52 protein-coding genes, 4 tRNA genes and 1 riboswitch are annotated in these 55,725 nt (G+C 64.6%); of the genes, 21 read left to right on the top strand and 35 right to left on the bottom strand.

The features are described from left to right. The first annotated feature begins 183 nt into the window (after nucleotides 1-183). Nucleotides 184-936, top strand: coding sequence for a pseudouridine synthase (locus E4680_RS08710; protein WP_135282019.1), 753 nt, complete (start codon nucleotides 184-186; stop codon nucleotides 934-936). Here the strand turns inward: E4680_RS08710 and purT are convergent. Beyond that, entirely contained in the window at nucleotides 933-2,132 is a 1,200-nt protein-coding gene (gene purT, locus E4680_RS08705; protein WP_135282018.1) for a formate-dependent phosphoribosylglycinamide formyltransferase, read from the bottom strand. The genes E4680_RS08710 and purT overlap by 4 nt on opposite strands. A gap of 146 nt (nucleotides 2,133-2,278) precedes the next feature. Here purT and E4680_RS08700 point away from each other — a divergent pair, with 146 nt between their 5' ends. The 3 genes from E4680_RS08700 to E4680_RS08690 are packed head-to-tail and all read left to right on the top strand — an operon-like array spanning nucleotide 2,279 to nucleotide 4,127. Then, nucleotides 2,279-2,899, top strand: a complete 621-nt coding sequence (locus tag E4680_RS08700; protein WP_135282017.1) for a methylthioribulose 1-phosphate dehydratase — start codon at nucleotides 2,279-2,281, stop codon at nucleotides 2,897-2,899. Further along, nucleotides 2,896-3,588: an acireductone synthase gene (mtnC, locus tag E4680_RS08695; protein WP_135282016.1), complete on the top strand. Its 693-nt coding sequence runs from the start codon at nucleotides 2,896-2,898 to the stop codon at nucleotides 3,586-3,588. Before E4680_RS08700 ends, mtnC begins: the two co-directional genes overlap by 4 nt. Beyond that, nucleotides 3,585-4,127, top strand: coding sequence for a 1,2-dihydroxy-3-keto-5-methylthiopentene dioxygenase (locus E4680_RS08690; protein ID WP_135282015.1), 543 nt, complete (start codon nucleotides 3,585-3,587; stop codon nucleotides 4,125-4,127). The genes mtnC and E4680_RS08690 overlap by 4 nt, the downstream gene beginning before the upstream one ends. Before the next feature lie 88 nt (nucleotides 4,128-4,215). Here E4680_RS08690 and E4680_RS08685 read toward each other — a convergent pair whose 3' ends face one another. The 7 genes from E4680_RS08685 to E4680_RS08650 form a co-directional block, all read right to left on the bottom strand. After that, the gene (locus tag E4680_RS08685) at nucleotides 4,216-4,608 is read right to left on the bottom strand and encodes a DUF3775 domain-containing protein (RefSeq protein WP_135282014.1); all 393 of its coding nucleotides are present in this window, start codon (nucleotides 4,606-4,608) and stop codon (nucleotides 4,216-4,218) included. A 13-nt stretch (nucleotides 4,609-4,621) separates the two neighbouring features. Next, the gene (locus tag E4680_RS08680; protein ID WP_135282013.1) at nucleotides 4,622-4,933 is read right to left on the bottom strand and encodes a hypothetical protein; all 312 of its coding nucleotides are present in this window, start codon (nucleotides 4,931-4,933) and stop codon (nucleotides 4,622-4,624) included. A 198-nt stretch (nucleotides 4,934-5,131) separates the two neighbouring features. After that, a complete protein-coding gene (locus E4680_RS08670) occupies nucleotides 5,132-5,404 on the bottom strand; it encodes a hypothetical protein (protein WP_135282011.1) in 273 nt (90 codons plus the stop codon). Between the two features lie 306 nt (nucleotides 5,405-5,710). Beyond that, a tRNA-Thr gene (locus E4680_RS08665) sits at nucleotides 5,711-5,786 on the bottom strand. 64 nt (nucleotides 5,787-5,850) lie between these two features. Beyond that, the gene (locus tag E4680_RS08660; protein ID WP_135282010.1) at nucleotides 5,851-6,603 is read right to left on the bottom strand and encodes a methyltransferase family protein; all 753 of its coding nucleotides are present in this window, start codon (nucleotides 6,601-6,603) and stop codon (nucleotides 5,851-5,853) included. Between the two features lie 58 nt (nucleotides 6,604-6,661). After that, entirely contained in the window at nucleotides 6,662-7,195 is a 534-nt protein-coding gene (locus tag E4680_RS08655) for a nitroreductase family protein (RefSeq protein ID WP_135282009.1), read from the bottom strand. A 31-nt stretch (nucleotides 7,196-7,226) separates the two neighbouring features. Continuing rightward, nucleotides 7,227-8,030, bottom strand: a complete 804-nt coding sequence (locus E4680_RS08650; RefSeq protein ID WP_135282008.1) for an outer membrane protein assembly factor BamD — start codon at nucleotides 8,028-8,030, stop codon at nucleotides 7,227-7,229. A 126-nt stretch (nucleotides 8,031-8,156) separates the two neighbouring features. Here E4680_RS08650 and rluD point away from each other — a divergent pair, with 126 nt between their 5' ends. Both rluD and pgeF read left to right on the top strand, forming a co-directional pair. Beyond that, nucleotides 8,157-9,089: a 23S rRNA pseudouridine(1911/1915/1917) synthase RluD gene (rluD, locus tag E4680_RS08645; RefSeq protein WP_135282007.1), complete on the top strand. Its 933-nt coding sequence runs from the start codon at nucleotides 8,157-8,159 to the stop codon at nucleotides 9,087-9,089. Continuing rightward, complete coding sequence (gene pgeF / locus E4680_RS08640) at nucleotides 9,086-9,859, top strand: peptidoglycan editing factor PgeF (protein WP_205688846.1); 774 nt, start codon at nucleotides 9,086-9,088, stop codon at nucleotides 9,857-9,859. The genes rluD and pgeF overlap by 4 nt, the downstream gene beginning before the upstream one ends. A gap of 95 nt (nucleotides 9,860-9,954) precedes the next feature. Here pgeF and wrbA read toward each other — a convergent pair whose 3' ends face one another. From wrbA to E4680_RS08605, 7 genes are all read right to left on the bottom strand, one after another. After that, entirely contained in the window at nucleotides 9,955-10,563 is a 609-nt protein-coding gene (gene wrbA, locus E4680_RS08635; RefSeq protein WP_135282006.1) for an NAD(P)H:quinone oxidoreductase, read from the bottom strand. Between the two features lie 89 nt (nucleotides 10,564-10,652). After that, a complete protein-coding gene (locus E4680_RS08630) occupies nucleotides 10,653-11,327 on the bottom strand; it encodes an MOSC domain-containing protein (RefSeq protein ID WP_135282005.1) in 675 nt (224 codons plus the stop codon). Then, nucleotides 11,324-11,923 (bottom strand): DUF2946 family protein, encoded by a 600-nt coding sequence (locus E4680_RS08625; protein WP_135282004.1) that lies wholly within the window; start codon nucleotides 11,921-11,923, stop codon nucleotides 11,324-11,326. Before E4680_RS08625 ends, E4680_RS08630 begins: the two co-directional genes overlap by 4 nt. Before the next feature lie 53 nt (nucleotides 11,924-11,976). After that, entirely contained in the window at nucleotides 11,977-14,013 is a 2,037-nt protein-coding gene (locus E4680_RS08620) for an NADPH-dependent 2,4-dienoyl-CoA reductase (RefSeq protein ID WP_205688845.1), read from the bottom strand. A gap of 125 nt (nucleotides 14,014-14,138) precedes the next feature. Further along, nucleotides 14,139-15,587, bottom strand: a complete 1,449-nt coding sequence (locus E4680_RS08615) for a hypothetical protein (RefSeq protein WP_135282002.1) — start codon at nucleotides 15,585-15,587, stop codon at nucleotides 14,139-14,141. A gap of 236 nt (nucleotides 15,588-15,823) precedes the next feature. Continuing rightward, the gene (locus E4680_RS08610) at nucleotides 15,824-16,561 is read right to left on the bottom strand and encodes a UDP-2,3-diacylglucosamine diphosphatase (RefSeq protein WP_135282001.1); all 738 of its coding nucleotides are present in this window, start codon (nucleotides 16,559-16,561) and stop codon (nucleotides 15,824-15,826) included. Nucleotides 16,562-16,564: 3 nt separating this feature from the next. Beyond that, nucleotides 16,565-17,137 carry a peptidylprolyl isomerase gene (locus tag E4680_RS08605; protein WP_422666671.1) on the bottom strand — a complete coding sequence of 191 codons (573 nt, stop codon included), beginning with the start codon at nucleotides 17,135-17,137 and terminating at the stop codon, nucleotides 16,565-16,567. Between the two features lie 134 nt (nucleotides 17,138-17,271). On the opposite strand from E4680_RS08605, the gene gltX reads away from it, so the two are divergent. Both gltX and cysS read left to right on the top strand, forming a co-directional pair. Beyond that, a complete protein-coding gene (gene gltX, locus E4680_RS08600) occupies nucleotides 17,272-18,687 on the top strand; it encodes a glutamate--tRNA ligase (protein WP_276605620.1) in 1,416 nt (471 codons plus the stop codon). Between the two features lie 15 nt (nucleotides 18,688-18,702). Then, nucleotides 18,703-20,094, top strand: coding sequence for a cysteine--tRNA ligase (gene cysS / locus E4680_RS08595; protein WP_135281999.1), 1,392 nt, complete (start codon nucleotides 18,703-18,705; stop codon nucleotides 20,092-20,094). Between the two features lie 23 nt (nucleotides 20,095-20,117). Here cysS and folD read toward each other — a convergent pair whose 3' ends face one another. Then, a complete protein-coding gene (gene folD / locus E4680_RS08590; RefSeq protein WP_135281998.1) occupies nucleotides 20,118-20,987 on the bottom strand; it encodes a bifunctional methylenetetrahydrofolate dehydrogenase/methenyltetrahydrofolate cyclohydrolase FolD in 870 nt (289 codons plus the stop codon). A 175-nt stretch (nucleotides 20,988-21,162) separates the two neighbouring features. Next, the gene (locus tag E4680_RS08585) at nucleotides 21,163-23,058 is read right to left on the bottom strand and encodes a TIGR00341 family protein (protein WP_167792453.1); all 1,896 of its coding nucleotides are present in this window, start codon (nucleotides 23,056-23,058) and stop codon (nucleotides 21,163-21,165) included. A 286-nt stretch (nucleotides 23,059-23,344) separates the two neighbouring features. Here E4680_RS08585 and E4680_RS08580 point away from each other — a divergent pair. The 3 genes from E4680_RS08580 (at nucleotide 23,345) to E4680_RS08570 (ending at nucleotide 23,639) form a co-directional block, all read left to right on the top strand. Next, a tRNA-Pro gene (locus E4680_RS08580) sits at nucleotides 23,345-23,421 on the top strand. A 22-nt stretch (nucleotides 23,422-23,443) separates the two neighbouring features. Further along, nucleotides 23,444-23,520 (top strand) — tRNA-Arg (locus tag E4680_RS08575). 43 nt (nucleotides 23,521-23,563) lie between these two features. Further along, nucleotides 23,564-23,639, top strand: a tRNA-His gene (locus E4680_RS08570). Between the two features lie 64 nt (nucleotides 23,640-23,703). Here E4680_RS08570 and E4680_RS08565 read toward each other — a convergent pair. The 3 genes from E4680_RS08565 to E4680_RS08555 all read right to left on the bottom strand — a co-directional run bounded on the left by E4680_RS08565 (nucleotide 23,704) and on the right by E4680_RS08555 (nucleotide 28,740). After that, nucleotides 23,704-25,032: an MATE family efflux transporter gene (locus E4680_RS08565; RefSeq protein WP_205688843.1), complete on the bottom strand. Its 1,329-nt coding sequence runs from the start codon at nucleotides 25,030-25,032 to the stop codon at nucleotides 23,704-23,706. A 67-nt stretch (nucleotides 25,033-25,099) separates the two neighbouring features. Beyond that, complete coding sequence (gene glgP, locus E4680_RS08560; protein WP_135281995.1) at nucleotides 25,100-27,658, bottom strand: alpha-glucan family phosphorylase; 2,559 nt, start codon at nucleotides 27,656-27,658, stop codon at nucleotides 25,100-25,102. Nucleotides 27,659-27,840: 182 nt separating this feature from the next. Beyond that, the gene (locus E4680_RS08555; protein WP_167792452.1) at nucleotides 27,841-28,740 is read right to left on the bottom strand and encodes an SDR family NAD(P)-dependent oxidoreductase; all 900 of its coding nucleotides are present in this window, start codon (nucleotides 28,738-28,740) and stop codon (nucleotides 27,841-27,843) included. Between the two features lie 144 nt (nucleotides 28,741-28,884). Between E4680_RS08555 and hrpA the strand changes: the two genes are divergently transcribed. The 3 genes from hrpA (at nucleotide 28,885) to E4680_RS08540 (ending at nucleotide 33,665) form a co-directional block, all read left to right on the top strand. Continuing rightward, nucleotides 28,885-32,754, top strand: coding sequence for an ATP-dependent RNA helicase HrpA (gene hrpA / locus E4680_RS08550; protein ID WP_135281993.1), 3,870 nt, complete (start codon nucleotides 28,885-28,887; stop codon nucleotides 32,752-32,754). Nucleotides 32,755-32,835: 81 nt separating this feature from the next. Further along, nucleotides 32,836-33,255: a hypothetical protein gene (locus E4680_RS08545; RefSeq protein WP_135281992.1), complete on the top strand. Its 420-nt coding sequence runs from the start codon at nucleotides 32,836-32,838 to the stop codon at nucleotides 33,253-33,255. A gap of 80 nt (nucleotides 33,256-33,335) precedes the next feature. Next, entirely contained in the window at nucleotides 33,336-33,665 is a 330-nt protein-coding gene (locus tag E4680_RS08540; protein WP_135281991.1) for a glycine zipper domain-containing protein, read from the top strand. A 98-nt stretch (nucleotides 33,666-33,763) separates the two neighbouring features. Here E4680_RS08540 and E4680_RS08535 read toward each other — a convergent pair whose 3' ends face one another. The 8 genes from E4680_RS08535 to E4680_RS08500 form a co-directional block, all read right to left on the bottom strand. Then, nucleotides 33,764-34,588: a DUF2971 domain-containing protein gene (locus tag E4680_RS08535; protein WP_135281990.1), complete on the bottom strand. Its 825-nt coding sequence runs from the start codon at nucleotides 34,586-34,588 to the stop codon at nucleotides 33,764-33,766. Between the two features lie 87 nt (nucleotides 34,589-34,675). After that, nucleotides 34,676-35,911: a flavodoxin-dependent (E)-4-hydroxy-3-methylbut-2-enyl-diphosphate synthase gene (gene ispG, locus E4680_RS08530; RefSeq protein ID WP_135281989.1), complete on the bottom strand. Its 1,236-nt coding sequence runs from the start codon at nucleotides 35,909-35,911 to the stop codon at nucleotides 34,676-34,678. A 92-nt stretch (nucleotides 35,912-36,003) separates the two neighbouring features. After that, complete coding sequence (locus E4680_RS08525) at nucleotides 36,004-36,570, bottom strand: TMEM165/GDT1 family protein (RefSeq protein WP_135282066.1); 567 nt, start codon at nucleotides 36,568-36,570, stop codon at nucleotides 36,004-36,006. 4 nt (nucleotides 36,571-36,574) lie between these two features. After that, nucleotides 36,575-36,744: riboswitch (yybP-ykoY riboswitch) on the bottom strand. A 47-nt stretch (nucleotides 36,745-36,791) separates the two neighbouring features. Next, the gene (locus E4680_RS08520) at nucleotides 36,792-38,039 is read right to left on the bottom strand and encodes an MFS transporter (RefSeq protein ID WP_135281988.1); all 1,248 of its coding nucleotides are present in this window, start codon (nucleotides 38,037-38,039) and stop codon (nucleotides 36,792-36,794) included. A 215-nt stretch (nucleotides 38,040-38,254) separates the two neighbouring features. Further along, nucleotides 38,255-39,340, bottom strand: a complete 1,086-nt coding sequence (arsB, locus tag E4680_RS08515) for an ACR3 family arsenite efflux transporter (RefSeq protein ID WP_205688840.1) — start codon at nucleotides 39,338-39,340, stop codon at nucleotides 38,255-38,257. A 12-nt stretch (nucleotides 39,341-39,352) separates the two neighbouring features. Further along, nucleotides 39,353-39,766, bottom strand: a complete 414-nt coding sequence (locus tag E4680_RS08510; RefSeq protein ID WP_240696161.1) for an arsenate reductase ArsC — start codon at nucleotides 39,764-39,766, stop codon at nucleotides 39,353-39,355. Nucleotides 39,767-39,920: 154 nt separating this feature from the next. Then, nucleotides 39,921-40,703 carry a VOC family protein gene (locus E4680_RS08505; protein WP_135281986.1) on the bottom strand — a complete coding sequence of 261 codons (783 nt, stop codon included), beginning with the start codon at nucleotides 40,701-40,703 and terminating at the stop codon, nucleotides 39,921-39,923. 289 nt (nucleotides 40,704-40,992) lie between these two features. After that, complete coding sequence (locus E4680_RS08500) at nucleotides 40,993-41,889, bottom strand: LysR family transcriptional regulator (protein WP_135281985.1); 897 nt, start codon at nucleotides 41,887-41,889, stop codon at nucleotides 40,993-40,995. A gap of 126 nt (nucleotides 41,890-42,015) precedes the next feature. On the opposite strand from E4680_RS08500, the gene E4680_RS08495 reads away from it, so the two are divergent. The 3 genes from E4680_RS08495 to E4680_RS08485 all read left to right on the top strand — a co-directional run bounded on the left by E4680_RS08495 (nucleotide 42,016) and on the right by E4680_RS08485 (nucleotide 43,294). Then, nucleotides 42,016-42,624 carry a glutathione S-transferase family protein gene (locus E4680_RS08495; protein WP_135281984.1) on the top strand — a complete coding sequence of 203 codons (609 nt, stop codon included), beginning with the start codon at nucleotides 42,016-42,018 and terminating at the stop codon, nucleotides 42,622-42,624. Further along, entirely contained in the window at nucleotides 42,621-42,998 is a 378-nt protein-coding gene (locus tag E4680_RS08490; RefSeq protein ID WP_135281983.1) for a nuclear transport factor 2 family protein, read from the top strand. The genes E4680_RS08495 and E4680_RS08490 overlap by 4 nt, the downstream gene beginning before the upstream one ends. Before the next feature lie 83 nt (nucleotides 42,999-43,081). Beyond that, a complete protein-coding gene (locus E4680_RS08485; protein ID WP_135281982.1) occupies nucleotides 43,082-43,294 on the top strand; it encodes a tautomerase family protein in 213 nt (70 codons plus the stop codon). A gap of 163 nt (nucleotides 43,295-43,457) precedes the next feature. On the opposite strand, the gene ahpF is transcribed toward E4680_RS08485, so the two are convergent. Further along, on the bottom strand, nucleotides 43,458-45,074 hold the full coding sequence (gene ahpF, locus E4680_RS08480; protein WP_135281981.1) for an alkyl hydroperoxide reductase subunit F: 1,617 nt from the start codon (nucleotides 45,072-45,074) through the stop codon (nucleotides 43,458-43,460). Between the two features lie 76 nt (nucleotides 45,075-45,150). Then, nucleotides 45,151-45,714 (bottom strand): alkyl hydroperoxide reductase subunit C, encoded by a 564-nt coding sequence (gene ahpC, locus E4680_RS08475; protein WP_135281980.1) that lies wholly within the window; start codon nucleotides 45,712-45,714, stop codon nucleotides 45,151-45,153. A 140-nt stretch (nucleotides 45,715-45,854) separates the two neighbouring features. On the opposite strand from ahpC, the gene E4680_RS08470 reads away from it, so the two are divergent. Beyond that, nucleotides 45,855-46,766 carry a hydrogen peroxide-inducible genes activator gene (locus tag E4680_RS08470; protein ID WP_135281979.1) on the top strand — a complete coding sequence of 304 codons (912 nt, stop codon included), beginning with the start codon at nucleotides 45,855-45,857 and terminating at the stop codon, nucleotides 46,764-46,766. A 23-nt stretch (nucleotides 46,767-46,789) separates the two neighbouring features. On the opposite strand, the gene E4680_RS08465 is transcribed toward E4680_RS08470, so the two are convergent. From E4680_RS08465 to E4680_RS08455, 3 genes are all read right to left on the bottom strand, one after another. Continuing rightward, nucleotides 46,790-47,656, bottom strand: coding sequence for a universal stress protein (locus E4680_RS08465; RefSeq protein ID WP_479688845.1), 867 nt, complete (start codon nucleotides 47,654-47,656; stop codon nucleotides 46,790-46,792). Nucleotides 47,657-47,666: 10 nt separating this feature from the next. Further along, a complete protein-coding gene (locus E4680_RS08460; protein ID WP_135282064.1) occupies nucleotides 47,667-49,145 on the bottom strand; it encodes a SulP family inorganic anion transporter in 1,479 nt (492 codons plus the stop codon). Between the two features lie 423 nt (nucleotides 49,146-49,568). Beyond that, a complete protein-coding gene (locus E4680_RS08455; protein WP_135281977.1) occupies nucleotides 49,569-50,408 on the bottom strand; it encodes a glycosyltransferase family 2 protein in 840 nt (279 codons plus the stop codon). Nucleotides 50,409-51,214: 806 nt separating this feature from the next. Between E4680_RS08455 and E4680_RS08450 the strand changes: the two genes are divergently transcribed. Next, nucleotides 51,215-52,990: an OPT family oligopeptide transporter gene (locus E4680_RS08450; RefSeq protein WP_240696160.1), complete on the top strand. Its 1,776-nt coding sequence runs from the start codon at nucleotides 51,215-51,217 to the stop codon at nucleotides 52,988-52,990. Between the two features lie 298 nt (nucleotides 52,991-53,288). Here E4680_RS08450 and E4680_RS14065 read toward each other — a convergent pair whose 3' ends face one another. Next, nucleotides 53,289-53,465 (bottom strand): hypothetical protein, encoded by a 177-nt coding sequence (locus E4680_RS14065; RefSeq protein ID WP_167792451.1) that lies wholly within the window; start codon nucleotides 53,463-53,465, stop codon nucleotides 53,289-53,291. 173 nt (nucleotides 53,466-53,638) lie between these two features. Continuing rightward, nucleotides 53,639-54,304 carry a hypothetical protein gene (locus tag E4680_RS08445; protein WP_135281976.1) on the bottom strand — a complete coding sequence of 222 codons (666 nt, stop codon included), beginning with the start codon at nucleotides 54,302-54,304 and terminating at the stop codon, nucleotides 53,639-53,641. 349 nt (nucleotides 54,305-54,653) lie between these two features. Between E4680_RS08445 and E4680_RS08440 the strand changes: the two genes are divergently transcribed. Together E4680_RS08440 and E4680_RS08435 are read left to right on the top strand one after the other, a co-directional pair. Next, nucleotides 54,654-55,346, top strand: coding sequence for a recombinase family protein (locus E4680_RS08440; protein WP_205688838.1), 693 nt, complete (start codon nucleotides 54,654-54,656; stop codon nucleotides 55,344-55,346). After that, nucleotides 55,343-55,725: LacI family transcriptional regulator (locus E4680_RS08435; RefSeq protein WP_135281975.1), on the top strand; the 383-nt coding region annotated here is incomplete at its 3' end. The genes E4680_RS08440 and E4680_RS08435, both read left to right, overlap by 4 nt.

Here is a 55,725-nt window from a genome sequence, read left to right as displayed (position 1 = left end):
TCTATCTCCTCGTTACTTAGAACCGCCATTAAAAAGCTAAAAAACCATGATCTATGTCATGTATCGACAAACACTAGGGTATCTTGAACGAGCGGTCAAGTGTTTATTGGGTTACCGTTCAAGACGGCGGAACGGGCGGTTCGATCGCGCGGCTGAGTGGTTATCCGGTACTGTGGTGGCCCCATGCCGACGTTGAAAGATGCGCTGTCGGTGGTGCGGGCATTATCCAAGCTGGGTGTCTGCTCGCGCACCGAAGCCGAGACGGCTGTTCGAACCGGGCGGGTGGCCGTGAACGGCCGGATCGTTCGGGACCCAATGAGCCGAATCAAGCTCGACGCCGATCGTTTGACGCTGGATGGGATGCGGGTAAAAGCAGCGGCGCCACGATATGTGATGCTCAACAAGCCGCGTGGATTGGTCACGACCCGCCGCGATGAGCAGGGCAGGGCGACCGTCTATTCCGTACTCGGTGACGCTGCGGCATGGCCCGGGCTCTCCCCCGTGGGACGCCTGGATCGTGCCAGTGAAGGGCTTCTTTTGTTTAGTAATGATCACCAATGGTCGGCCGGTGTAACGGCACCGGGAAGCGGATTGGAGAAGCGATATCACGTCCAGGTGGACGGCATCGCTGATGCCGCGCTGCTGTCGGCCTTGCGTGTGGGTGCGGATTGCCAGGGAGAATGGTTGCATGTCACGGCGGCGACTCTGTTGCGGCAGGGCGCGAAGAACAGTTGGCTGGAACTGGGGCTGACCGAAGGGCGCAACCGCCATCTGCGGCGGCTGTTGGCCGCATTCGGGTTCAATGTGCGTCGGCTCGTGCGTGTCTCCATCGGCCCCCTGAGGCTGGGAGATTTGCCCAAGGGTGCGTGGCGCCTTCTTGAGCCCGAAGAGGTCGCGCAGTTGGGCGCGAAACCCGCAGATCCAACCCCGCATTAATCCGCGGCGAGTACCCGTATCCGCCGTGCCGCCTCTTGGGCATGCTCTCGCGCCTGCCCGATGGTTTCCCCACAGGCCAGCGCGACCCCCATGCGGCGTTTGGGGGTCGCCAGCGGTTTTCCGAACAGGCGCAGGTCGCTTTCGGGCACAGCCAAGGCGTGCTCGACGCCCTCGAAGGCGACGCCGGGCGCATCGGTGCCGCCATAGATCACGGCGCTGGCCGCTTGACGTTGAAGCCGGGTGTCCACTGGCAAGCCCAGAATTGCGCGTGCATGCAGGTCGAATTCGCTCTGACGCTGGCTGGCCAGGGTCACCAGCCCGGTGTCGTGCGGGCGCGGGCTGACCTCGCTGAACCACACCGCATCACCGCGAACGAACAGCTCCACGCCGAAAACGCCGCGTCCGCCGAGGCGCGCGGTGATGCGGCCGGCGATGTCGCGCGCTCGCTCGAGCGCAATTGGCTGCATCGGTTGTGGCTGCCAGCTTTCGACATAGTCGCCGTCGACCTGACGATGCCCGATGGGTTCGCAGAAGCGGGTTTGGATATTCCCTGCAGCATCCAGCGTTCGGACGGTGAGCAGCGTGATTTCAAAATCGAAATCGATCCATTGCTCGGCGATGACGCGCCCGCGATCCACCCGTCCACTGCGGGCATGGGTCCAGGCTGCCGCGACGTCGCGTTCGCTTCGGACGACCGACTGGCCCTTGCCGGAAGAGGACATCACCGGCTTGACCACACAGGGCAGGCCGATGCCACCGTTGATCGCGGCGCGCAGCTCATCCTCGGAATCGGCGAAGGCGTAGCCGGATGTGGGCAGGTTCAGTTCCTCTGCCGCCAAACGGCGGATGCCCTCGCGTTGCATGGTCAGCCATGCCGCCTCGGCCGTGGGGATGACCTGGGTGAGGCCTTCGGATTCCAGTTCACACAGGGTTTCGGTGGCGATTGCTTCAATTTCCGGAATGACCCAATGCGGCCGCTCACGGATGATGAGTGCACGCAGGGCGGGGCCATCGGTCATGTCCAGGACGTGGGCGCGATGGGCGAGCGCATGGCCAGGCGCATGCGCATAGCGATCCACGGCGATCACCTCGACCCCGAGACGCTGAAACGCGATGATTACCTCCTTGCCCAGCTCACCTGCACCCAGCAGCATGACGCGGGTGGCGGAAGGAGTGAGGGGGGTGCCGATGCGCATGGAGGATCTCCGCGATAGGTGTCGCTAAAAGCGCGATTCTAGCCCAAAGGATCAGCGACGCCGATGTCACGCGGGCGTTTACGACGCTGGGCGTGCCCTGGGGTATGATGTGGGCCTTTTGCAAGCCTTCCGCGGGAGGTGGGGCCATGGAGTCCATGGATTCGATTGAGACGCTGGTCCATGTCATCCGTGAACTGGCGGCCGATGGCTTTTCGCCGGCCACGGGTGGCAATTTTTCGATGCGTGAAGGCTTGGACCAGTTTTGTATCACGGCCTCGGGATGCGACAAGCGCCGGGTGAGCGTCGGCCAGTTTATCCGCCTGCCAGTTGCCGGCGCGCTCGCCACCACCGACCCACTGCCATCGGCCGAGACCGCGCTGCACCAGCGGCTCTATCGGCTCGACCCAACGATCGGCTGCGTGCTGCATACCCACTCGGTTGCTGCTACCGTCCTTTCTCGCCTTGACCCCAATGACACGCTGGTCTTGCGCGGCTATGAAATGCAAAAAGCGATTCGGGGGCAGACGACCCACGAGGCCACGCTTGCGCTGCCGCTGTTTGACAATACCCAGGACATTCCGGCGCTGGCTGACCAACTGGCTGTGCGCTGGGAAGCCGAGGGTGGATTGCCGGGCGGCTTTCTGGTGCGTGGCCACGGGCTTTACGCGTGGGGGCGTACGGTCGCTGAAGCCCGGCGCCATGTGGAAGGTTGGGAGTTCTTGCTGAACTGCCTGCTTCAGGAACGTTTACTGGAGGCCCGTCAATGAGGATCCAAGCCGTTGTGACCGATATCGAAGGCACGACCACCGATATCGGCTTCGTGCATCGGGTGCTGTTTCCCTATGCCGCGCGTAGGCTGCCGGCCTACGTCGCGGCACATCGCGACGAGCCCGCGCTGCAGGCGCTGCTGGTCGAGGTGGCTGCGGCAAGCGGTCAGCCCGCGGCCAGCGAGGCCGCGGTGGTGGATCAGCTGCTGGAGTGGATCAAGCTCGATCTTAAGATGACGCCATTGAAGACCTTGCAGGGTTGGATCTGGCGCGAGGGCTACCAGCGCGGCGACTTTACCGGCCATGTCTATCCGGATGCTGCTGTTTGCCTGCGTCGCTGGTCTGCGGCCGGGCTGCGGCTCTATGTCTATTCGTCCGGCTCGGAAGAGGCGCAGCGGCTTCTGTTCGGGCATAGCAACCATGGCGATCTGACGCCCCTGTTCGGGGGTTACTTCGATACGCGCGTCGGCGCCAAGCGCGAGGCCGAAAGCTATCGCCGGATCGTCGAGGCGATCGGTATCGCGGCGGATCGCACTCTGTTCTTGTCGGACATCGAATCCGAACTCGATGCAGCGCGAGCCGCAGGGCTCGAAACCTGTCTGTTGGCGCGCGGTGGTGGATTGACGAGCGATCATCCCATTGCCGCAGATTTTCACCACATCCCGCAGCTGAAGGAGGTTGCCTCATGAGCCGCCTGACCGTTTATTCCGAGAATGACGCCGCACATCCCACACTTGAGACCGAAGATGGCGAAACGATTCGCCAGACGCTGGCCGAAGCCGGAGTGCTGTTTCGCCGTTGGGCAGCGACGCAAGCGCTGGATGAGCGCGCCGACGAGTCGGTGATCCTCTCGGCTTATCGCCCGGAAATCGATCGGCTGATCGCCGAGGCGGGCTATCAGAGTGTCGATGTGGTCAATATGTACCCAACGCACCCGGACCGCGCCGCGCTGCGCGACAAGTTTCTCAGTGAACACACCCACGGCGAGGATGAGGTGCGCTTTTTCGTGGACGGCGCCGGGTTGTTCTGCCTGCATCTGAATGGACAGGTCTATGCTGTCTTGTGCACCAAAGGGGATTTGATCAGTGTGCCGGCAGGAACCCGGCACTGGTTCGACATGGGATCGAGCCCGCGGTTTACTGCCATTCGCCTGTTCAACAATCCGGATGGATGGATTGCCCAGTTTACCGGCGATGCCATCGCCGATGGTTTTCCGCGCCTGGCGTGATGGGCATGGGTTTTGCCAAGACACGGGACCCGGTCTCGGCGGGCGCCGGGATTTCAGCCGGCATCCGTTGGCCCGCTCGTTTGGTGGCTTAGTCGTCGCAGCGATGCCCGAAGGTCGCGAGGCCCTCGGCGAGATAATCCGCGACCATGGGCGTGCTGAGAAGGTATTCCGCCGTGCGGCTTGTGGCGCTTCGTGTCGCCTCGGTCAGGGCTTCGGTCCACTCGCGCTCACCATAGTCACCGCGGCCGACCCACATGAGCGCCACGAGGGTCGCCTGTTGGTCGGGTTCGAGATCGTCGATCACGATTTTCACTTCTCGATAGGTGAGATCGTCCTCGTGGTCGGCCAGCACCTGCAGTGCCCAGTCATCGCTCCAATCACCCTCCGGTTCGGGAATCGCGACGGCTTCCTTGGCATGGAATTCCTTGAGTCTGGTGATCAGAGTGCAGACAGTCTCGGTATTCAGATCCGGCGTTTCCATGAATCCTCCCGTATCACAGCAGTTCACTCGTATCGTGGGTCGGGTACCAGTGTAAGTGGCCTTGGCCATCGATGCCCAGAGGGTCCCCGAGCCCAAGGCTGTTCTGCGTCAACTTTTGCCGCAGCCCTTCGGCCCGCTCGCGCTTCGCGCCATGCAGACGGAACCCTGATCGGTGCAGTGGTACCCGTTCCAGATGCTGCAGGCGCGTATCGGTCAGGCGGACCAGATAGCACAAGGCGAGGCCGGGACGATAACGCTCAAAGCCCCGGATTCCCTCATAGTCGTTGAGCAAGTCGCCGCAGCCATAAAAAAGTTGGGCGGTCACGATAGATTTCGATTCCCAGCGGATGATGCGAAGAATGGTCGTGGACCACCGCTACCCCGGCCCGATCGATCAATCCAGGAGCGAATGCGCGATGGCCTTATGGAATGGCATCCTCCCAATTTCCGACCCAGTGAACCAAAACGATGATCGTATCACCCGGTTTCCGGCACCGATCCAGATGTTCGCTGATGTCCTCAATCAAGTGTGCACCGACAGATCGGCCAGTCGCGCAATGCCCGGGGTGTCATCGCGCGCTGCCCATTCCGGCGGAATGCCGCTGCTGGGACAGCCAACGGCGAACACTGTGATCCGTCCTAGGTCCGGTCGATCCAGCACCGCCGGCTGCCAGGCTTCGTGGGCATTGCGCCCGGCGCCGGCGGTGATCGAGTCTCGCCAACGCGTCGCCCCAGAGGTCGATAATAAAGTGGGTGGCACGCCTGATCGGCCCCCGCGCCGCCGCCAGCGCGCCATAATCGGCGCCGATCGGAGGCAGGGTTCGAAGGTCTCTGGCGGGCTGGGAGAGTGGAGGATCTGGTCGATGCCCATCCGGTCATGATATCGCCGGCCATAAACAGTGTGATGGGTCGGAATGGCGGGTCGATCGCACCGGGGTCCTTGTGCGGGTGGGTGCCAACCGTGAACACGGGGTGGCGGTGCACACGTCACGGATGATCATCCATGGTCAACAAGGACTTGAGGAAATTCGGCAGGTGCCCACACGGGGCCTGCCTGACGGTCATCCGAGCGGGCGAAGCGGCCCGATCGGAATTGCGAAGATGGTGCCGGCGAGAGGAATCGAACCTCCGACCTGCTGGTTACGAATCAGCTGCTCTACCGACTGAGCTACACCGGCCTGTGAGGGTCGCTAGGATACCCTTTTCAGCTGATTTCGAAAATCCCTCTACCCGATCGGCGCATCAATGCTGCGGGATCGGCCGTGAACGCTTGAGTCGCGGAAACAGTAGCGGCGTGCTGTCCCGGTAGCGGGCGTAGTCCGAGCCTAGGTTGCGGACCAGATCGCGCTCTTCGTAATACAGGCCGATCAGGATGTAGAGCGTCAAGCCGCCCGCCAGGAAAAGATGGCCAATGGTCATATAGGGGGTGACCCAGAACAGCAGCAGCATACCCAGCATCATGGGGTGGCGCACGTAGCGATATAGCAGGCCCATCTTGAATGGAACGGGTGTATAGGGCAGTCCCTGATCGTGAATATAGGCTTGGCGCAGGCCAAACAATTCGAAGTGGTCGGTCAGAAACGTCGACCACACGGCGATGATGCCGCCCAAGGCGAGCAAGATCAGACACAGCGTGACGAAGGGTTGCCAGGTGACGTGCCAGATTACCCCGGGCATCGGCTGCCAGAATCCCATGAGCACGAAAATCGCTACTCCGGACGCGACGACATAGGCGCTGCGCTCGAGGTGTTCCGGTACGATTCGCGTCCAGCGCCGCTTGAAACCCGGGCGGACCATGATGCTGTGCTGCAAACCGAACAGCGCGATCAGGCCGGTATTGATGGCGACGGTTTGTCCCCAACCGCCACGCAGTTCGCCGGTTCCAGCGGTCCAGGGCAGCCATAGGTCATGCAGGAACACGATCAGGGCGCCCAGGCTCGACAACGAAAACAGGTAGGCCGCTATCGCCAGGGGCAGTGCGCGTCGCGATGACATGGTGGATTCGCCTCCGTGTGAATCACATCGTTGATCGGGGTCGCGGAAATGCCGGTGTTCAAGGTTCGCTATGAGGTTGGATCAGGATGTCCTTGAGCGGTCGGCGTGGGGTTGCTTCGGGGATCTCGGCAGCCGTCCCCACGACGATCAGCGCGATGGGCTGCAATCGGTCTGGAAGCTCCAAGGCGGATCGCACGGCATCTTCATCAAAATTGCCGATCCAGGCGCTGGCCAATCCTGCCGCAACAGCGGCAAGCTGCGCGTAACTGGCTGCAATGGTAGCGTCCTGTATTGCGTAAAGCGTTCTGCCACGCTCGCCATAGCGCATGGCGGCGCGTTCCGGGTCGGTGCAGAACACCAGACAGAGCGGCGCTTCGGTCAGGAAACTCTGATCGCCACTTGCGGCTTGGAGCGCTTGGCGCTGCTCGGCGGTCGTTGCAACGGCGATCCGATAGGATTGCAGATCCCCGGCCGAAGGTGCGGCACAGGCCATCTCCAGGATGGCATGCAACTGCTCTCGGGAAACCGGTTGGTCACGACGGTAGTGCCGAACCGAATGGCGGTGCCGGATGGTCTCGAAAAAATCCCACATCGGCTGGTTCTCCCTCGCGGTGGCCCGCAGATCAGCCGGTTTGGCCGCTAGCCTGTTCCCGCAGCGACCGAACCTGCTGCTCCATGTCCGACAGGCCCAGGGCCTTGTAGGAAGCGATCAGGATGTCAAGGGCTGGCAGGACGGCCTCGGTTCCCGAGAATTCCGCCAGTATATCCTGCGCACGATTGGCTGCGGCGACGTAGGTGCCGCGCTTGAGGTAGTAACGGGCGACCGCAAGATCATGTCGCGCGACCCGGTCTTTCAGGAACAGCATGCGCTGACGGGCATCGGCGGCGTAGGGGCTGTCTGGATGGCGACGCAGGAGGTTGTCGAACGCCACGAAGGCACCACGAGCGTATTGCGTGTCGCGTTCTGCGCCGTCGATATTGAACCATTTCCAGCGCAGATTGCTTTCGAGCAGCCCCAGAGTGCGTTCGAAATTGATCCGCCCCTGCATGTACAGCGCATAGTCGGCCGCCGGGTGGCTGGGATACTCACGCAGGAACCGCTGTGCCGTGGCGATGCCCTGTTCCCATTCGCGCTGACGGAAGTAAGCGTAGATGAGCTCGATCTGTGCCTGCTGGGCATAGGTTCCGAACGGATAGCGCGATTCGAGGGCGTTGAAACGCTTGATGGCGCCGTCGAGGCTTCCATTCTCAAGCGCCTGATGGGCTTCCTGATAGATCTCTGCAGCAGGCCGGCTGGTGTTGACCTCCGGCACTTCATCGCCATTCTCAGGATCGTCTGATCCTTTCGGCAGATACGATAGAAGCGAACAGGCCGACAGACTCAGGCCAAGCAGCGACAGGAAAACGAGGCGGGCAAAGGAATGCATGGTTTAGACTAACGCTCGTAGCCGGCCAAGCCGGGTCAAAGAATTTAACGGAGTATATCAAAGCCCTTGGCTCACATCCCCTGTCCCTCCGAATCATCTGCCGAGCGGGCCGCCTCCGAGCAGGTCGTGATCGTCACCCCCGCGTGGGCCGGTCAGCGTCTCGACCAGATCTTGGCGCAGCAGTTCTCGGCGCATTCGCGCAGTCGGCTGACCCGTTGGATCCGGGACGGACATGTTCGGGTCGATGGTGCGCCGGCACGACCCAGCGACCGACTGCGTGAAGGACAGCTTATCGCGCTGTGCATGCCGGATCCGGCGCCGGTGGTGCCGTTGCGCCCGGAGCCTTTGGCACTGACCGTCGTGCATGAGGATGAGGCGTTGCTGATCCTCGACAAACCGCCTGGACTTGTGGTCCATCCAGGGGCGGGCAACCCATCGGGGACGCTGCAGAATGCGCTGCTTCATCATCTTCCGGCATTGGCGCATCTGCCGAGAGCCGGGTTGGTGCATCGACTCGACAAGGATACCTCCGGGCTGATGGTGGTGGCCAAGACACTGAGCAGTCATACGCGGCTCGTCAGCGCGCTGCAGGCGCGAGAGATCCGCCGCGAATACGATGCGGTGGTGATCGGGACGCCCGTGGCGGGCGGCGCAGTCGATGCGCCGCTGGGTCGACACCCGCGTGATCGACTGCGGATCACCGTACGGGAAGGCGGACGCGCCTCGGTCACGCATTACCGTATCGCCGAACGCTACGCCCATCACACCCGCCTTGCGCTGCGTCTGGAAACCGGCCGGACGCACCAGATCCGTGTTCACATGGCCCATCTGGGTTATCCGGTGCTGGGTGATCCGCTCTACGCAGGCCGCTTGCGGTTGCCCGCCGGCATCGATCCCGAACTGGCCGAGACGCTGCGGAGATTCAGGCGTCAGGCGTTGCATGCAGCCCGTCTGGGTCTTGTGCACCCGAGCGAGGGTCGTGAGATGCATTGGGAGGTGCCGCCGCCGGCGGACATGCAAGCCTTGATCGAGACGCTGCGTCGCGGACCGGTCTCATGAGCGGGGTCGTTCCTGGCCTGGTCGAGCGTGGAGCGGTGCCGCTGATCGTGCCCGACTGGCCGGCACCGCGCTCGGTGCAGGCGGTGGTTACCACCCGCCTCGGCGGCGTGAGCACCGGACCTTACGCCAGCTTTAACCTTGGCGATCATGTCGGCGACGATCCGGCGGCCGTGATTGCGAACCGTCGACTCCTGGCCGAGGCACTGGCTCTGCCCGCGGTGCCCCATTGGCTGCGACAAGTCCATGGCACGCATGTCATGCGGGTCTCGGGGATGGTGACGACCGAACCTCTCGAGGCGGATGGCGCCTGGACGGACGAGATCGGCGTGGTGTGCACCGTCGGAACGGCGGATTGTCTGCCGGTCCTGTTCTGCGATCTTGCGGGCACGCATGTGGCCGCTACGCATGCCGGTTGGCGCGGATTGGCGGCCGGCGTGCTGGAAGCCACGGTCGCGGCGCTCGATGTGGCGCCGGACCGGCTCTTGGCCTGGATAGGGCCTGCCATTGGTGCGACAGCGTTTGAGGTGGGGCCGGAGGTGCGCGAAGCCTTTCTTCGCATCGATGTGGCCGCTGCGGCAGCATTCCGACCGGGGCCGGGGGATCGGTGGCGAGCCGATCTGACGCTGCTCGCGCGTCAGCGGCTCAACCGGTTGGGGGTGAACGGTGTCTGGGGCGGTCAGTGGTGCACCGCCAGCGATCCCGACCGGTTTTTTTCCTACCGCCGCGACGGCACAACCGGTCGGATGGCCGCGCTGATCTGGCGGATCTGAGCGCCTAACCGTGGGGCCGGCGCCCTCGGCCGGCAAAGGTTACGGACAACAGGTGAAAGAGGATAGCGGCGACACCGCTATCCCCCAAAGGACGATTAGCCATTCAGCCGAACGGCCAATTCTGCGACTCGCCGGCCCTGGTAGCGGGCCGCGGTGGCTTCTTTCTCGGAGACCTGACGGCTGCCGTCGCCGCCGGCCAGCGTTGCCGCACCATAGGGCGAGCCGGCGGTCACCTCGCTGAGGTCTGACAGGATCTGGCCAGCAATGTCGCCGTAGCCCAAGGGCACGATGACCATGCCGTGATGCGCCAGTGTGTGCCAGAAGGAAACGACGGTGGTCTCCTGCCCGCCACCCACACCCGTGCTGGTGAAGACGCTGGCCAGCTTGCCGTTCAACGCGGCCTTGGCCCACAAGCCGCCGGTCTGGTCGAGAAAGGTGCGCATCTGCCCCGTCATGTTGCCGAAGCGGGTCGGGGAGCCGAAGAGGATGGCGTCGTAGTCGGCCAGCTCGGCCGGCGTGGCGATGGGTGCAGCCTGATCGAGCTTGGCGCCGAACTGGCGCGCTTGCTCCTCGGGGATGGTTTCCGGCACTCGCTTGAGCGTGACCTCGGCGCCAGCCACGGCGCGGGCGCCTTCGGCGACATGGTGGGCCAGGGTCTCGACGTGACCGTACATTGAATAGTAAAGGACCAGGATCTTGGCCATGGATGTGTCCTCCTCAAGAAACATGGATCGCCGCCGAAGCCGGCGTTCTCGTGATGAAAGCGGCCGATCCGCGAGGCGATGCAGTCCCGTTAACGCTCCTGCATCGGCGGAAACAGCAACCGTGCCCGGGCGCGCAGGCGCTCGCGCCATGTCGGCGCCAGAACCTCGAGCTCGGCGGCGGCTGCCAAGTTGGTGCGATCGGGCGAGTCATGGAGGGTGAGCCCCCACAGATCGGTAATGGAAAGTCGTGCCGGGTGGCAGTGCACGCGGCGCAGGGGATCTCCCGCCTGGATATAACCCGGCTGGATAACCCGGCATAGCCAGCCGGCGCCGTAGCCCGTTTTGACGATGCGCTTGGACAGATCCGGCAGTTCCATGTGCTGACTCAGTTTCCAGCACGGATTGCGTGGCTGGCTGATTTCGAGCACGGCATCGCCAAGCTGCCAGCGATCGCCGATGCAGGCCTCGCGCTCGTCGATACCGGCCCAGCACAGATTCTCGCCGAAGGCACCGGGCACGAAGTCCGCTGCCCGCCGCGGGTAGACCTCGGCCCAGTGGCGATAGGCGGTTTCCGTCAAGACGCACACCGCCCGCTCCGCGCCGCCGTGAACCCGCTGGTCTACCTGCACATCTTCGGCGAAGCCCGATTGATCGAGCTGGAGTGAGCCCGTCACGGCGCGTTTGACGATGCCGCTGAAGTGGCCTTCGGGCAACAGCGTCCGGCGGCCGATGAATGGTCCGGACCAGCGCAGGGTGTCGTTCATGGCGCCTCGGGGGCGGGGTCTTGGATGAACCCGAACCGCATCGGCACCTCGGCGCAGCGGATCGGCTGAACCGGCAGAATGCGCTCGCCGTCACGCAGGCCCAACGCGGGGCGCTCACCCTCCATGAGCGCGGCCAGCGCCGATTCGAGTGCGGTGTCGGCCAAGGGTTGGCCTTGCGGGTCGCAAAATGCTGCACCGTAGGCCACCAGGTCACGGTCATCGAGCAGACCGATGCCGTTTGGCGTTTCCAGCAGAAGGTTGCCTTCCTCATCCACCCACGCGCTGTCCACCCGTTCCACTGCTGCGCCGACGTGGGTGACCAAAGCGCCCTCGGTGCCGGGCGCGCGATCCGGATGGCGATGGAGGACCCACGGCGTGTAGGCGAGGGCGACATAGACTTTCTGAGGCCCGTTCTGGAACAGCCATGCACCGTCTGCGTCGGCGAGGTAGTTGCGGTTGATGAAGGTAATGGTGCGCGCATGCCGCAATGGGCGGCCTTCGAGCAGCCAGCTGCCGCGCCGGTCCAGTGCCAGCCAGCCGTAGGCGGCCGGGACATCGGGCCATTTGCGCAGTGCGGCCTGGACGCTTTCATCCATATTGAACTCTCCTGATCGGATCGCTAGCCATTATCGTGCGGGTGAAGCGACCCTCACAGGGCCATCGCGACACGCCACCCTTGTTCGATGGCGCGCTTGGCGTCCAGTTCCGCAGCCACGTCGGCACCGCCGATCCGGGTCACGGCCACGCCGGCCTGCTCGAGCGGCATCGCGAGTTCCCGCAAGGGTTCCTGGCCGGCGCACACGACGATGTGGTCGACGGCGAGACACTGGCGCTGATCGTGGTGGATCAGGTGGAGGCCCGCATCGTCGATGCGCTCGTATTGAACGCCGCTGCGGACCTGCACCCCCAGCCGATCGAGCAGCTCCCGATGGGCCCAAGCGGTCGTCTTGCCCAGGCGGGCGCCGACCTTGCCTGTGGAGCGCTGCAGCAGATGGATTTCGCGGGCGGAGTGGGGCGGTGCGGCTGCCTCGCTCAGTCCGCCAGGGGTGGATGCATCGCGCGCCACGCCCCATTGCGCGAGGAAGGATGCGACGTCGAGACCGGGTGACGGCCGGGCCGGATCGTGGGCCAGGAAATGCGCCGTATCGACGCCGATGCCGCCGCCGCCCAGGATTGCGACGCGGACGCCGACCGGTGCGGCGCCACTCAGGACCTCGGCGTAGGTCAGAACCCGGGGATGATCGATGCCGGGGATGTCCGGTCGGCGCGGCACCACCCCACTGGCCAGGATGACGTGGTCATAACCGGCCTCGATGAGCATCGAGGCATCGGCGCGCTCGCCGAGGCGTACCTCCACGCCCAGCTCGGCCAGCCGGGTCCCGTAGTATACCGGCGTTTCGGCGTATTCTTCCTTGCCCGGTACGCGGCAGGCGAGCCGGAACTGGCCACCCAGTGCACTCTGTGCTTCGAATAGAGTGACTTGATGACCGCGTTCGGCGGCGACCATTGCCGCCGCCATGCCGGCCGGACCCCCGCCCACCACGGCCACGCGACGCGCCTGGCTCGCTGGCGTGAGTGTGAATTCCGCCTCGCGGCAGGCGCTGGGATTGACCAGACAGCTCGCCAGCTTGCCGCTGAAGGTGTGGTCGAGGCAGGCCTGGTTGCAGGCGATACAGACATTGAGGGCCGCGCGTCGCCCCGCGCGTGCCTTGGCTACCCAATCTGCGTCGGCGAGCAGCGGGCGGGCCATCGACACCATGTCGGCCATGCCCTGCGCGATCAGGTCCTCGGCAACTTCCGGAACGTTGATGCGATTGCTGGCGATCACCGGGATGTCGACGGCCGCCTTCACCCGCGCGGTAGCCCAGGCGAAAGCAGCGCGCGGGACCATGGTGGCGATGGTCGGCACACGCGCTTCGTGCCAGCCGATGCCGGTATTGATCATCGTGGCGCCGGCGCTGGCAATGGCGCGGGCCAGGGTGACGATTTCCTCGCCGGTGCTGCCGTCCGTAACCAGATCGAGCATCGATTCGCGATAGATGACGATGAAATCGGGGCCGACGGCCTGCCGGACCCGCCGCACGATGGCTACCGGCAGGCGCATGCGCCGCTCGAAATCGCCGCCCCAGGCATCATCGCGCTGGTTGGTGCGTGCGGCCAGCCACTGATTGAGGAGATAGCCTTCCGAACCCATGATTTCCACGCCGTCATAACCGGCTTGGCGCGCCAGTGCAGCGGCATGGGCGAAATCGGCAATGGTCTGTTCGACTTCCTCAGGCGACATCGCGCGTGGCCGGAAGGGATTGATGGGTGCCTGAATCGCCGAGGGCGCTGCCGACTTGGGGTTGTAGGCATAGCGTCCGGCATGGATGAGCTGCAACGCGATCCGTCCTCCCGCCGCGTGTACGCGCTCAGGGACTACCCGGTGCATGTCCATGTCTTTCTCGGAGGCCATCGTCCGCGTACCCAGTGCGAGCGCGCCGGTGGCGCTGACGCCGAAGCCGCCAGTTACCATCAGCGCCGTGCCGCCGCGGGCACGGGCAGCGAAATAATCTGCCATGGCGCCCAGACCCTTGGGGTGCTCCTCGAGGCCGGTGTGCATCGAGCCCATCATGGCCCGGTTGGGCAGGCTCACGAAGCCCAGATCGAGTGGGCTCAGCAGGTGCGGATAGGCCGTGGCCGTCATGATAGGGTCTCCTCGTGGTTTTTTTATCGAACAGCTCATGCTAGCCGGGATCGGGAGCGGGCGGAACCGCGGCAAAGAAAAACCCCGCCGGGCAGCGGGGTTTGAAGTCTCGGGACGAGGAGAAGCTACAGGGCTTTCAGCACAGGTTTGGGCGGATTGTCCATGCGTTTGGCGAAGCCCACTGGTCCGGATTCCCCCACCGTGGCCGGGAACCAGAGGACCACCGACAGATCGATGTTGAGCTTGCCGACGGGCAGCTCAGTAACCCGAACGCCCATGCGCGGCAACGCTCCGGGAAAGGTCTCGGTTTCAAATTTCTTTTTCGGTTTGAGATCGTCTTCATAGTAGAGTTCGGCTTGCACCGGCCAGTCCGGTGGGATGCCGACCTGCATCATGATGTCGAAGCCCTTGCCGCTTTCCAGCCAGAGCCAGTTCTTGTCCGGGACACGGATGGCCAGTTTCTTCTCGACATCGTCGATCTTGCCGTCGATCTTGCCGTATTGCCCGGTCGGGTTCACCGCCGCGGAGAACCGTCCACCTTTCATGTCGTTCATATCCAGCCCGATGTCGATGACTGGTTTGTTCAAGACGCGGGTCAGGATCTCGCCGCCCGGGATGTTGAGGCGCACCGGCAGGTCGATGCCTTCGTCATAGAGCGTCATATCCGAACGGATAAAGAAAACCGGGATACCCGCGACCACCACCCGGATCGACAGCAGCAGCACTTCCCGAATCGGACCGTGTTTGACCCCCATCCGCTTGGCTTCGATGTTCTGGATGCCGACGGAGACCCGTGGCCACGGGGTGATGACGCCGGTCGAGAGGTCGAGGAAGATGGTGTCCAGGACACGATGGCTCGGGGTCGGCCCGGCATTGGCGCGGTAGTCCTCGAACATCAGCATGTTATCGCTGCTTTGCTTGAAATTGTGAAAGTTGCCCGTGAAGCGGTTGCTTTGCTCGTCGTACTTCACATAGCGGGCCGGGTCGCGTGCCGTGCTGCCGGTCACCAGATAGGCATAGCGGGTGCTGCCATTATCGGTCAGGGCGACTTCCTGTACCAGCTTGCCGTCCGCAAGTGGTGTCTTTTCCGCATCGTAGCGCTCCCGGCCGGTGTCCCGATGCATAAAGACGATCTCGTCTTTGGCATCGAACTTGCCAGCCACGCCAGCTAAGTCAGCCTTGGAAACGCCTTCGACGTAGACCCAGCCATCTTCGTCGCGCTCATCAATCTGAAATGGGATGGGAACCAGCTTGCCGGCCCGGACCGCCATGACGGAAATATCGGAAATGTTGTGTTGTGCAACCTTGTCCGCCTGTTCGGCCTTGACCACGACGGGCGCGACCCAGGTATAGGCGTTGAGCCCCATGTCCTTGACGAGCTGGTCGATCTGGGCAGTGGTGAGGCGGCGGGACAGTTCGGGCCGATCGGCCAGTAGGCTTGGCTTGGCTTCCAGACTCTGGAGGATCTGCTGATATTCGGTGTCGTTGACCGAGCCGTATTCAACGGCGGCGAAGGCGTTCTGGGCAAGGCCCAGCACACCGGCGCACGCCACAGCGGCGAGTCGCGCGTTCATGCAATGTCTCCTTGACGTTGAGCGGGTTTCTCGTTCCATGGAACCCGTAGTGCCGCGTCTTCCGATCGCCGTGGAGGCGATCCCCTTCGGCGGACGCGACTATCCGACCGAGTGAAGTTCATCGCATGGCATCTGTCAAACACGTGTTGCGCTGAGCTGCGGCCGGGGCCGGCCTTGGCCCGTCGGCTTTTCTTGACGCGGATGATTGTGTGGCGCCGTGAGGACGCGGTGTGCAATCAGTTCCGCGTGACGGCGGGAAAGCGCACCGGGCGGGCACCCTCGGCATCGACCCACAGGCCGCGCCCGTCGCGGTACCAGTCGCCGAGATCGATGCGCAGACGCCCCGTATTCGTATCGTCCAAGTCGTGGATGGCGGGCCGATGGGTATGGCCGTGGATGATCCACTGGGCGCCGTGCTGCTCCAGCAGAGCACGGGCTGCAGCCGGATCGACATCCATGACGGCCGCCGGTTTCCCGCGGACCGCCTGTTGGGTGCGCGCCCGCAGACTGGCAGCGATGCGACGGCGCGCCGCGCGGGGCAGGGCGAGGAACAGGCGCTGCAGCGGGCGATTGTGGACCACCCGCCGGAACCGTTGGTAGCCGACATCGGCGGTACACAACAGGTCCCCGTGGGTTAGCACCACCCGCCGACCATGCAGCTCGACGACGGTCGGATCAGGGAGCAGCTGCAGGCCGCAGCGACGGGCCAGTGCCGCGCCGATGAGGAAATCCCGGTTGCCACGCTGGAAGAAGACGGGGACACCACTTCCCGATAGTGCCCGGATGGCATCAAGCACCGGCGCGAATTCGGGGGGTACCATGTCGTCCCCCACCCAGTACTCGAACAGGTCACCGAGAATGTAGACCGCCGCCGCCCGGCGCGCTTCACCGTGCAAAAGGCCGATCAGGATGTCCTGGATCGCTGGCCGGGCGGGGCTGAGATGAACGTCCGAGAACAGCAGCGTGGCGGGCACGGCTCAGGGCGTGATGCGCTGCGCCGAGGTGATCACGACTGCCGTCTTGGGCACGTCCTGATGCATGCCGCGCGAGCCGGTGGGCACCTGCGCGATCTCGTTCACCACGTCCATGCCCGCGATGACTTCGCCGAAGACGGCATAGCCAAAGCCCTGCGGCGTGGGTGCGGTGTGATTCAAAAACCCGTTGTCGACCAGGTTGATAAAGAACTGTGCGGTGGCCGAGTGGGGCGCGCTGGTGCGGGCCATGGCCAGCGTGCCGGCGCGGTTGGGGGTGTCGGCGCGGGCTTCGTTCGTGATGGGCGCGCGTGTCGGCCGCTGGTTCATCTGTTCGTCCATACCGCCGCCCTGGATCATGAAACCGGGGATGACGCGGTGGAACACGGTGCCGTCGTACGCGCCGGCATCCACATAGGCGAGGAAGTTCTTCACCGTCTCGGGCGCGCGATCGGGAAAGAGTACGACATCGATGGGGCCCTGCGTGGTTTCCAGACGCACGCGCGGCGCGGCGGTTCCGCCCTCACCAGGTTCGGCCGCCGCCGGATGGCTGAGCAGCATCAAGATCATCGATAGCATTCCCAATCTCCGCATGACTTCAGGACTCCTGTTGGATGGGCGCCATCATACGGCGCCGACTCGCCCGGGCCAAGCTGACCTCATCCGCCGTGCTTGCTGTGACTGGTATGATTGAGCACCTTTGGCGATTTCCCGTGGAGCCTGATTCCGTGCTCAAGACCCGATTCGCCCCAAGTCCGACCGGACGGATGCACCTTGGCAACGCGCGTACGGCCTTGTTCAGCGCGCTGCTGGCGTACCGGCAGGGGGGGCATTTCGTGCTGCGTATTGAGGATACCGATGCGGCGCGCAGCACGGTCCTGCATGCCGAAGGCGTCCTGGAAGACCTGCGCTGGCTCGGCCTGCCGTGGCAGGAAGGGCCGTTCTACCAGTCACGGCGGCAGGATCTGTACGCGGAGCATTTCGAGGCGCTGCGCGCCCAAGGGCGACTGTACCCGTGCTTTTGCACGCCCGAAGCGCTTGCCGAGCAGCGGCGCAGTCAGCTGGCAGCCGGCCGACCGCCGCGTTACGACGGCCGTTGCGCCCGGTTGCCGGCCGCTGAAGTGGATCGGCGAATGGCTGAGAATCAGCCCGCGGCACTGCGATTTCGGGTACCCGAAGGCCAGACGGTTGTGTTCGAGGACCTCATTCGCGGTCCGCAATGCTTCGAATCCAAGGATATCGGCGATTTCGTGGTGCGGCGAACGGACGGGACTCCGGCGTTTTTCTTCAGCAACGCGGTCGACGACGCGGACATGGGCATTACCCATGTGCTGCGCGGCGAGGACCACCTGACCAACACTCCACGCCAGATCCTGCTGCTCGAAGCGTTACGTCTGGTGGCGCCGTACTACGGCCACCTGCCGCTCATCACCGGGCACGACGGCGCGCCTTTGTCCAAGCGCAACGGTAGTCAGAGCATCGCCGAGCTGCGTGCGACCGGTTATCTGCCGTTGGCGCTGGTGAACTATCTGGCGCGCCTGGGGCATCATCTGGAAAAACCCGGTCTGCTGTCCCTGGACGAACTGGCCGCCGCTTTCGATCTCGCTGCCGTCGGCCGCGCGCCTGCGCGCTTCGATCCGGCTCAGCTGATGCATTATCAGAAGCTGGCGGTGAGCGCTCTGCCCGTGGACGCCTTTCTGGCCTTTGCCGAGTTGGGTGACGATCGGGTGCCCGAAGCCGTGCGTGCGGATTTCGTTCGCGCCGTGGCGCCAAACGTGAATTTTCCAGCCGAAGCGCGCGCATGGGCCGAGTGTCTGTTCACCGACCAGCCGCTCGTCGGCACCGATGACCTGGCGGATCTGCATGCCGCAGGCTCCGCATTCTTTCGACTCGCCGCGGCGTTGTTCGAGGCGCATCCGGACGATGCCGGCGCCTGGACTCGCGCCGTCCGCGACCAGTCCGGCCGCAGTGGCAAGGCGCTGTTCATCCCGTTGCGTCTGGCACTGACCGGGCGCGAACACGGTCCCGAACTGCGGGATCTGTTTGCCCTGATGCCGCGACCGATCGTGCGTGCCCGGCTCGCTGCGGCCGAGGCGGCCTGCGCTGTGGCACGATCCGAAATGCCATAAGGATTGCCCTTCTCCATGAGCACACTGAAGATCCACAACAGCCTGACCGGCACCAAAGCGCCCCTTGAGCCCCTCCACCCAGGCCGACTGGGCATGTATGTGTGCGGCATGACCGTCTACGACTACTGCCATCTTGGTCACGCCCGGGTCCTGGTGGTGTTCGATGTGGTCGCTCGTTACCTGCGGTATCTGGGTTTCGAGTTGACCTATGTGCGCAACATCACCGACATCGACGACAAGATCATCCGACGCGCCGCCGAGAACGGCGAATCCATCGCCGCGCTCACCGGCCGATTCATCCAGGCCATGGACGAGGATGCCGCGGCGCTCGGCGTGTTGCCGCCCGATCATCAGCCTCGCGCGACAGCACACATCGCCGACATCGTGGCCATGATCCGCACCCTCGTCGACAAGGGCTACGCCTACGTTGGGGCGGGCGGCGATGTCCTTTACGATGTCAGCCAGTTCGAGTCCTACGGGAAACTGTCCGGTCGGCGCCCGGAAGACCTGCTTGCCGGTGCGCGGGTCGAGATCGATGCACGCAAGGACGATCCGCTGGATTTCGTGCTCTGGAAGCAGGCCAAGCCGGGCGAACCGGCCTGGGATTCGCCATGGGGTCCAGGCCGTCCGGGGTGGCATATCGAATGCTCGGCCATGGCGACCCAGTGCCTGGGCGCCCATTTCGATATTCACGGCGGCGGGATGGATCTTCAGTTTCCGCACCATGAAAACGAGATCGCGCAAAGCGAAGCGGCGACCGGAGAACCCTTCGTCGAGACCTGGATGCATGTCGGCTTCGTCCAGGTGGGCGAAGAGAAAATGGCCAAGTCGCTGGGCAATTTCACGACTATCCGCGATGTGCTGGCGCGCTACTCCGGAGAGGTGCTCCGCTTTTTCATTCTTGGCAGCCACTACCGCAGCCCGCTGATCTATACCGAGGCCCAGCTGGAGGCGGCGCGCGAGGGACTGGACCGGCTTTATCTCAGTCTGCGCGGCCTGCCGCCGGTCACGACAGCGCAAACCGGTTCGTTTGCGGAAGCCTTCGACGATGCCATGAATGACGATTTCAACACCTCAAAGGCGCTCGCTGTGCTCTTCGAGATGGCCCGGGAGATCAACCGCCTGCGCGACACCGATAGCGAAAAGGCCGCGGCGTTGGGCGCGGGCCTGCGCACGCTGGGCGGTGTCGTGGGCTTGCTGCAAACCTCGGCCGAGGACTATCTCCAGGGTGCCGGTACGACCGAGGGCGGGCTGGACGCAGCGGCCATCGAAGCGCTGATTACCGCGCGGCGCGAGGCACGGGCCCGCCGCGACTGGGTCGAGGCCGATCGCATCCGCGATGAGCTGGCGCACAACGGCGTGGTGCTGGAAGACGGGGCAGGCGGCACCGTCTGGCGGCGCGCCTAGCGGCAGGACCGGGTGAAATGCACCTAATCGGCGAGGGGGGCGACGCCCTCCCGGCGTGCGTAGGCTTCCAGGGTGTTTTGCAGCAGCATGGCCACGGTCATCGGGCCGACGCCGCCCGGGACCGGTGTCAGCCAGGCGGCCCGTTCAGCGGCCTGCGGCGCCACATCACCCACCAGCGAACCGTCGGCCAGTCGGTTGATGCCGACATCGATGACGATCGCGCCGGGCTGGATCCAGCCGCCGGGGATGAGTCCCGGCTTGCCAACCGCGGCAATCACGATTTCGGCTGCGCCCACTTCGGCGGCCAGATCGCGCGTGAAGCGATGACAGACTGTCACGGTGGCGCCGGCCAGCAGGAGTTCCAGCGCCATCGGGCGGCCGACGATGTTGGAGGCGCCAACGACCACGGCGCGCTGGCCGCGCAGGTCGATGCCGGTCTGCTCCAGCAGCAGCATGATGCCGCGCGGCGTACAGGGGCGCAGCAGCGGCAGGCGCAGCGCCAGCCGGCCGACATTGTACGGGTGAAAGCCATCGACATCCTTGGTCGGATCGATGCGTTCGATGATCGCTTCGCTGTCGATATGCGGGGGCAGGGGGAGCTGGACCAGAATGCCGTCGATCGTTGGATCGGCATTCATCGTCGCGATGAGATCCAGCAGCTGTTGTTGGGAAGTGTTCGCCGGCAGCGGGTGGTGGTGCGAAGCGAAGCCTGCGGCGTCACAGGCGGTGCGCTTGTTGCGCACGTAGACCGCCGATGCCGGATCGTCACCGACCAGGATGACGGCCAGGCCGGGGGCGCGTCGCCCCTCGGCGCGCCAGGCGCTGACTTGGGCGGCAATACGGCTGCGCAGCGTTTGCGCCAGCGCGCGACCGTCCAGGGTGCGGGCACTCATGGAATCCCCCGGGGCATCATCGAAGCGGCTGGAAAACGGTGCACGGTGGTCGTATCAACCCGGAGCGGCTGGCGAGGTTGGGGGGCGATTCTCGCATGGCCGCTACCGCGCAGCAAGCAGTGGCGATGATTCCTCGACGCACTGGCCGGTACGAAAGACGCCCACATCCGGCCGATCAGCGGACATGGACCACGGAAAACTCCAGGTCGGCCGGGTAGCCCAGCGTCTGCTCGATGCGGGCCTTGTGCCGGTCCATCATGGTCTCATTCCAGTCCTGTTGCACGCGTACATCGAGCCGGATCAGCGGCTTCTTGCCGGACAGAATCACTTCGCGCACATCGAGGATGCCGTCTTCGGGATGGTTGGCGGCGATCCGCGACAGGGTGTCCTGAATCGCGTTCTGATCGACCATGCGATCGAAGCGCAAGCTGAGTGGAATGGTCACCAGCAGCATCAGCACGAGACTCAACCGCAGGGCTTTGCGTGCACGGCTGATCGGCGCGAAACCGAGCATGATGAACGTTGCACTGGAGGCCAGCATGATGCCGATCAGGTTGGTGATGAGCAGCAGACTCGCGCCCAGCATCGTGGCGGTGTCCATCCAGCCCACACCGATGCCGACTACCGCCAGCGGCGGGACCAAGGCGACCGCGATCGCAACTCCGGCCAAGCTCCTGGCAATCTCTTCCTTGGCATGGGCATAGGCCCCAGCCACGCCGGAGAGCAGCGCCACCATCAGGTCCAGCAGACTGGGGTTCAGTCGGCCCGCCATTTCGGGCGTCAGTGTCCGCAGCGGGGTCAGCAGGGCGAAGATTGCAGCGCAGACCAGCCCCATCGACAGCCCGGCGGCCAGGGTCTTGAGACTGGGCTGTACCAGTGAGCGATCGGACCGCACAATGCCCATGGACAGGGAAATGATGGGAGACATCAGCGGCGCCAGGATCATTGCCCCGATGATCACCGATGCCGAGTTGAGAAACAGGCCGGTGCTGGCCAGCAGCGTGCTCAGGATCATCAGCAGGACGAACGGCACCGACGGCTCGGCATTGCTGCGCAGCGTGAGAAACAGTTCGCGAAAGTCGGCCTCGGCCGCATGCGGCAGAAACGGCAGCGGCCGGTCTCTCAGCATGCGGCTGGCCGCCAGATTGGGGAGGTGGCTGGTGCGCAGCGAATCGCGCGTATCGCCCTCTTCGGTACTCAATTCCAGCCGTTTGTTGATGAAGACGGCTGCGGCGTCCTGGCGAACCTCGATGTGCCACTCGCTTGTCTCCATCGTCTGGCCGTCGAGCGTTGACTCGAGCGGATGCTGACTGGTGATGATGAGCGACTGGCTGCGGATGAAACCCATGCTGTCCGGCAGCTGACGCATCGAGAACGGGCGCTGGAAGCGCAGCTTGAGCAGGAACCACAAATGGCTCAGCACGCTGGTCGGAGACAGGATGAAGGCGTTGAGCCGGCCATCATTGGGCATGAGCGCCTGGTGAATGGCTGTGGTGGACAGTCCCGCAAAGTTGTGACCAAAGACCGTCACCCCCATGGCCGCCAGATCCTGTTTCTGCCCCTTGCCCGTGGTGATGGAAAAAGCCTGCAGCCGCAGACTGCGCAGGTGTCCCAGGGTGGTGATGAGATCACGCCAGAAGTGCGGCTTCGTGATCGGCGCGTGCAGACCCCAGACGTTGCCGACGATCAGCGTGCCGAGCATGATCTGTCCGTTGCAGGTCAGCAGATCGATGCGTGTGGGATTCTCCATCTCCAGTGCGCCCTTGAGCGCCTGACCCAGATGCGCGGGCACGCCGAAGCTGACCTGGGCACTGCGATTGGTTTTGAGCGGCAGGACCGCGATCTGCCAATCGCCCACGCGTTCGTCGGTCAGCAACCGGCGCAACTCGGCGTCCGACAGCAGACACACCAGGCGAGTCTGTGGACGGGTGTCGGCGAGCCATTGATCGAGGGTACGGCGTTCGAGCGTCGATGCCTCGGCCTTGGTCAGCTCCGCTTCGAGGCTCGCCAGTGTCTCCGGATCGGCCTGCTCTGAAATCAGCACGATCGGTTCGGGCGTGGCGTCGGTCATGGGGGTCCTTTTCAGCATCAGGTCCGGGCCGCGGGTTGCGGAGCATTGCGGGTCGTTGCGGTGGGTGCACGGCCTTGGCGAGGGTGCGCCGGATCCCGGCAGCGTCCGCTTGGCTGCCGGTACGAGCATGATACCCGGCGCGCCGGCGCCGGAGCCATCCGGCTCCCTGTCGCGGACCCGCCTTCAGGAAATTGACGCTGGCCGAAACGGCCGCTATGATTTGCAACCTTGCTGTTTTTGGCGTCACCGCCTTGGGACGGTAAGGCCGAGCCTCGGATCAGTCTCTCGGGGTATAGCGCAGTCTGGTAGCGCACCTGCTTTGGGAGCAGGGTGTCGGGGGTTCAAATCCCTCTACCCCGACCAACCCGCCAGGGTGTTCAGGAGAGCGCCTGTAGCTCAACCGGACAGAGCATCGGCCTTCTAAGCCGAGGGTTGCAGGTTCGAGTCCTGCCGGGCGCGCCACTGATCCGCCGGCGAGCGGGTTGCAGCTTCGTACAAGTCTATGGTGGACGTAGCTCAGTCGGTAGAGCTCTGGATTGTGATTCCAGCGGTCGTGGGTTCGAGCCCCATCGTCCACCCCATCCCCCCCTTGATCTCCAGCCGTTTCAACGGGTGCGCGCGTGCCCTGACCGCACTGCGTGCGGCCTAGGATCGCAGCTGGCGTGCAAGCCTGGGCAGATAGCGGCCGAGAAACAGGCCCCGGGCGATCACATAGCCCACGAAGGCGATCCACAACCCGTGGTTTTCAGCCCTTGGCACCAGCAGTAGCGCGGCGACAAGGAAGCTCAACAACGCCATCACGGTCGCGTTGCGCATCGGGCGGCTGTCGCCGGCACCGACAAAGATGCCATCCAACTGAAACGCAGGGAACGAGCACGCCACATACAGCGCAGCCCAAGGCAGCGCGATCCGGGCCTGTTCGCGCACGCTCTCGAGTGTCGTGAGCCGGTCCACCAACCAGGGTCCGGCAAGCAGGATGACGAGTGACAGCGCCGTGGCCGTGATTCCGGCCAGAACGGTCGAGCGGATGACCACAAGGCGAAGCCGCTTCGCCTCGCGCGCACCCTTGGCATGGCCAACCTGTGATTCGAGAACGAAGGCAAATCCGTCCAGGAAAAAGGCGGACAGTATCGTGAACTGCATCAAAATGTGATTGGCGGCCAAGGTCACATCGCCAAACCGGGCACCCTGGTTGGTGAACCAGGCGAAACCGGCGAGCAGCGCCAGGGTCCGCCACAGGATATCGGTGTTGGCGCTCATCATGCGCCGCCATTCGTGGCGCATCAGGATGCGTTTCCACGGCCACATGGCGGTCTGGGACCGCCGTCCGGGATGAATCAGCCGCCACACGAGCCGGCAGCCGACAGCGAAGGCGATCCATTCGGCGATCACGGTGCCGAGCGCGATCCCTCGCACGCCCCATCCCAGCCCCAGCACGAACCCGACGTCCAGGGCAAGGTTCAATCCGTTCAGCAACAGTTGCAGCCCGAGCAGCGCATGCATCCGGCCGAGACCGATCAGTGTGCCGAGCAGCGCGTACAGTCCGAGGGTGGCCGGCGCGCCCCAGATGCGGATGTGAAAATAGTGCCGGACGCCCGTTTCCACCGGTTCGCTGCCACCAAGCAGGCCCAGCGCGGCAACGCGCAGCGGGATTTGCAGCAGGATCAACGCCATGCCGAGGAATAGGCCGGTAATGAGGGTGCGGGCGACGATGGCCCGCACTTCGACCGGGTCCCCTGCGCCCGCGGCTTGGGCCACGAATCCCGTGGTGCCCATGCGCAGGAAGGCGAAGCCCCAGGACAGGACACTGAAGATCAGCGCGCCCAAGGCGATTGCGCCGATCGCGGTGGCATCGCCGGTGCGCCCGATCACTGCTGTGTCGGCCAGACCCAACAACGGGGTTGCCGCGTTGGCCAGGATGACCGGAATGGCGAGCCGGACCAGTGTCCGGTAGCCCGGAGCGGTGTCCTTCACGCGAATCCGGGCTGCTGCAGGATGCGGCGTCCTCGTGTGCGATGGGGCGCGACGTTCGGCATCGGTGTCACAGCCAGAGCATGCAGCCGGTCTCGAAGGGATGGGCCAGCGCCGGGTGGAAGGGGAACAGTCGAACCTCGTAGGCATAAAGCCCGGCTTCCGCCATGGGTTCCTGCAGACCGAACATGGTGGCCGTGCCCTCTACCCCGACGGGCTGCAGCGCATAGCAGGTCCGACGGTTGAAGGCGCCGAAAGCATCTTCCTCTCCCAGCACACATTCCAGTCGGACATCCTCGGGGGTCAAGCCATTGAGCTCGATCTTGACCTGGATGTTGAGCGCGGTGTCGACGTCGATCCGAGCGGAGGGGGTATCCAGCCGCGTCATGCGGACGCCGCTCCACGCCAGGCGCACCTTGTTTTTCCACTGGGTCAGTTCCCGGGCCAGCGCGCCCTCTTTGGCCGCCAGACGCCGGCCATGATGGATCGCCGGAGTGTAGTACTGTTCGATGTAGTCGTGCAGCATGCGCTCCGCACTGTGGCGCGGGAGAATGCTCTGCATGGCGGCCTTCGAGCGCTTGACCCAGCCGGGTGAGTAGCCCTGGCTGTTGCGGTTGAAGTAGAGCGGAATGACCTCGTGTTCGAGCACGTCGAGCAACTCCTCGGCTTCCAGCCGGTCCCGGGTATCGGGATCGACTCCGGTCTGGGGGATCAGGCCCCAGCCGTTCTCCCCATCGAAGGTCTCGCCCCACCAGCCATCCAGGATGCTGACGTTCAACGCCCCGTTGAGCCCGGCTTTCTGACCCGAGGTGCCACAGGCCTCCATGGGGTATTCCGGATTGTTGAGCCAGACATCCACGCCGGCGACCAGTTTGCGCCCCAGCGCCAGGTCGTAGTTTTCGATGAAGAACAACTTGCCTTCGAACTCGGGCTGTTCCGAATAGTCGCCGATGATGCGGATCAGATCCTGGCCGGGCCGATCCTGGGGGTGTGCCTTGCCGGCGAAGAGCAGCACGATGGGGCGATCGGTCTGGTTCAGGATGCGTGCAAGCCGGACCGGATCGCGGAACATCAGCGTTGCACGCTTGTAGGTCGCGAAACGGCGGGCGAAGCCCAGGACCAGCGGAGGATGACCGTTGGGCGACAGATGCGACAGCAGACGCTGGATGTGGGCTTCACCCATGTGATTGCGCCGATATTGGCGGCACAGCACTTCGCGCGCATAGTCCAGCAAGCCGGTCTTGATGTTCTGGCGCAGACTCCAGAAGGACTGATCGGGGATGGCCTGGACGTAATCGGTCCAGAACCGGCGGTCGGTCATGTATTCACGCCAGCCCCGCGAGCGGGAATCGAACAGCATCACCCATTCACTGGCCAGGAAGGTCATTACATGCACCCCATTGGTGACATAGCCAATGGGATTTTCCGACGGCGGAACCTGCGGCCAGTGGTAGGCTTCCATGCGGGAAGCGACCTCGCCGTGGATCCGGCTCACCCCATTGTGGAAACGTGAGCCGCGCAGCCCCAGCGTGGTCATATTGAAGCCCGACTCATGTCCGGGCGAACGGCCCAGCCCCATCAGCTCGTCCATGCCGATGCCGAGATCGTGCGCCATGTCCTTCAGATACGGCTCGATCAGCGCGCGATCGAATACATCGTGACCCGCCGGCACCGGCGTATGGGTGGTAAACACGGTGGCGCCGGCCACCTGTTCCAGCGCGGCGGTCAGCGGCATTCCCCGGGCAACGTGTTCGCGGCAGCGTTCCAGGACCAGAAAGGCGGCATGACCTTCGTTGATGTGCCAGACCGCAGGCGTGACGCCCAGTGCATGCAGGGCACGCACGCCGCCAATGCCCAGCACGATCTCCTGGCTCAGCCGGGTGATGCGGTCGCCGCCATAAAGTTGATAGGTGATGGCGCGGTCTTCGTCGTGATTGCTCGGCACGTCGGTATCGAGCAGATAGAGCTTGAGATGTCCCACCATCGCCTGCCAGACGCGAACCGCAACGTTGCGGCCCGGGAAGCCGAGCTGGATTTCTACCGGCCGGCCATCGGGTCCGAGCGCTGGGGTGATCGGGAGATCTTCCAGTCGATGGGGATGAAACTCGGCGCGCTGTTCGGCATGTTCATCGATGATCTGGGTGAAATAGCCTTGGTGGTACATCAGCCCGACGGCCACGAAAGGCAGTCCGAGATCGCTCGCGGCCTTGCAATAGTCGCCCGCCAGGATGCCGAGCCCGCCGGAATAGATGGGCAAGCTTTCGTGCAGGCCGAATTCGGCGCAGAAATAGGCGATGACATCGTTGGTCGGATCCAGATGGCGCGTCAGTTTCGGGTGCAGGCGGCGTGTCTGGTCCTGGTAGTGCCGCGAAACGGTCAGGGCGTATTCGTACTCCTCCATGAAATTGATGTCATCGAGCAGCTCCTCCAGACGGCGCTGGGAGATCTGCCGCAGAAACACCTTGGGATTGTGGCCGCAGCGGTCCCACAGGATGGGATCCATGTGCCGGAAGACGCGCCGCACACGCCGATCCCAAGCGTACAACAGGTTGTTGGCGAGGACGTCGAGATCGGCCAGCCGTGCCGGCAGGCGGGCCTGGACTTCGATTGAAAAGCGTTTCGGGGCCATGCAGATTCCTTGGAAGACGAATTCAGCACAGCTCGGATCCGGGCGGATCGGTCCTGCCCGTCCAGGGCATTGCCGCTCAGGATGCGCGAGCCTCGGTACCGCGTTGCGGGATCAACGCCCGCAACGTTCCGGAGGATAACCTGTGCGTGTGACCGGCTTGCGTATCGGCGCGGCCAACCTGTTCAGGATCCTTTTGGGTAATCGGCAATATCCGGACCTTTCTGGAACGGCACCATGGCGCGGCGCAGCAGCGCGCGCGGAATCAGGCGCAGTCCGGCCACGGCCAGACGATTGGTCCAGCCCGGAATGGCGACGATCCGGCGCGCCTTGATCAGTGCGTAGGCCTGGCGTGCCGTGGTGCGGGCGTCCGCCATCAGCGGCCGGAAGCGGCCGCCGATGTAGGCCGCCTGGTTTTGAGCAGCTTCCTGGAAACGCGTTTCCACCACGTTGGGGCAGACCGCAGTGACCGAGACGCCTGAACCGCGCAGTTCCTCAGCGATGGCTTCGGAGAAGGACAGCAGGTAGGCCTTGGAGGCGAAATAGATGGCCATGTAGGGGCCCGGCGTGTAGCCGGCCATGGAGGCCATGTTCACCACCTGACCGCGTCGCTGGGCCAGCATGCCGGGCAGGAACAGCTTGGTGAGCTGGGTCGGCGTGAGCATGTTGAGCTGCATCTGCCGGGTCTCGGCGTCGAAATCGATGTCGGAGAAGCGGCCATAGGTCCCGAATCCAGCATTGTTGACCAGCGTTTCGACCGCATGGCCACGCCGCTGGACCTCTGCGAACAGCTCGCGGGCGGCTTCAGGGCGGGCCAGGTCCATCGCGATCGTGTCGACGGCGATGCCATGCGCCGCCCGCAACTCGCTAGCGACGGCGTCGAGGCGCTCGCCGCTGCGGGCCACCAGGATCAAGGCATGCCGATCGGCGGCGAAGCACTGCGCAAGTTCGTAGCCCAGGCCATAGGAGGCGCCGGTAATGAGCACGGCCTGGGTCAGGGGTGGGTTGGGTATCGCGGTTCCATCCATGGCGGGTTCCTTCGGTGTGCGCTGAAGACGCGCCTCCTGATCTGGCGCGCGATCCATTATGATCCCCTTTTTGCGACTGTTCATGAACCCGCTGGAGCGGATGCCTGTCTCATGGCGCGCGCCGGCTGTTTGCCCCGTCGAGGGTCCTTGGGCAACTGCGAGCCGCGCCGCTTCACCGTCTGACCGAATTGCTGCACCACCATGTCTGATGTTCACTGGGATGAATTGGCCGCTTTGCTGCCGCAGGTGCGCAGCATCGATCAGCCGGCTCTGCGGCGCGCGCTACGCGAGCTCAAGAACCGGAAAAGCCGGCTGTCTGCCAGCGAGCTGGCCGAGCGTGTCGAGGCCAGCCGGGCCGCCTGCGCGGCGCGGCGGGCGCGGCTGCCAGCCTTGCAATATCCGCCCGAGCTGCCCGTCAGTGGAGCGCGCGACGAACTGGTTGCGGCCATAGCGACGCATCCGGTGGTGGTGATCTGCGGCGCCACCGGTTCGGGCAAGACCACCCAGATTCCCAAGCTCTGCCTGGAAGCGGGGCGCGGCATCCGCGGACTCATCGGCCACACGCAGCCGCGCCGGCTGGCGGCGCGCACCGTGGCGGCGCGGCTGGCCCAGGAACTCGGCTCGCCCTTGGGCGAAGTGGCGGGTTATCAGGTCCGGTTTGCCGAACAGCTCGGTCCCGATCCTTTCATCAAGGTGATGACCGACGGCATCCTGCTCGCCGAGCTGGCGCGCGACCGCATGCTGTGGGCCTACGACACGCTGATCATCGACGAGGCGCACGAGCGCAGCCTGAACATCGATTTTCTCTTGGGCTACCTCAAGCATCTTTTGCCGCGTCGGCCGGATCTGAAGGTCGTCATCACCTCGGCCACCATCGACCCGGAACGCTTTGCCCGCCACTTCGACGGCGCGCCGGTGTTCAGCGTGGCGGGGCGGACCTATCCGGTGGAGCTGCGCTACCGACCGCTCGACGCCGACCCCAAGGCGCTGCGCGATCCGACAGACGGTGTGCTGGCGGCGGTGGCCGAGCTGGACCGAGGTGGTCGCCAGGACATCCTGGTGTTCCTGCCCGGCGAGCGCGACATCCGCGAAGTCGGCGAAGCGCTGCGCCGGCAGAATCTGCCCGGCACCGAGATTCTGCCGCTTTATGCCCGGCTGGCCGCGCGGCATCAGGATCTGGTATTTCGGCCGCATCGGCAGCGGCGCATCGTGCTCGCGACCAACGTCGCCGAAACCTCGCTCACCGTGCCCGGCATCCGGCATGTGATCGATACCGGTGTGGCGCGCATCAGTCGCTACAGTCATCGCACCAAGGTGGGCCGATTGCCCATTGAAGCCATCTCCCAGGCCAGTGCCGATCAGCGCGCCGGCCGTTGCGGCCGCACCGCGCCGGGCACCTGCATCCGCCTCTACAGCGAGGCGGACTACCTCGCACGGCCGCGTTTCACCGACCCGGAAATCCAGCGCACCAATCTCGCGGGTGTGGTGTTGCAGATGAAGGCCCTGCGGCTGGGCGAAATCGAGGATTTCCCCTTTCCCGACCCGCCCGATGCGCGCTATGTGAAGGACGCATTGCAGCTGCTGCGCGAGCTGGGCGCGTTGGACGGCGCCGGGCAGCTCACCCGGCGCGGCCGGGATCTGGCGCGGCTGCCGGTGGATCCGGTGGTCGGGCGCATGGTGCTGGCCGGCGCCGAACATCACTGCCTGCACGAGGTGCTCATCATCGCCAGCGCCTTGGCGGTCGGTGATCCGCGCGAGCGGCCGCCCGAACAGGCGGCGCTCGCCGACAGCAAACAGGCCGTGTTTCGGCATCCCCGGTCGGATTTTCTGAGCTATCTGCGGCTGTGGGCGGCGTGGCGCGAGGCCGGCAGTTCGAGCGCGGCGCGGCGGCAGTTCTGTGAAGCGCACATGGTTTCGGCGCTGCGCATGCGCGAGTGGTCGGATGTGCACCGCGAACTGCTGCAACTGGTGCACGAGCAATCCTTGCGGGTGAATCAGAAGCCGGCCGAGGAAGCAGCCATCCATCAGGCCCTGCTCAGCGGCCTGTTGGGCCGCATCGGGCACAAGCGTGAGGAAGGCGATTACCAGGGCGCGCGTGGGGTGCGGTTTCACCTGCATCCCGGGTCCGGCCTGGCGCGCAAGCGTCCGGAATGGGTAATGGCCGCCGAGCTGGTGCAGACCAGCCGGCTCTATGCGCGCACTGTGGCGGCGATCGAGCCGCCCTGGGTCGAGGCTGCTGCCGGGGATCTGCTCAAGCGCAGCTATCTGGAGCCGCATTGGCAGGCGCGCGCTGGGCGGGTGGGCGCTTACATGCAGACCAGCCTGCATGGATTGATCCTCAGCGCCCGACGCCGGGTGGATTATGGCCCGATCGATCCGGTGCTAGCGCGGGAGCTTCTGATCCGCGAGGGCCTGGTGGCCGGGGAATGCCGTACCCGCGGGGGCTTTCTGGCGCACAATCGTGCGCTGTGGGCCGAGCTGCTCGAGGAGGAAGCCAAGCTTCGCCAGCCCGGTGCCTTGCTGGATGAAGAAGCGCCCTTCAACTTCTACGCGCAGCGCATCCCGGCGGATGTTCACGACATGGTGCGTTTCGAGCGCTGGCGGCAAGCCGCCGAGCGTGAGGATCCCGGGCGGTTGTTCATGCACCGCGAGGATCTGGTGCGCGCCGATTCGGCCTGGGCGGACAGTCGCGCCTATCCCGATCAGATGACGGTCGAGGGCATGCCGCTGCAGCTGCGCTATCGCTTCGAGCCCGGCGATCCGGAGGACGGGGTGACGGTGCAGATCCCCCAACCGGCTCTGGCGCCGCTGCGCGCCGAGTCGTTCGAGCGACTGGTCCCCGGGATGCTCGCCGACAAGGTGGAAGCCCTGATCCGCGGTCTGCCCAAGGCCCTGCGTCGTCATTTCATTCCCGCCCCCCATTTCGCGAAAGCCGCGACCGAGGCGCTGCTTGAGGAGGCGGACGTCGCATTGCGGCCCGGGCTTTCGCGGGCACTGGCCCGCATGACCGGTGTCGAGGTGCCCCCGGATCAGTGGCCGGAGGATAGCGTGCCCGACAACCTGCGCATGCGCTTCGAGATTCTGGGCCCGGATGGGAGCATTGTCGCTTCAGGGCGCGATTTGGGCGCACTACAGGCGGCCCATCACGGCGATGGCCGGATCGTGGCGCCTGCGCAAGCCGCGCCGGCAAAGGGCGAGGAGGTCGCGCGCTGGAATCGGGACCGGGTAACCGACTGGGATTTCGGCCCACTCCCCGACGGTGCGGTGGAGGTCGTGCGGGCGGGCTTGCGCGTGCCGGCCTGGCCGGCGCTCGCTGTGGAGGGGGATGCCGTGGCGCTGCGCCTGTTCGACCGACCCGAGGCCGCCCGGGCCGCTCATCGGGCGGGCATTCTGGCGCTGGTGCGTCAGCGCCTGGGCGCATCGATGCGTCTTCTGGAAAAACAGATGCCGCTGGCGCGTGAGCTCGGGCTCTTGTATGCGCCGCAGGGCCGTTGGGACGCGCTGCGGGCCGATCTGGTCGAGGCGGTCCTCAGGCGATTGTTCCTGACCCTGCCGTTGCCCCGCGATGCCGACACGTTCGCCGCCCGTCTCGACGCCGGCCGGCGCCAGCTCATGCCGGTGGCGGCGCAGGTGGCCCAGGCCGTGCACGCGGCGCTCACGGAATACAAGGTGCTGCGGCCTCTGTTGCAGGCAGACGCGCCAGAACCCCGACGCAGTGTCCTCGCCGACATCCGGGCGCAAGCCGAGTGGCTGATGGCGCCGGGGTTTGCGGCGCGCATCGAGGACCCCTGGCTCGGCCGGCTGGCGGTCTACCTCAAGGGCGCGCGGCTGCGGCTCGAAAAGCTGCCCGGACGGGCAGCGCGCGATGCCCAGTGGCAGGCGGCGGTCGCGCACTGGCTGCGACGCCTCGCCGAACTGTCCGCCACCGACGATCCCGATCGTGCGGCCCGGCGGGATGCACTGCGCTGGATGGTCGAGGAATATCGCCTGTCGTTGTTCGCCCAGGAACTCGGCGTTCAGGGTCGGGTGTCCGAGCGTCGTCTGGCAGAATTGTTCGAGGACTGTCGCTGAGCGGAAACAGTTGTTTGCACCGATTGCCGGTTCCAATCTGTAGGCGCCCCAAGAGGGGTATCGGATTGGAGTGTGACGCGCATGAAGCGGTTTTTGCTGGCAGGATTGATTGGCCTTGGATCGATGAATGCGCTGGCGGGTGACGAGCGGCGCGAGGCGATGGTCGCCGGCGCGCTGGGCGGTGCGGCCGGTGCCGTGATCGGGCAGCAACTCGGCGGCACCACCGGGGCGGCGATCGGCGGCGCCCTGGGGGGTGCACTCGGAGCCGGTTTGGCGGTGGATGATCACGATCATCGTTACCGACCCGCGCATCCTCATAGCTATCGCTCTGGAGCGCCGGTGGTCTATCGTCCGGCGCGGCCCGCCGCCGCTTATCACACCCATGATCATCGCTGGGCGCGGCGTGCAGCGCGCCATCACATGGCTCACCATCATCATGGTCATATCGCGCACCGCAAGGCGCACAAGGCTCACCGGCATGACGATTGGCACGATCATTGACCTGCCAACAGAATCCCGCGTGAATCCGGTTCATTCACCGTGGTGCCGACCGGCTCGTTTTGAATAGGGGGATAACGACAATGAAATCCAGTGTAGTACGTGCGGTCGGGCTCTTCGCCCTAACCGCGGTCGCACCCGTCATGGCTCAGAACGCCACCACCGAAGCGGCCATCGGCGGCGCGCTCGGCGGCGCCACCGGCGCCGTCATCGGCCAGCAGGTCGGCGGCCGCGAGGGCGCCATCCTGGGTGGCGCGCTCGGCGCGGCTGCTGGCACCGCGATTGCCGTCGACAAGGATCGGGATGGCCATCACCACCATTCGGTGGGTGGCTCGGCGCCAGCCGTCATCGTCGCCCCGCCCGCACGCGGGGGCTTCTGCCCGCCGGGGCAGGCGAAGAAAGGCAATTGCTGAGCCCTTGCGCCGCCTCCCCGGCGGCGCAGCCTTGCCCGCGTTACTGTGCAGAACCACGGGTGAGCGGTTGGTTACATGGCTGGTTCCGCCGTCGATCACTAACGCCACCCGAGTTCGGTGATTCTGTACTTAGGGTGCCAATATTCGAGGCGGTAGCACGGCCGCTGAAAACGCTGGCAATAGGCAAGAACCGTTTCGATGTCAGATTCGTTTTGCGCATTTGGTCCTAGGACGATGCCCGCCAAGCATTGATTCAGTTGCAGACTCACATCGCCGCTCTCCTCGGAGTAGAGCAACCACCGGTACTCTGACTCGTCCCTCCAGTCGATGCTCTTCCTGAACAAGGTCGAGCGAATCATCTCGTTTTCGTTGACCAGATCGAAAACGTTCACTGTGTCCCAATCGATGTCCGGATCGGAAGAAAGCGATGCGCCCCCACCTCCCTGGGAGAGCCAGGGATAATAGGCGACCTCTCCCTCAAGAAGATATCTCGGGTGTTCCGCCTTTTTTTTCAAAGCCGTCTGAACCTTGTTTCTGTCCAGAACGAGACACAGACCTTCGCCTTTTCCTCCGTACTGGGCCCACATCCGCGGCCGGCCGTAAGCCGATGACTCGACCGGGCAAAAGGTGTGTTCGCCCGCGATTCGGGTGCAGGTGCAAAGAATGCGGCAATTTTTCTGAAAGCGTTCTTGGGCTGCCGTGATTTTGGATTCGCGTCTGACGAAGTCGAGAGTTGAGCTCCCGTCTTCAACAAAAGAGTCGATCTCTATCCAGCCAAACGTACGTTCTCGCGGGTCGCAGAGACGCTCGACACGACCGAGGCGGAGCTCATTGCTCGTCAATATTTTCATGCCGGATTCGAAAGGGGTGTAGTGCGCGACGCACTTCTCGTCATCGATCTTGCGTGAGTGCGATTCGGTCATCGCAATGCGTTCCCTGGAATGACAAGCGGACGTAAGCTGGCCCAGCGGCGCTTATAGGGTGACGGACGGGTTACGACGTGATGCAGCCTAAAGGGCAGCTTTGCCGTAGCGGCGCACCACGTAGTCATCCACGATGCGCGAGAAATCCGCGGCGATGGTGTCGCCCTTGAGCGTGACGGTCTTCTCGCCGTCGACATAGACCGGCGCCACTGGCACCTCGCCGGTGCCGGGCAATGAAATCCCCACGTTGGCATGCCGGCTTTCGCCGGGGCCGTTGACCACGCAGCCCATGACCGCGACAGTCATGTTCTCCACGCCCGGATAGCGCTCGCGCCAGAGCGGCATCTGCTCGCGCAGGTGGCTCTGGATGTCGCGCGCGAGTTCCTGAAACACGGTGCTGGTGGTGCGCCCGCAGCCGGGGCAGGCGACGACGCTGGGCGTGAAGGCGCGCAGGCCCATGCTCTGCAGGATCTCCTGCGCCACTTCCACCTCGCGGGTGCGCGGTTCGCCGGGTTGCGGCGTGAGCGAGATGCGGATGGTGTCGCCGATGCCTTCCTGGAGCAGCACGGCCAGCGCGGCGGTGGAGGCGACGATGCCCTTGACGCCCATGCCGGCTTCAGTGAGGCCCAGATGCAGGGAGTAGGCGCAGCGACGGGCCAGCTCGCGATAGACGCGGATCAGGTCCTGCACGCCACTGAGCTTGCAGGAGATGATGATGCGATCGGCGGCAAGGCCCAGTTCCTCGGCGCGCGCCGCGTTGTCCAGTGCCGAGGCGATGAGTGCCTCGTCCATGACACGGCGCGGGTCCCACGGCTCGGGCCGGCGGGCGTTGTCGTCCATCATGCGCGCCAGCAAATCCTGATCGAGGCTGCCCCAGTTCACACCGATGCGGACCGGCTTGTCGTAGCGGCAGGCCAGCTCGATCATCTGCGCGAACTGGCTGTCACGGCGCTGGCCCTTGCCGACATTGCCGGGGTTGATGCGGTATTTGTCCAGCGCTTCCGCGCAAGCCGGATTGCTGGCCAGCAGCTTGTGGCCGTTGAAGTGGAAATCGCCGACCAAGGGCACGTCGAGGCCCATGCGGTCCAGCCGTTCGCGGATCCCGGGCACCGCGGCCGCCGCCTCGACCGTGTTGACCGTGATGCGCACCAACTCCGAGCCGGCGCGATGGAGCTGCGCCACCTGAATGGCGGTGGCGACCTCGTCGGCGGTGTCGGTGTTGGTCATCGACTGCACGGCGACGGGCGCGCTGCCGCCGACCGTCATGTTGCGAATGCGGACGGCGTGCGTGGGATGGCGTGATGGGCTTGTCGGATTGTCCATGATCGGAAGATTCTCGTGGGTCGTTCGTGCGGCCATGATAGCCCAACTGCCGTGGGGATTTTGCCTGTCGGTCGTGACGACACGGGTGCGTTTCATCCGCCCAGACCCAACAGCACCATGCCGCCCAGCAGCGCGAACAGCGCAGCGGCGAGCTGGTGGATGCGCCGGGTGGGCAGATGTTGCGCCAGCCGCTCTCCGATCAGGACGGCCGGGACGTTCGCGATCATCATGCCGAGCGTCGAGCCGCCGACCACCGGACCGAGCGCGGCGTAATGCGACGCCATCGCCACCGTCGCGATCTGGGTTTTGTCGCCCATCTCAGCGAAGAAAAAGGCGAGCAGGGTGGTGCCGAAGACACCCAGGCGGCGCGAAAGCCGCATCGTGTCGGAATCAAGCTGGTCGGGGATGAGCATCCAGACGGCCATGGCCAGAAACGACAATCCCAGCCCCGTGCGCAGGATGGCCGGATCGACCGCACTTGCGATCCAGGCGCCCAGGCTGCCGGCGAGGCCGTGATTGAACAGGGTGGCCGTAAGGATGCCCAGCATGATGGGCACGGGACGCCGGAAGCGCGCCGCGAGGATAAAGGCGAGGAGCTGAGTCTTGTCGCCGATTTCGGCCAGCGCGACCAGACTGGTGGAGACGAAGAACGCTTCCATGAACATCCCCGGCCGGAACGACATCGATGACCACAGCGCTACCCCGGCCTGCGGCGGCGCTGTGGTCAACGGTCTTGCCAGGTGCGGGACTGCCTGCGCCATGGCCGATGGGGCCAAGTGTGTTGACGCAAGCCTCTTCCGGTGGAAGAGCGGCTACTCCCCGATGACGGCTGCGATTCTAACGCAGCGAGGTTGCCGAGCCCAGCGCTTGGCTGTCCGGATCAGGACGCCTCCGGATCGGCAGAAGGCGGTGTATCGGCTACCACCGCCAGGGCTTCCGGCGAGGTGCGCACCATCGGTGCGAAGTGCGCGTGGTCTTCCAACGCGACCGGCGGCGCCTGCCGGATGCGCAAGGCCACGAAGACCGCCAGCGAAGCGAGCGCGACGGCGAAATAGATCAACAGGCTGCGAGGACCGAAGCTGCCGATCAACACGCCGACCAGGGCCGGGCCTGCCGCGGCCCCGAGTCCGTGCAACAGCAGCAGACCGCTGCTGCCCTCGAGCGCTTCTTCCGGCTGCAGGTGATCGTTCATATGCGCCACACTCACCGGATACACGCTGAATGCCAGCCCCCCGAACAGGAACGTGGCCAGCACCAACCCGAAAACGGGGCCTTCGGTAAGCAGCAGGGTTACCAGGGCAACCAGAGCGGCGGTTGCGCCGATGACCGCCAGTACCCGGCGACGGTCGACCCGGTCGGACAGGTGCCCGATGGGCCATTGCAGGGCGGCGCCACCGAGGATGGTGGCGCTCATGAACCCGGCGACTCCGGCCTCGTCCAACCCGATGCGCAGGGCAAAAACCGGTCCCATCCCCCAGAACGCACCGATAATGAGCCCAGAGGCCAGCGTTCCGCCGACCGCAGCAGGTGAGGCGCGGTACAAAAAGCGCAGGCCCAGGCGCGGCGTTCGGGCCAGCTGCGGTTGGGGGATGCTGGTGAAAGCGATCGGCAGCAGCGCCAGAGACATCAGCATCGATGCGATGGCGAACAGTGTGAATCCGGCGGGGTCGGCATGGGTGATGAGGGCCTGACCCAAGGCCAGGGCGAACAAGGTCACCACCATGTAGGCACCGAAGACCTGGCCGCGTCGGGCATTGGGGATCGAGGCGTTCAGCCAGCTCTCGATCACCGTATAGAGGCCTACCTGACAGACGCCGCTGACGACGCGCAACGCCAGCCAGAAAAAGGGTTCGATCATCAACACATGCAGCAGAGCGGCTACCGCGGCGATCGCCGCGAAGATGGCGAATGCCCGGATATGTCCCACCCGGCGAATCAGCGTTGGACAGATGAAGGTTCCCCCGAAGAAGCCGACGAAATAGGCGGACATCACCAGGCCGATGACCGGATCGGAAAAACCGTCCATACCCGCCCGCAGGGCGAGCAGGGTGCCCAGCAGGCCATTGCCGATGAGCAGGATGCCAATGCCAAGCAGCAGGGAAACGATGGGTAACAGCGTGGACAGCATGATCGTGGAATCTGGCGCAAAAAGGGGCGGATACGGGGGTCGACGTGCCGGCGGGCGCTAGCCTTGCCGCAGTCGTTCGGCCCGCCCAAGCATACCGGACTTGGCGCCATTAATCCCACGGATCGGCTGCTGTGCGAGGGGCGATCGCATTCATCGGGTTTTTTTGGACCCGACGGTTTCGGCCGGCGCTGACCCTCGCGATCGCCCCGTGTTGGCTAGCCGCGCGCGCCGACGGCGCCGGATTCGTACCAGTCTTTCGAGGCGTTGACCACCCGCACGACCAGCAGCATGACCGGGACTTCGATCAACACCCCTACGACGGTCGCCAGCGCCGCGCCGGATTGAAAGCCGAACAGGCTGATGGCCGCCGCGACCGCCAGCTCGAAGAAATTCGATGCGCCGATCAGGGCTGACGGGCAGGCTACGCTGTGTTTCTCGCCCACCACCCGGTTGAGCCAGTAGGCCAGTGCGGAATTAAAAAACACCTGGATCAGGATCGGAACCGCCAGCAGGGCGATGATCAGCGGTTGCTTCAGGATCGCCTCGCCCTGGAAGGCGAACAGCAGGATCAGTGTGGCAAGCAGCGCGGCGATTGACCAGGGGCCGATCCGCGCCATGGCGGCATCGAATGCTTCGGGTCCCCGGGCCAGCAGGCGTCGGCGCCAGAGCTGCGCGAGGATGACCGGAACGACGATATACAGGCCGACCGAGGTCAGCAGGGTGTCCCAGGGTACGGTAATCGCCGAAATTCCAAGCAGAAAGGCGACGATGGGTGCAAATGCGAACACCATGATGGTGTCGTTCAGGGCTACCTGAGACAGGGTGAACAAAGGATCGCCATTAGACAGCCGGCTCCACACGAAGACCATGGCCGTGCACGGTGCAGCGGCCAGCAGGATGAGGCCGGCGATGTAGCTGTCGATCTGGTCGGCCGGCAGGATCGGGGCGAACAGATGACGCAGGAACAGCCAGCCGAGAAAAGCCATCGAAAACGGCTTGACCAGCCAGTTGACGAACAGCGTGACGCCGATCCCGCGCACATGCTGGCGGACCTCATGGATTGCGCCGAAGTCGACCTTGACCAGCATCGGGATGATCATCACCCAGATCAGCAGGCCCACCGGAAGGTTGACGCGCGCTACCTCCAGGCTGCCCACCCAGCGAAACAGCTCCGGTGCGACCTGACCGGCCAGAATACCGGCGCCGATGCAGAGAAACACCCATATGGTAAGAAAGCGTTCGAACACACTCATGGGTTCACCCGCGGCGGCTTTGGCGGTGACTTCACACTGGGCCGACATGACGGATACTCCTTAAAGTTCGAGGGCTTCGCGAACAGCGGGAACCAGGCGCGCGCGGATGTCGTCACGCACCGCTATGAAGCTGGCCAGCGGCTCCCCGTGCGGATCGTGAAATCCGACATGGATCCGTCTGACCGGCCGGGGAAATATGGGGCAGGTCTCCCGAGCGTTGTCGCATACGCTCACCACCAGATCGATGTCCTGATTCAGGACCGCATCGACCGTCTTGGGGTACAGGCTGCCGGTCGGCAGTCCGGCGAGCCGCAAGGCCTCGAGCGCACCATCGGCGACCTTTGGTTGCGGCGCGGTGCCGGCCGAAATGGCACGCACCAGGCCGTCGAGGTCATGATTCAGGATGGCTTCACCCATCTGGGATCGGCAGGAGTTGCCGGTGCAAAGGACGAGAACGGTTTTGGGTGTGGACACGATGCGTCTGCCTTCTGAAAAAGGGGATGCCAGACGGTGGGGCCGCGGCTTGCATCCGGAAGTGGCCGCAATTGGATTATTCCATAGTTCGCAATTTATGGAAATATCGGTGCCGCTCTATTCTCGGCTTGCCGGGCCGGGCGGCGCACCGAATTCAGCCAATGAGCGCGAAGCGAGCCCCTTGGGGGTCGACGGCATGGAGGATCCGGTCGCCGTCCGGAATCGTTACCGGCCCCATCCCGATCTGCCCACCACCGGCGCCGATGCGCTCGACCGCCGTGTCGAAATCAGCCACGCGAAAATAGTACGTCCATTGCGCGGGCGCCGCATCCGGGCTCGGATTCAGGGCGCCCAGCCCGTAGCCGTGGCGAAGGAACTCATAAGTGCCGTTGGGTCCCTGATCCATCTGGCCATCTTTCACCCAGCCGAACTGGGCGTTGTAGAACGCCAGCGACGCCTTGGCGTCCGGGGTGGTCAGTTCGTTCCACGCGCAGTGACCCGGCCGGGGCAGGTCATGGGCGAAGGCCAGACTGTCCTGTGCGTCCAAGGAGTGCATCAGATAGAACAGGGCGCCCTGCGGGTCGGCGACCAGTGCGATGCGGCCCACACCCGGCAGGTCGGCGGCTGTCATCAGCACCCGGCCGCCGGCGTTCTGGAGGCGGGTGACGGCCTGGTCCACATCGTCGACTTCGATATAGCCCAGCCAAATCGCCCGCGCGCCGCCGTCGATCATGGCCGGGGTCAGCGGCATGATCCCGCCGATCTGATGGCTGGCGTCGGACTCGGCCGCCTGCGCCGACAGGACGCGATAGTCGAGACCGGACAGGTCGCCCCGCGCTATCTGCCACCCCACCACCTCGCCATAAAACCGCTGCGCTGCGTCGGCATCGGGTGTGAGCAGTTCGTACCAGACAAAATCGCCGTGTTTGTTGGCCATAGCGCGCTCCAGAACCACGGTCGTGGTGTTGCCGTGGGGCGGTGTCGGGCGAACACATGGGGTGGGAGGCTGCGGCTCGGCCCGGCAACCGCCGGCGCGGTTGCGGCAGGGCAGCCGCAGCGATGTCCCCGAAGGCCCGGGTCGGGGTGGTGACGACAAACCATGCCATCTTCACCTGCCCGGTATCAAAGCACATTCTCCCAGGGACATTCATGACAAACTGATTTCCGCAGGATCGATAGCGGCGGTTGACGGCGATGGGCTGTTGTTTTTCGGGACACCTCGCCCGCTAAGGCCGTTCATTCGCGGCGCCGTCGGCTGCGAACCATTGCTCAATGAACGCCACGCACGCCGAGACCTTGGGCGGCACGTGGCGCCGGGCCGGATAGGTGGCATACAGGATCAGCGGTGGGCGCGGATGATCGGCCAGCAACTCGACCAGGGCCCCGCTGGCCAGGCCGTCGCCGCAGACAAAGCTCGGCATCATGGCGATGCCGTGCCCGTCGAGGACGGCTTGCCGGATGAACAGGGTGTTGTTGGCCCGGAGTCGGCCGCCGATCTGCACCCCATCTCCGATTGGCCAGACCGTACCGCCCCGGAAGTGGCGGTAGACGTAGCAGTTGTGACGGCTCAGGTCGGCGGGGGTGCGGATCGGGGGGTGACGCGCGACGTATTCGGGGGCGGCGCAGACATGAAAGCGGAAGGTGGCGACGGCCCGGCCGACGTAGCTCGAGTCGAACGGGCGGCTGGCTGCGCGGAATCCCAGATCAAAGCCTTGGGTGATCAGATCGACCCACTCGTCGCTGAGCTCGACGTCCAGTTCGATCTCGGGATATTGCGCCATGAAGGCCGAGAGTGCCTGCGACAACTCGGTCAGACCGAGGGACATGGACGCGTTGACGCGCAGTTTGCCGCGCGGCGCGCCGTCCAGAGCCATGAGTTCGGCCTCGACCGATTCCACCTGAGCCAGAATCGCCCGACAGCGCTGCAGATAATCCTGTCCTCGTTCCGTCAACTCGAGCCGGCGGGTACTGCGCTGCAGCAAGCGGATACCCAGCGCGGTTTCCAGACGGGTCATCTCCTTGCTCAACACCGATTTCGACAGTGCCAATTCATCGGCCGCGCGACTGAAGCTTCCCAGCTCCGCAATGCGAACGAACAGTTGCATGGCCCGTAGCTTGTTCATGAATGTTTCCGAAATGGCAACAGTGCATGTACAGAATACGGATTTTTCGAATTTCGTTTCCGAACTACGCTGCACCGACGTCGACCCTCCCGTCGACGATGACGTAATTCGGAGGTTTTCAGTCCCATGTACACACTCTATTTTCTGCCCGGTGCCTGCTCTCTGGCCACCCATGTCATGGCGCGCGAGTTGGGATTGCCGATCGAGCTGGTCGACAAGCGGGGGGTTGCCGACTTCTCGCGCATCAATCCGGTCGGCACCGTCCCGGTGCTGGTGAATGGAGATCGGGTGCTGCGCGAGGGTGCGGCGGCGATGATCCATCTGCTGGAGGCCGCGGACAGCCCCTTGCTGCCCCGGTCCGGTCCGGCCCGCGACGCGGCGATCGACGCGATCATGTTCGCCAATGCCACCGTGCATCCGGCCTATGGGCGGCTGTTCTTCCTGGCAAAGTCGATGGCAGCGGGGCCCGCTAAAGCGCAAGCCATGGCAGCGGCCGCCGATGCGGTGAGCGTTCTTTGGGCCACGGTGAACACCCGCTTGGGTGAGCACATCTTCCTGGGCGGCAGTGAACCCACTGCGGCTGATGTGATGCTGACGGTGTACGCACGCTGGAACGCGCAATTCCCGGTCACGATCGAGCTGGGTGAGGCGGTCAAGCGCATGACCGCTGCGGTGATGGCGCGCCCGAGCTTTCAGGCCGGACTGGCCGAAGAGCAAGCCAGGGCGGTGGCATGAGCGGCACGGAATCGTTGCGTGGGCAAGCGGATCTGGCGGCGATTGCTTCGTTGGTGCGTGCCTATTGCAAAGGCCTGCACCAGGGCGATCCCGCCTTGCTTCGGTCGCTGTTCGATCCACAGGCGGCGCTGCAGGCCCCCGGGCTCCGGCGCAGCCTCGATGCGTGGCTCGCGATGGTAGCCCGGCGCAGCTCGCCCGCGGTGCGAGAGGACCCCTTCGCCTACGGGATTCTGGGTATCGACCTGATGGGCGACCAGGCCCTTGCGAAAGTCGACTGCCCCTTGCTGGGCGATCGGTTTACCGACTGCCTCAGCCTGCTGCGGGAGGATGGGCAATGGCGCATCGTCAACAAGATGTACGCGCCCCGTGCCTGAGGCCGCTCCACACCGGTACGATGCGGCTGGGCGCTGGCGGCGCGATACCGCGCCATTGACTGTTCAAACCAAGGAGAAAAGGTATGCCCTATGTTCACATTCGCGTGACTGACGATGGCGTCAGCGCGGCGCAGAAGGCTGAATTGATCGAGCGGACCACGCAAATGCTGGTGGATGTGTTGGGCAAGAACCCGGCCAGTACCTTTGTGGTGATCGAGGAAGTATCGACCGATAACTGGGGGGTGGGTGGCATCTCCGTGACCGAGCAGCGGCGCCGGGCAACCGATCGTCGGTGAGCGGAACCGGTCCGGTCGGGGTCTTGTCGGGATGACGCGAGCCTGGGTCCCGGTGGCCGGTCCGCTGCCTGGAGTCCGAAACAGAACACCCGGCGGTGCCGGCCGCCGGGTCAAAGGGGATGCGCTTGGCGTGTTGCCGTCATCCCATCCGCGGGGCTTCGGGTCAGGCCGCTTTCCCCTGTTCCAGGGGATCGGTGCCGCTGGCCGCGTAGGCCGCAGCGAGATCCGTCGAACGGGTCAGCAGGTACTCGAACGCAGCGAGCGCGGCCTTTGCACCCTCGCCCATGGCGATGACGATCTGCTTGTAGGGCACGGTCGTGACGTCCCCGCAGGCATAGATGCCGGCCTCGGAGGTTTCGCCCTTCTCGTTGATGACGACCTCGCCGAAGCGGGTGCGCTCCACCACATCGGCCAGGAAGTCGCTGTTGGGCACCAGGCCGATCTGGACGAAGACACCATCCAGGGCGAGGCTGTGCGGTGTGTCGGTGGCGCGCTCGACGTATTCGATGGCCGTGACCTTGCCACCCTCGGCCTTGATCGCCTTGGTCGCGACGTTCTTGAGGATGCGGATGTTGTCCCGGGCCAGCGCCTGGTCGACCAGCACCTTGTCCGCCTTGAGTTCGGGCAGAAACTCGAACACGGTGACCGACTTGACGATGCCGGCAAGGTCCAGCGCCGCTTCGATGCCGGAGTTGCCGCCGCCGATGACCGCGACGTCCTTGCCCTTGAAGAAGGGGCCATCGCAGTGGGGGCAATACGCGACCCCGTTGCCGATGTTCTCTTTCTCCCCCGGAACGCCGAGCTCGCGCCACTTGGCGCCGGTGGCCACGATCAGGGTCTTGGTGTCGATCTGCTCGCCCGAGGACAGCGTCAGGCGCTTGATCGGTCCCTGGGTCACGTTCAGCACCTTGAGGTGTTCCTTGACCGTGACCGCGTACGCGTTGAGGTGCGCCTGCAGGGCGCCGGTGAGCGCGGGGCCGGTGGTCTTGGGCACGGAAATCAGGTTCTCGATGCCCATGGTGTCCTTTACCTGGCCACCCATGCGGTCAGTGATCAGCGTCACGGCGAGGCCCTTGCGCGCGCTGTAGATGGCGGCGCTCACCCCAGCTGGGCCGCCGCCGACCACCACCACGTCCTGCAGGGGCAGGCGGGCTGTGGGCGCGGACTCGGCGATCTGCGGGTAGCGCTCGACCAGCCGGTCGATGAGTTCAGCGGCGGTGACCTTGCCGTTGGCGAAGACTTCGCCGTTCAGGTACACAATCGGCACCCCCTGGATGTCGCGCTCCGCGATGACGTCCTGGAACAGGCCACCGTCGATCATCTCGGTGCGGATGTTCGGGTTGAGCAGCGCAAACTGGTTGAGCGCCTGCACCACCTCGGGGCAGTTGTGGCAGCTGAGGCTGACGAACACTTCAAAGTGCAGCGCCTCGCTGATTCGGCCGACCATCTGCTGGAGGGAGTCGTCCAGTTTGATGGGCGTGCCCGAGGCCTGCAGCATGGCGAGCACCAGCGAGTTGAACTCGTGCCCGCTGGGGATGCCCGAAAAGCGGATGCCGGTGTCTTCGCCGCCCGCCAGCAGCGCGAAGCTGAGGGGGCTGCGCAGACCGGGCAGGTCTCGCTCTTCAAGCGTGATTTTGTCGCTGACGCTGGCGATCTCGGCCAGAAACTGCGCCAGTTCGTCGCGTTTGCTGTGCGCGCCGGTCTGCAAGACGAACGTGACCGGCCTTTGCATGTTCGCGGCGTAGCCTTGCAATGCTTGGAGGATGTCTTTCGATAACATGGTTCGGTCCTTTGCCGTGCTTGCGTGGGCGGGTCGAGCGGGGTGCGGGCCGGCGCCCACACCCCCCCCTTTCGGACTAGATCTTTCCGACCAGGTCGAGCGAAGGCGCCAGGGTGGACTCGCCTTCTTTCCAGGCCGCCGGGCAGACTTCGCCCGGGTGGGCGGCAACGTACTGGGCCGCCTTGAGCTTGCGCAGCAGGTCTTCTGCGTCACGGCCGATGCCCTCGGCGGTGATTTCCATCGCCTGGATGACGCCGTCCGGGTCCACGATGAAGGTGCCACGGTCCGCAAGGCCCTGGCCTTCGCGCATCACGTCGAAGTTGCGGGTGATCTCGCCGGTTGGGTCGCCGATCATGGTGTACTGGATCTTGCCGATGGTTTCAGACGAATCGTGCCAGGCCTTGTGGGTGAAGTGTGTGTCGGTGGAGACCGAATAGATTTCCACGCCGCGCTTCTGGAACTCCTCGTAGTGGTCGGCGAGATCGCCCAGCTCGGTCGGGCAGACGAAGGTGAAGTCGGCGGGGTAGAAGAAGAAGATCGACCACTTGCCTTTCAGGTCCTGATCGGACACTTCGATGAACTCGCCCTGTTTGAAAGCGGTGGCCTTGAAGGGTTTGATGGCTGTGTTGATCAGCGCCATGGTGCACTCCTTTCTCGGTGGGTTGGAAAAGCGTTGTTGTGACTCTCGATCCTAAGCATGCCCCGTTCATATGTAAATTGAATTAAAATTATCATGACGTTCCAAAATATAGAACGCAAGATGATCAAAAGGGGTCCGGCATGGTTTCCATCAAACAGCTCCATTACGCCTTGGCGGTGGAAAAGACGCTGCATTTCCGCAAGGCCGCCGAGCAGTGCAATATCAGCCAATCCGCCCTGAGCACCGCGCTCAACGAACTGGAAAGGCAGCTTGGAGTGCAGATTTTCGAGCGCGATAACAAGAAGGTGCTGGTGACCCCGCTCGGCCGGCAGGTACTGGCGCAGGCCCGCAAGGTGATTCTGCAGGTGGACGAGCTGCAGCATCTGGCCCAGAGCCAGAAGGATCCACTGAACTTCCCGCTCTCGGTCGGCCTGATTCCTACCATTGCGCCGTTTCTGCTGCCCCGGATGATGCCCTTGCTCAGCGCGCAATACCCAAAGGCGCAGCTCAACATCGTCGAGGAGCAATCCCAGATGTTGGTGGACATGGTGCGCCAGGGCGAGATCGACACGGCCATTCTGGCGCTGCCGTTCCCGGTCGACGGCCTGTTGACGCTGGAATTCTGGCAGGAGGATTTCTACTGGGTGACGCTGGCCGAGGATGTCCACGCACACCAGAAGGAAATCACCAGCGACGAGTTGAACCACAGCAATCTGATGCTGCTCAAGGAAGGGCACTGCCTGAAGGCGCACATTCTCGATGCCTGCAAGCTTTCCGGGCAGACTGCCAACCACGGCTTCGGCGCCGCCAGCCTGAATACCTTGGTGCAGATGGTATTGGGCCGGCTCGGGACGACCCTGATCCCGGAGATGGCGCTGGATCAGCTGATTTCCCAGAACAGCGCGCTCTCGGCGGTGCATCTGAACGAGCCTGGTCCCCACCGGCGTATTGCCTTCGTGATTCGGCCCAATTACACCCGCACCGCCAGCATCGAGGCGCTGATGGCGGTGTGCAAGGCTGCGTTGCGGCCATCGCCGCGCGCGGCCGCGTAACGTGGCGCCGCGCCCGACCTGTGCTATCGCAGCAGCAGGGTAGGGATGGTGGCTGAACGCAGCAGATCGGCGGTCTTGCTCCCGAGGATCAGCCGGCGCAGCACCGAATGACCGAAAGCGCCCATGACCAGCAGGTCGATCGATTGTTCCTGAACGACGCGGGCGATCACGGTTTCGGCATCGCCGGGGACCCAGGCCGGCGTCACCGCAAAGCCCGCAGTCTCCAGTCTGGCGTGCGCCCAATCGAGTTGTCGCGGTGCATCGGCACGCGGCTTGCCGGACATCAGCAGGTGAATCGGCAGGCCGGCAAACAGCGGACTGGCGGCGATCATCTCGACCCCCCGGCGGGTCACGCCGCTGCCATCGAAGGCGATCATCACCCGTTCGGGTGGCTTGAAGCCCTCGGTGACGGTCAGCACCGGCCGGCGCAGCGCGCGGACCACCCGCTCGACGTTGCGGCCCAGATCGCGCCGGGTGGCCTCGGCCGATGCGCCGCGCCGGCCCAGCACCATCAGCCGGACTTGCGCCTGCTGCTCGCGCAGGGTGTCTTCGAGCTCGCCATGGCGCTGGCGCACGTCGACCTCGGGACAGCCCGCCGCCAGGGCGCGTTCGCGCAGTTGCTTCAGGAAGATGCGCCCCTGTTCGCGGGTGCTGCGGGCGCGCTGTTCGTCTTCGGTGGAAAGCTGGGTCAGCAGGTGCTGCTGAGCGTCGATACCGATGGTTCCGCTGTGATCATCGCCGGTGCTGCGCTCAGGGTGGCGGTCGATCACATGGAGAAACTCCAGCGGCGCATTCAGCCTGTTCGCCGCCCAGGCGGCGTAGTCCGCCACGTGCACCGCGAAGCGGGACCGGTCGACGCAGGCCAGAACCTTGTTCTGCGGATCTATCACGGCGCGTCCCTCAGTGGTCCAGCAGGAAGTCGTCGGCACCATCCTTGTCGTGGATAGCAAAGCGGTCGACCAGGGTCGCGCTGGCTTCGTTGAGCCCGATCACTTCGACCTCGGTGCCTTCGCGGCGGAACTTCAGCACCACCTTGTCCAGGGCGCTGACGGCCGTGATGTCCCAGAAATGCGCCCGACTGACGTCGATGCGCACCTGTTCGATCACTTCCTTGTAGTCGAAGGCGTTGATGAAGCGCTCGGCGCTGGCGAAGAAGACCTGGCCGAAGACTGTGTAGGTCCGCGCATGTCCTTCGTCTTCGGCGAGCGAGGTGATGCGCAGAATCTGGCCGACCTTGTGCGCAAAGAAGAACCCCGAGAGCAATACGCCGGTGAGCACGCCCATCGCCAGGTCGTGTGTGGCCACGGTGACGGCCACGGTGGCCAGCATGACCACGCTGGAGCTCTTGGGGTGGCTGCGCAGATTGCGGATGGACGACCAGTTGAAGGTTCCGATGGAGACCATGATCATCACGGCCACCAGCGCCGCCATCGGGATCTGGCTCACCCAGGTGTCGAGAAACACCACCAGCACCAGCAGGAAGAGGCCGGCGCAGAACGTCGACAGGCGTCCGCGCCCGCCGGATTTCACGTTGATGACGGACTGGCCGATCATGGCGCAGCCAGCCATGCCGCCGATGAAGCCGCTGGCGATGTTGGCGACGCCCTGCCCGACGCATTCGCGGTTCTTGTCGCTGCGGGTATCGGTGAGGTCATCGACGATGGTGGCCGTCATCAGCGATTCGAGCAGCCCCACGGCCGTGAGCGTCAGGGCGTAGGGGAGGATGATCGCCAGGGTTTCCAGGGTGAACGGCACGTCCGGCAGCAGGAACACCGGCAGGCTGTCGGGAAGCTCGCCCATGTCGCCCACGGTGCGGATATCCAGATCCAGCGCCAGGGCGACGCCGGTCAACACCACGATGGTGACCAGCGGTGAGGGAATGGCCTTGGTGAGGTAGGGGAGGCCGTAGATGATGCCCAGGCCAGCGGCGGTCATCGCATAGACGTGCCAGGTGACATCGATGAGTTCGGGCAGCTGCGCCATGAAGATGAGAATCGCCAGGGCGTTGACGAAGCCGGTGACCACCGAGCGCGAGACGAAGCGCATCAATGTGCCGAGGCGCAGCCATCCCGCAATGATCTGCAGCACACCCGTCAGTACCGTGGCCGCAAGCAGGTACTGCAGGCCGTGTTCCTTGACCAGGGTGACCATGACCAGCGCCATGGCTCCAGTGGCCGCCGAGATCATCCCCGGACGGCCCCCGACGAACGCGATCACCACCGCGATGCAGAACGAGGCGTAAAGCCCGATCTTGGGGTCGACACCCGCGATAATGGAAAACGCGATGGCTTCGGGGATCAGGGCCAACGCCACCACCAGACCGGCAAGCAGATCATTGCGAACGTTGGACAGCCAGTCCTGTTGGATCGACTTGAGCAAGGTGGGCTCCTTGGCTTGGTTTCGGACGGCCCCGGTTCTCGCAGCAGTGGTGTCCAGGCGGAAGATGACGGGGCCGGGAAGCCGCGCAGTGTCGGCTGGTGTGGGCCGCCGTGCGCGGCGCGCGGCAGCCCCGGCTGGCAAGGGCAGGCGCCGTTGGTGATCGAGGACGGGATGCGCTGAAAAACCGCGCATTCTAGCGCCTGCTGGTCGATGCGGCAAACGGCAGCCCGCGCTGGCGGCAGTGCTTCCGGACGTGTTGCCGAGAGTCACCTGCGACCGGTGTTTGACCCCGGCGGGCGATGGCCATGGCCCACCGAAGTACGCCAGTGCGCCAGGGTCCATCCGGGCGCCCCGCCCGCGCCCCGATCCCCGGTGGTTCTGTTCAGAGGGCTCGGGGTGCCGATGCGGGGTCTCAGTCGAGGCTCAGATGTTCCGGCCTTTGCCTGTACCTACGGCGCTGTAGTGACCGAAACGGTACTTGAACGGCGTGCGCCGCAAACGAAGTCCGATCGTATGCGTCATCCCGCCGAACAGCCACTCGAGCCCGGTCTTGATTCGGCCGTCCTGCTCGAAACGGCGCATGTTGATAATCGCGCGCTGCTTGCGCAGGACCCCGAACTTGCCGAACCGACTGCAGTGGGCGAGGTATTTCAGATCTTCGGCAAAGTTTAGGGTTTCGTCGTACCCGCCGGTTTTCGCGTGCAGGTCGCGCCGCACCCAGAAGCCTGATGCACCCGGCGCGGTGGGTTTGATGTATTGCAGGATCGAAATCCAATGATTGAACGCCTTGACGATCAGCCGGCACAGCCGGTCATCGTTTCCGGCGCGCATGTAGAAGGTGGCCACCGCCAGAACTCTTTGGCGGATCTCGGTCATGGCGACTTCGAGGTAGTCATGGGGAACACGAGCATCGGCATCGAGAAAAACGAAATAGTCGCCCTGCGCCGCCGACGCGCCGGTATTCCGGGCGAGTGAAACGCCGCGCTTCGGTGCCGTCACCAAGCGCAGGCGCGGATCGGTCTGCGCGCGTTCGGTCACGACGGCCGCTGTGCCGTCGCTGCTTCCGCTATCGCAGACAATGATTTCGAAGTGCGGGTAATCGTTGTCCAGCAGATCATCGATCAGGCCATCCACGACGCCTTCTTCATTCAGGCAGGGAATGATGACGCTGATTGAGGGCAGATCGCTGATTCTTCCACGTAGTGGCATTGACGCAGGCGTCGGGATCTTCGGCTGAAGCCTCCTGGCGGGTTGGGCGGCCATATTGAAGCCTCCATAGAGAAGTGCTGGTTGAGTATCGCGACAAGCGCGTGCGCGACGTTCGCTTCATCTCTGATGGCCTGATCGCTGTCTCATGTCGTGCGGCACGATACTTTGGGTCGTATTGGGTACTACGCAATAACCCTGCCAGTCAACGGTATCGACAGGTCACTCAATTCTAGGTGAATCCCCGCGTATTGCTGTTAAGGGACCATGAACGTCCAAAGGATCAATGTCGGAAAGGGCTTCGAACTCAATGGGATGGACGGCGGCGTGCCCCGCTGGCGTGTTGTGGCCCCTGGCCGGGGGGCGCACTGATCTGGTACGGATGCCTCATGGATGCCCTGTGCGCGGACTGTGGCCGGCGATCTTCGCAGGCATGCTGTGCTGCCAAGCCCGGAACAGCGCCCGAACCTGCCTTCCGGCGGCGACGCCCGCCATCGAAGCGGCGTACCTGAACCCTGGGCGGCGGGGGCCGTCGTTCCGTGTTCCGCCCCTCGGGCGGGGTGCTGACCGAGCCCATCGGGGCGGCCGGATGGCCTTCGATTCGGTATGGTGGTTGCTCGGTCGGACGGACACGTCCGGGTTCCACCGTGTGCACGGCGGGGACGTGGAAGGCGCCGTCGCGCTGTGGGACGGCGGGATGGGCGTCGGTGATCCCAGATGCCGGCGCGCTGATCCACGGAATGACGGCCGAAACGGCCGAGCCGTCGCATCGGCGTTCCGGACCAGCATGCGTGCGATGGTGCGCCGTGGTCCGGCCAGCCGGATTTTCGCAGGACGGCGGATCGATGATCGGGAGGGTGCGGTTGCAATCGAATGCGGATGCGGCGATGGGTCCAGGGCGGGAGAGTTCCCACGAACCCCAGCTGACACTGCGCGCGTTGGTCACGGGCATGGTGATCGGCGGCGTGCTCGCGCCATGCAACATCTACACAGGTCTCAAAATCGGGTGGAGCTTCAACATGTCGATCGCGGCCGCGCTGATCGGCCTGGCGTTGTGGCGGCTCATGGAAGTGTTCGGCGTGCGCCGTTTCGGCTTGATGGAAAACACCATCAACCAGACCGCCGCATCGGCTGCCGCGGCCATCGTTTCCAGCGGCCTGGCGGCGCCCATCCCAGCGCTGGCACTGGTGAACGGGACGCAACTGTCCTGGGCCTGGCTGGCCTGCTGGCTGTTCGTGGTGAGTTTTCTCGGCGTGATGGTGGCGGTCGGGCTGCGCCGTCAGATGCTGCTGCGCAGCGGCTTGCCATTTCCGGCCGGCATGGCGACGGCCCAGACGCTGCGCGAGATCTACAGTCACGGCGCCGAGGCCACCGCGCGGGTGCGGGTACTGTTCGCGAGCCTGACGCTGGCAGCGGCCCTGAAGCTCGGGCAGGAGTTTATGTTTACGGTGTCCCGCTGGTCGCCGACGCTGACTTTGCCGGGGCGCAGTGCGAGCCTGCACAACCTCGGTTTCGCGCTGGACCCGTCGTTGCTGATGATCGGTTTCGGAGCCATCGTGGGGCTCAAGGTTGGTCTGTCCCTCCTGCTGGGCGCACTCATCGCCTGGGGGTGGATCGGCCCATGGACCATTGCCCGGGGCTGGACCGAGCCGGGTGCGCCGGAGGCGGTATGGTTCGGGCCGATGGTCGAATGGTTGCTGTGGCCGGGCGTGGCGTTGATGGTCAGCGCGTCGCTCACGACTGTGGTCGCAGCCGGGTGGCATCGGCATCGTCGCCGGGAACCGCTTGCCGGGATCGAGACGGCCGCGGCGATCGGGGAGGTCCCGGCGGCCTGGTTCAGGTCGGGCGCGGTCATCGCCGGGCTGATTTCGGTGGTGGCCCAGATGGCGTTGTTCGGTATCGCCCTGTATGCCGCGGTGATCGCCACGCTGCTGGCCTTCGGACTGGCGATCGTCGCAGCGCGGGTGGCAGGCGAAACCGGCATCACACCCATCGGCGCCACCGGCAAGGTCACGCAGGTGTCCTTTGCGGTGATCACCCCGGGCAACATCAGCAACAACCTCATGGCCGCCAACGTGACCGGCGGCGCGACCGATCAGTGCGCCGACCTGTTGCACGACTTGAAGGCGGGGATGCTGCTGGGCGCCGCGCCGAGATTCCAGGCAATTGCGCAGTTGTTCGGTGTGGCCACCGGCGCGCTGGTGGGTAGCGCCGCTTACCTGCTGTTGATTCCCGATCCGCACAGCATGCTGCTGACACCCGAGTGGCCCGCTCCGGCGGTCGCCACCTGGAAAGCCGTCGCTGAAGTCCTGCAGGGCGGCGCAGGGTCCTTGCCGCCCGGCAGTGTCTCGGCGCTGATTGTTGCGGCAATTGCCGGTGTGGCACTGGCTTTGATCGCCGAGCTGGTGCCGACGTGGGGGCGGTGGATGCCGAGCGGTTCCGCGATGGGACTGGCCTTCGTGATCCCGGCCTGGAATTCGGTGTCGCTGTTTCTCGGCGCGCTGATCGGCGCGGCGCTCTCCCGCCTGGCGCCGCACTGGGCGGCGCGCTTTCTGTTGGCGATTGCTGCCGGCCTGGTGGCCGGCGAAAGTCTGGCCGGGATCGCGGCTGCGGCGAGCCGGTTGCTGCGCGGCGTGTGATCGTCCGCGACACATTCAAGACGCCGTATCCGGCGCACCCCGTCGATCAGGACACGGAAGGCCTTACACAGCAGACGCACGCTGGTGGGCAGTCCATTGGGATCGCGCGAGTTGTTCTGGGCCAACCGTAAGGCCCGCAGATCGTGGGTAACTTCCCCGACATCGTTCGTGTTGCGGACGGCGACTTCCGCTGCCTCATCGAGGCCGGTCGGTCAATGTGCCTGCGGACCTTCAATTCGCGAGGTGAGCAGGGCCGTCTTACGGATGGTGCTATAGCGCAGCCAGTCAACCGACGGCATCAGCCACGACACGCCGCGGACAGGCGGGCGAGAGCCGGCTCGGCCTGATGATTCAGATTGGGAAATGCCTCGGGAGCCTGTGGAGGATTGGAGGGCGGCAGCGGATGCGGAACGAAGGCCTGTACCGCGTTGTCCTGCATCGTCGAGATGGCGTCAGTGTCTTTTGTTCGCTTCATGGTCTAGCTGTCATTGATGGGACCTTTATGTATGAGATCGTCCGTTAATACCAGTCGCGAGCGGTACAGCAGCCTTTGCTCAGAGGCCTCGCCGTCAGCCTACACCGGCCTGCGAGGGCATCTTGAGAGTCGCCGGGCGGTACCGCCGCAGAATCGGCTTCTTGCGCGGTCGGTCATGGCCGCTTCCGCATCGCGTACTGCCGGTCTGCACAGGCAAACAGCACGAACGCTTTCATGGCCGGCACCTCAGCCGCGCCGGATTGACCAGCCGGATTGACCGCCCACGCACTCCCACAAAGCGAGTCGATCACATCGCGCAACGCGACGATCAGAGTGACCAATGCGTCGATAGCGTACTTGACGGCGGTATCCGGTTCCGAGGCCCGGACATGCAGCGGCGCGACATCCATCCGTCGCGGGTTGAGATCACTCATCACGCGGGCTGCAGCATCACCCAACGCAACATCGGCCGTCCGGCCGTTCATCTGCGCGCGTTCGCGCGCCCGCGCAGCGGCCTGCGTGCGCATGATCTGGCTCGCCATCTCGCCCCATCGCGTGATGGGGTCGGCCATCGCCTGATGCCTGTGGCCGGTCAGCTTGTTGATGTTCGAATAGCGCCCGCCGGGGTGCGCGGAATCGTCCAGGAAGCCCAGGATCCCAGTGGGCAACGAATCGGCCTGAAATCCATTCAGTGCAGACACGTTGCGCGCGGCGTAAACGGCCTTTGCGGCGTCTAAGAGGGCGCGAAGCTGGTGCCCGTAATCCTCGACGGTCTTGCTGTCGGGAGGAGCCAGCTGGTTGCGCGCCATCTGGTCGAGGACCAAGACCAGCTTCAGCACCCGCTCGAAGCCAATCGACAGTTCGAAGAACGCCGAACAGAACAACCCCTTGTTGTCGCCCAGATTGGCGTTGCGTCGCCCCGTCAGGCCGTCGCAGAGTCAGGCTTGGGCCAGCAAGCCCTCTTGCTCCAATCGGTATCAAGTCGGGCTGAATTGCATCAGGTTGATTCGCCCTCGTTCAGCGCCGCCGTGACCTGGTGTTGGCGTATTTGCCATCGGCGGCAGTTATTCGAGAACGACGAATAACCGAGGCCCCTCATGCGCCTGAATGCCCCGGCTGCCACGACGCAGAAAGCACCTCACTGGTCAAGGGCTGAAACTGGATGGTGTGACGTCCAAGGCCTGAACCATGCAACATGGCAAGACGCGCGATGGCAGACCGATCGACAAGGGCCACATCGACAAGCTCCTCAGTAACCGAACCGGCCTCGGTGAGTTACGGCACAAGGGCCAGTGGTACCAGGCCGAGCATCCGCCCATCGGCAGCCGCGAGCTGTGGAACAGTGTCCACGCGATTCTGGAGATGAATGGCCGAGTCCGGGGCAACACGACGCGGGCCAAGGTTCCCTATCTGCTCAGAGGCATCGTGTTCGGAAACGACGGGCGGGCACTGTCGCCCTGGCACACCACGAAGAAAAATGGCCGGCGCTATCGGTACTACGTGCCCCAGCGCGATGCCAAGGAGCATGCAGGAGCGTCGGGCTTGCCGAGACTGCCGGCCGCAGAACTCGAATCGGCGGTGCCCGATCAACTGCGCGCGATCTTGCGCGCGCCGAATCTACTCGGCGACATGCTGTCGCAAGCGATCAAGCTCGATCCAACCTTGGACGAGGCGAAGATCACCGTGGCCATGACTCGGCTCGACGCGATTTGGGATCAACTTTTCCCGGCCGAGCAGACCCGGATCGTGAAACTGCTGGTCGAGAAAGTCATCGTGTCACCCAACGACCTCGAAGTGCGGCTGCGCGCCAACGGCATCGAACGCCTGGTGCTGGAGCTGCGCCCCGAACCGGTAGAGCAACGAGAGGAAGCACTGGCATGAGCGGCATCCGCATCCAGAAAACTGGCGAGCCGGACATCGTTGAGGCGAGTGATGGCCGGCTGACCCTGTCGGTACCGATCCAGATCAAGCGCCGTAGTGGCCGCAAGCTGGTCACCTTGCCGAACGGCGAAACCGTGCCGGTCAGACCGTGGGATGTGGCACCGACATCCATCCAACTGGCGCTGGCCAGGGGCCACCGCTGGCTGGCCATGCTGGAATCGGGGGAAGCAAAGTCCTTGAAGGAGATCGCCACGCGGGAGGGCATCGACAACAGCTACGTCAGCCGTATGGTCAACCTGACTACGCTGGCGCCCGATATCGTGGCGGCCATCCTGGACGACGCACTTCCGAACCACATCACGCTGTTCGATCTGGCGGT

Origin of the sequence: Candidatus Macondimonas diazotrophica, from assembly GCF_004684205.1 — a bacterium.
GTDB lineage: Bacteria > Pseudomonadota > Gammaproteobacteria > UBA5335 > UBA5335 > Macondimonas > Macondimonas diazotrophica.
Note: the sequence above shows the minus strand (reverse complement) of the source record. Positions and strands in the feature narration are given on the sequence as shown.

What these genes read in the sequence shown, in the direction of transcription:
- E4680_RS08710 (WP_135282019.1), top strand. Translation starts at nt 184, where the DNA reads ATGCCGACGTTGAAAGATGCGCTGTCGGTGGTGCGGGCATTATCCAAG.
- purT (WP_135282018.1), bottom strand. Translation starts at nt 2,132, where the DNA reads ATGCGCATCGGCACCCCCCTCACTCCTTCCGCCACCCGCGTCATGCTG.
- E4680_RS08700 (WP_135282017.1), top strand. Translation starts at nt 2,279, where the DNA reads ATGGAGTCCATGGATTCGATTGAGACGCTGGTCCATGTCATCCGTGAA.
- mtnC (WP_135282016.1), top strand. Translation starts at nt 2,896, where the DNA reads ATGAGGATCCAAGCCGTTGTGACCGATATCGAAGGCACGACCACCGAT.
- E4680_RS08690 (WP_135282015.1), top strand. Translation starts at nt 3,585, where the DNA reads ATGAGCCGCCTGACCGTTTATTCCGAGAATGACGCCGCACATCCCACA.
- E4680_RS08685 (WP_135282014.1), bottom strand. Translation starts at nt 4,608, where the DNA reads ATGGAAACGCCGGATCTGAATACCGAGACTGTCTGCACTCTGATCACC.
- E4680_RS08670 (WP_135282011.1), bottom strand. Translation starts at nt 5,404, where the DNA reads ATGGCGCGCTGGCGGCGGCGCGGGGGCCGATCAGGCGTGCCACCCACT.
- E4680_RS08660 (WP_135282010.1), bottom strand. Translation starts at nt 6,603, where the DNA reads ATGTCATCGCGACGCGCACTGCCCCTGGCGATAGCGGCCTACCTGTTT.
- E4680_RS08655 (WP_135282009.1), bottom strand. Translation starts at nt 7,195, where the DNA reads ATGTGGGATTTTTTCGAGACCATCCGGCACCGCCATTCGGTTCGGCAC.
- E4680_RS08650 (WP_135282008.1), bottom strand. Translation starts at nt 8,030, where the DNA reads ATGCATTCCTTTGCCCGCCTCGTTTTCCTGTCGCTGCTTGGCCTGAGT.
- pgeF (WP_205688846.1), top strand. Translation starts at nt 9,086, where the DNA reads ATGAGCGGGGTCGTTCCTGGCCTGGTCGAGCGTGGAGCGGTGCCGCTG.
- wrbA (WP_135282006.1), bottom strand. Translation starts at nt 10,563, where the DNA reads ATGGCCAAGATCCTGGTCCTTTACTATTCAATGTACGGTCACGTCGAG.
- E4680_RS08630 (WP_135282005.1), bottom strand. Translation starts at nt 11,327, where the DNA reads ATGAACGACACCCTGCGCTGGTCCGGACCATTCATCGGCCGCCGGACG.
- E4680_RS08625 (WP_135282004.1), bottom strand. Translation starts at nt 11,923, where the DNA reads ATGGATGAAAGCGTCCAGGCCGCACTGCGCAAATGGCCCGATGTCCCG.
- E4680_RS08620 (WP_205688845.1), bottom strand. Translation starts at nt 14,013, where the DNA reads ATGACGGCCACGGCCTATCCGCACCTGCTGAGCCCACTCGATCTGGGC.
- E4680_RS08615 (WP_135282002.1), bottom strand. Translation starts at nt 15,587, where the DNA reads ATGAACGCGCGACTCGCCGCTGTGGCGTGCGCCGGTGTGCTGGGCCTT.
- E4680_RS08605 (WP_422666671.1), bottom strand. Translation starts at nt 17,137, where the DNA reads ATGCTATCGATGATCTTGATGCTGCTCAGCCATCCGGCGGCGGCCGAA.
- cysS (WP_135281999.1), top strand. Translation starts at nt 18,703, where the DNA reads ATGAGCACACTGAAGATCCACAACAGCCTGACCGGCACCAAAGCGCCC.
- folD (WP_135281998.1), bottom strand. Translation starts at nt 20,987, where the DNA reads ATGAGTGCCCGCACCCTGGACGGTCGCGCGCTGGCGCAAACGCTGCGC.
- E4680_RS08585 (WP_167792453.1), bottom strand. Translation starts at nt 23,058, where the DNA reads ATGACCGACGCCACGCCCGAACCGATCGTGCTGATTTCAGAGCAGGCC.
- glgP (WP_135281995.1), bottom strand. Translation starts at nt 27,658, where the DNA reads ATGGCCCCGAAACGCTTTTCAATCGAAGTCCAGGCCCGCCTGCCGGCA.
- E4680_RS08555 (WP_167792452.1), bottom strand. Translation starts at nt 28,740, where the DNA reads ATGGATCGCGCGCCAGATCAGGAGGCGCGTCTTCAGCGCACACCGAAG.
- hrpA (WP_135281993.1), top strand. Translation starts at nt 28,885, where the DNA reads ATGTCTGATGTTCACTGGGATGAATTGGCCGCTTTGCTGCCGCAGGTG.
- E4680_RS08545 (WP_135281992.1), top strand. Translation starts at nt 32,836, where the DNA reads ATGAAGCGGTTTTTGCTGGCAGGATTGATTGGCCTTGGATCGATGAAT.
- E4680_RS08540 (WP_135281991.1), top strand. Translation starts at nt 33,336, where the DNA reads ATGAAATCCAGTGTAGTACGTGCGGTCGGGCTCTTCGCCCTAACCGCG.
- E4680_RS08535 (WP_135281990.1), bottom strand. Translation starts at nt 34,588, where the DNA reads ATGACCGAATCGCACTCACGCAAGATCGATGACGAGAAGTGCGTCGCG.
- ispG (WP_135281989.1), bottom strand. Translation starts at nt 35,911, where the DNA reads ATGGACAATCCGACAAGCCCATCACGCCATCCCACGCACGCCGTCCGC.
- E4680_RS08525 (WP_135282066.1), bottom strand. Translation starts at nt 36,570, where the DNA reads ATGGAAGCGTTCTTCGTCTCCACCAGTCTGGTCGCGCTGGCCGAAATC.
- E4680_RS08520 (WP_135281988.1), bottom strand. Translation starts at nt 38,039, where the DNA reads ATGCTGTCCACGCTGTTACCCATCGTTTCCCTGCTGCTTGGCATTGGC.
- arsB (WP_205688840.1), bottom strand. Translation starts at nt 39,340, where the DNA reads ATGTCGGCCCAGTGTGAAGTCACCGCCAAAGCCGCCGCGGGTGAACCC.
- E4680_RS08505 (WP_135281986.1), bottom strand. Translation starts at nt 40,703, where the DNA reads ATGGCCAACAAACACGGCGATTTTGTCTGGTACGAACTGCTCACACCC.
- E4680_RS08500 (WP_135281985.1), bottom strand. Translation starts at nt 41,889, where the DNA reads ATGAACAAGCTACGGGCCATGCAACTGTTCGTTCGCATTGCGGAGCTG.
- E4680_RS08495 (WP_135281984.1), top strand. Translation starts at nt 42,016, where the DNA reads ATGTACACACTCTATTTTCTGCCCGGTGCCTGCTCTCTGGCCACCCAT.
- E4680_RS08490 (WP_135281983.1), top strand. Translation starts at nt 42,621, where the DNA reads ATGAGCGGCACGGAATCGTTGCGTGGGCAAGCGGATCTGGCGGCGATT.
- E4680_RS08485 (WP_135281982.1), top strand. Translation starts at nt 43,082, where the DNA reads ATGCCCTATGTTCACATTCGCGTGACTGACGATGGCGTCAGCGCGGCG.
- ahpF (WP_135281981.1), bottom strand. Translation starts at nt 45,074, where the DNA reads ATGTTATCGAAAGACATCCTCCAAGCATTGCAAGGCTACGCCGCGAAC.
- ahpC (WP_135281980.1), bottom strand. Translation starts at nt 45,714, where the DNA reads ATGGCGCTGATCAACACAGCCATCAAACCCTTCAAGGCCACCGCTTTC.
- E4680_RS08470 (WP_135281979.1), top strand. Translation starts at nt 45,855, where the DNA reads ATGGTTTCCATCAAACAGCTCCATTACGCCTTGGCGGTGGAAAAGACG.
- E4680_RS08455 (WP_135281977.1), bottom strand. Translation starts at nt 50,408, where the DNA reads ATGGCCGCCCAACCCGCCAGGAGGCTTCAGCCGAAGATCCCGACGCCT.
- E4680_RS14065 (WP_167792451.1), bottom strand. Translation starts at nt 53,465, where the DNA reads ATGAAGCGAACAAAAGACACTGACGCCATCTCGACGATGCAGGACAAC.
- E4680_RS08440 (WP_205688838.1), top strand. Translation starts at nt 54,654, where the DNA reads ATGCAACATGGCAAGACGCGCGATGGCAGACCGATCGACAAGGGCCAC.